This is a genomic window from Agromyces sp. NPDC127015 (genome assembly GCF_042725165.1).
Lineage (GTDB): Bacteria > Actinomycetota > Actinomycetes > Actinomycetales > Microbacteriaceae > Agromyces > Agromyces chromiiresistens.
In genome coordinates this window covers 280,934-334,971 of record NZ_JBHXDI010000005.1, presented here as the reverse complement: position 1 = coordinate 334,971, position 54,038 = coordinate 280,934, and the positions used below count along the sequence as shown (strand labels likewise).

The window sequence follows — 54,038 nt, the reverse complement described above, 5'->3', positions numbered from 1 at the left end:
GTGGTCGAGGCCGCGGGCCTGCTCGAGCACGTCGATTTCGGTGTGCAGCACTCGATCTCGACCGATGCGGGCCGTGGGCGTCCCGACATGGTCGTCTACCTCCCCGGCGGCAAGTACATCCCGCTCGACTCGAAGGTGCCGCTCGAGCACTACATCGAGGCGTCCTCGATCCCCGAGACGGCCGTGGGCGAAGAGGCGGCGCGGCGCAAGTCGCTCATCGAACGGCACGTCAAGGCGGTTCGCCTGCACATCGACGCGCTCTCGAAGAAGACGTACTGGCAGGGCTTCGACGCCTCGCCCGAGTTCGTGATCGCGTTCATCCCGAACGAGTCGCTGCTCTCCGCCGCGCTCGAGGCCGACGCCACGCTCCTCAACTACGCCTTCGAACGTCGGGTCGCCCTCGCGTCGCCCGTCAACCTGTTCGCGGTGCTCAAGACGATCGACTACGCGTGGCAGCAGCAGGCCGTCTCCGACGAAGCGAAGAAGCTGTTCGACCTCGGCAACACCCTCTACCAGCGCATCGGCGTGCTCGCCGGTCACGCCGACGGTCTGCGCAAGGCGATCGAGCGCACGGTCGACAGCTACAACAAGTTCGCGAGCTCGCTCGAGTCGAGGGTGCTCGTGACCGCACGCCAGTTCCCGGGCATCAACGAGGCGAAGCTCGTGTCCGTCGCCGAGCCGCAGTCGATCCACGAGTCGCCGCGTCGCCTCACCTCGCCCGAACTGACCGAGGGTGAGGCGGCCGTCCCCGCCCCGGTCGCCGACGACCCGATCCAGAGTGACGACCACGCGGCCCAGGTCGCCGCGAGCGAAGCGGTCGACCGCGCCACGCCGACCACCGCCTTCGACGAGGGCGACGACGCGCTGCTTCCGCTCGATGACGCCTTCGAAGGCGCCGACATCGACCCCGAGGTCCGTTCAGCCTCGAACTGACGCGGTCCGACGGCGGCGTGCGTTGCACGAGCGCGCGGTCGCCGGCGGGCGTCGACCCGTCGCGCGAGCGCAGCGGCGCGAGCGCGCGCACGTAGCGCCGACGCGGGCGTCTCAGGGCTGCAGCACGCTGAGCACGTTCCCCGCGGGGTCGCGGAACCAGCAGATGTCGGGTCCCGTCCCTGCCTCGCGGCCGTGCGCGATGCCGCGCTCATCGGTTCCGTAGTCCAGGTCGCCCGCGTAGATCTTCGTCACCACACCGGCGGCGTTGAGCTCGTCGGCTGCGGCGTCGACGTCCGCGACGACGAAGTTCAGCACCGTGAAGCCGGCGGGTTCGTGATCGGGCTTGCCGTACACGAACAAGGTCTGGCCCGACGGCAGCGTCAGGCGAAGACCGCCCATGTCATCGGCGACATCGAGCCCGATCACGTCACGGTAGAAGTTCCGCGCCGCGTCGATGTCGTCGACCGCGAGTCCCGGAAACGCGTCCAGCATCTGCACCATGGCTCCCCCTCGGGTCGAGTGCACGCAGCGTGCGGACACCCTGCGCCGAGCCTCGCAGGTCCCGTGCACCGCGGCAAGGCCGCGCGGAGCGCACGATGCGCTGCGCTCCCGCGCGAACTCGTTCGGGGCGCACTCCCGCAACTCGAGAGCCCTGCCGAACTCCGACCTCCGGGAAAGCCCCCGGAGCGACGGAACGAGCCCTGACGAGCCTCAGTCCTCGTCGAGCCACTTCGAGGCGAGGTGCTCCGCCTGGATCCGCCGCAGCGTTCCCGACTTCGAGCGCAGCACGACCGACTCGGTGACGATGTAGTCGCCCTCGCGCTTCACGCCGGCGACGAGCGCGCCGTCGGTGACGCCGGTCGCGACGAAGAAGGTGTTGTCGCCGCGCACCATGTCGTCGATCTCGAGCACCGCGTCGACGTCGAGGCCGGCGGCGATGCCCCGCTCGCGCTCGGCGTCGTCCTTCGGCGCCAGCCGGCCCTGCATGAAGCCGCCGAGCGCCTTGACGGCGCAGGCCGTCGTGATGCCCTCGGGGCTGCCGCCGATGCCGACGCACATGTCGATGCGGCTGCCGCTGCGGGCCGCGTTGATGCCGCCCGCGACGTCGCCGTCGAGGATGAGGCGGGTGCCGGCGCCCGCCGCGCGGATGTCGGCGATGAGCTGCTCGTGGCGCGGGCGGTCGAGCACCGCGACGAGGATGTCTCCGACGTCCTTGCCGAGCGCCGCGGCCAGCGCACGGATGTTGTCACCGATGGGCTTGCGGATGTCGACGACCCCGTGACCCGCAGGCCCGGTCACGATCTTGTCCATGTAGAACACGCTCGAGGCGTCGAGCATCGTGCCACGGTCCGACACGGCGAGCACCGACAGCGCGTGCGATCGGCCCGCGGCCGTGAGCGAGGTGCCGTCGATCGGGTCGACGGCGATGTCGCAGGCCGGTCCGTTGCCCGAGCCGACGCGCTCGCCGTTGAAGAGCATCGGCGCCTCGTCCTTCTCACCCTCGCCGATCACGATGACGCCGTCGAAGTCGACGGTCGAGAGGAACGCGCGCATCGCGTCGACGGCCGCGCCGTCGGCCGCGTTCTTGTCGCCCTTGCCGATCCACGGCACCGCTCGGATCGCCGCCGCCTCAGTCGCCCGCACGAGCTCGAGCGCGAGGTTGCGATCGGGGTGGTGGAACAGGCTGGCTTCGTTGCTCATGAGCGGGGTCCTCCAGGACGCGTCTGCGCCGTGGTCGTGCCGCGGCGCGCCGATCGGCGGTGATCCCGCCGTTTCGAGCCTAACGAGCCGACCGCGCCATCCGATGAAATTCGGCGGCCCACGGCGCGCAAGTTCGACGATTCTTAACCGTCGAGCAAGTCGACCCACCCGGCCACGCGTTCGGAGGTCGACCAGCGGTGCACCCGTGCCCCACCCGGCATCGCCAGCACGCCGGGCAGCGAGACGCCGATCTCGCAGTCCGTGACCGCGGCGAGGAGCAGGTCGACGGCCTCGACCGGCGCGGCGCAGAGGACGTCGAGAGCCACGACGTCGTCGATCGGGCGGACGCCCGCGAGGTGGGCGAGCACGCCGACCCGCTCGCGCTCCGACTGCGGCGCGAACCGGGCCAGCATCGAACCGCCGAGTGCACGTGCGCCGGTCGCCACGATGACGCCTTCGGGCGCCCCGCCGATGCCGACCACCGCGTCGAGGCCGGCGATTCCACCCTGTTCGCCGTCGGTGCGCGATGCGGACGACCGGCCGTGCAGCACCCGGAGGCTCAGCTCGACGTCGCCGTGCTCGAACAGCTCGACCCGACCGCCCGCTGCTTCGACCGCCTCGGCGTACGGCCGATTGCGAGGTCGATCCTGCACGGCGACCAGCACCTCGTCCGGCGCAACACCGCGCCGCGCCGCGGCGGCGGTCACGACCCGCACGACCGCGCCCGCGATGCCTCCCTCCGAGGCATCCGGCGCCGTGATGCCGGGCACCCACGTGACGAGCTTCTCGAGGTAGTGCGCCGGCCCGAGATCGAACAGTCCGCCGCGCGGTGCCACCGCGATGACCGCCATCGCACCGGGGCGACCGGCGGCGGCGAGCCGGGTGCCGTCGACGGGGTCGACCGCGATGTCGATCGCAGGGTCGCCCGGCCGTGCACGACCGAACCGCTCCCCCCGGTGCAGCATCGGCGCATCGTCCTTTTCCCCCTCGCCGACGACGACCCTCCCGTCGAACGGCACGTCGGCGAGCGCGGCGCGCATCGCGGCGACCGCCACGGCGTCGACCGCGTGGCCGTCGCCGGAGCCGATGAGGGGCAGGCAGGCGGCGGCGGCCCGCGCGACGGCGGGCACGAGCGACGAAGTCATGAGCCCATCCTGCCCGCCGTTCATCGTCCGCCGCGCGCCGCAGGTCATCAACATCTGAGCCTTGCTCGCGAGTCGTTAGACTCGTGCCGAACCCACTGTCGTCATCGAAGGAGCACCATGCCCATCGCCACCCCCGAGCAGTACGCCGAGATGCTGGACACCGCGAAGGCCAAGGGCTTCGCGTTCCCCGCCTTCAACGTCTCGAGCTCGCAGACCCTGAACGCGGTGCTCCAGGGCCTCACCGAGGCGGGTTCGGACGGCATCATCCAGGTCACGACGGGCGGCGCCGACTACTTCGCCGGCCACACCGTGAAGGCCCGCGCGACGGGCGCCCTCGCCTTCGCGCGCTTCGCGCACGAGGTCGCGAAGTCGTACCCCGTCACCGTGGCCCTCCACACCGACCACTGCCCGAAGCCGGCGCTCGCCGACTTCGTCTTCCCGCTCATCGAGGCCTCCGAGGCCGAGGTGAAGGCGGGTCGCAACCCCATCTTCCAGTCGCACATGTGGGACGGCTCGGCCGTGCCGCTCACCGAGAACCTCGACATCGCGAAGGAGATCCTCCCCCGCATGAAGGCGATCAACGCGATCCTCGAAGTCGAGATCGGCGTCGTCGGCGGCGAGGAGGACGGCGTCAAGCACGAGGGCTCCAACGAGGCGCTCTACACGACCCTCGAGGACGCGATCGCGACGGTCGAGGCGCTCGGCCTCGGCGAGCAGGGCCGCTACATGGCCGCCCTCACCTTCGGCAACGTGCACGGCGTCTACGCACCGGGCAACGTGAAGCTGCGTCCTGCGCTCCTCAAGGAGATCCAGGACGGCCTCGCCGCCAAGTACGGCACCGGTGAGAAGCCGCTCGACCTCGTCTTCCACGGCGGTTCGGGCTCGACCGACGCCGAGATCGCCGAAGCCGTTGCGAACGGCGTCGTGAAGATGAACATCGACACCGACACGCAGTACGCGTTCACGCGTTCGATCGCCGGCTACATGTTCCAGAACTACGACGGCGTGCTGAAGGTCGACGGTTCGGTCGGCAACAAGAAGCAGTACGACCCGCGGGCGTGGGGCAAGGTCGCCGAGTCGGCGATGGCCGTGCGCGTGGGTGAGTCGACCCGTCAGCTCGGGTCCGCCGGCCAGTCGATCACCGCGTAGGGCACCGGATGACTCCCGACGAGGCCGCTCGTACGCCCGACGACGCCGTGGCCGGTGCCGCTGCCCCGCAGCCGCCGGTCACGCCGTCCGCCGACGAGCGGCCTCGTCCGAGATACGGCGAGTACGCCCCGGAGGGGTGGACCTGGCAGCCGCCCGCCGACCCCCACTCGGCCGGCACGAACCACGCGCCCGACGCTGCCGGCCCGGCAGCCGGTTCGGCACGCTCCGCCGGCGCCCCCGTCCCGGCGTACGCCCGGCCCGGCGCGGTCGCCCGGCCGACCGACCGCGCCTGGACGGTCGCGCTCCTCGTCTTCGGCGCGATGGGCGCCGTCTACAACGTGCTCTCGCTCGTCTCCCTGCCGTCGAGCATGCTCCAGTCGCTGCAACTGACGGCCTCGATGCTCGGCACCACGCCGCCGACCGAGTTCAACGCCGGGCCCGTGACGCCCATCGCGATCGCCGTCGGCGTGATCGCGCAGCTCGCACTCTGGTTCGGGGCACTCGTCTGGTCGCGCGCACGCATGCGGGCCGGCACCAGCTCGTGGTGGATCCCGCTGCTCGCCGGCGTCGTCGCGTTCATCGTCGTGATGATCGTGACCTACGTGGTGGCGTTCAGCGACCCGGCCTTCGCCGAGTTCTTCCTGACGATTCCGACGGCGGCCCCCTGACGGGCGCCGCGGCGTATCCGCCCCTCCCCTACCCGAGCGCCTCGATCGCGCCCGTCTCCGGTTCGGCGGTCGCCGACTCCACCGCCTCCGCGTCGCGCTCGTCCTCGCGGGCCGTCTCCTCCTCGCCGTCGACCGGCGCCGCGAACTGGGCCTGGTAGAGCCGCGCGTACGCACCGCCCGCGGCGAGCAGACCCGAGTGCGTGCCCTGCTCGACGATGCGGCCCGACTCCATCACGAGGATCAGGTCGGCGTCGCGGATCGTCGACAGCCGGTGCGCGATCACGAACGACGTGCGATCGGCGCGCAGCGCGTTCATCGCGTGCTGCAGCAGCAGCTCGGTACGGGTGTCGACCGAGCTCGTCGCCTCGTCGAGGATCAGCACGGCCGGCTGCGCGAGGAACGCACGCGCGATCGTGACGAGCTGACGCTCGCCCGCCGAGAGGTTGGAGGCCTCGTCGTCGAGCACGGTGTCGTACCCGTCGGGCAGCGTGCGCACGAATCGGTCGACGTAGGTCGCGCGGGCGGCCTCGAGGATCTCCTCCTCCGAGGCATCCGGCCGGCCGTAGGCGATGTTCTCGCGGATGGTGCCCGAGAACAGCCACGTGTCCTGCAGCACCATGCCCATGCGCCCGCGCAGCTCGTCGCGCGTCATGCGCGTGATGTCGACGCCGTCGAGCGTGATTCGCCCGGCGTCGAGCTCGTAGAACCGCATGATGAGGTTCACGAGCGTCGTCTTGCCGGCGCCGGTCGGCCCGACGATCGCGATCGACTGCCCGGGCTCCGCGGTCAGCGAGAGGTGCTCGATGAGCGGCTTCCCGGGGTCGTAGCTGAACGACACGTCCTCGAACACCAGGCGACCGGATGCCTCGCCGGGCGCGGCCTCGGGCACCTCGGGCTCTTCGGGGTCGACCACCTGCTCGTCGGCGTCGAGCAGCTCGAACACGCGCTCGGCGCTCGCGACGCCCGACTGCAGCAGGTTCGCCATGGAGCCGAGCTGGCTGAGCGGCTGCGTGAACTGGCGCGAGTACTGGATGAACGCCTGCACGTCGCCGAGCGAGATCGAGCCGCCGGCGACCATGAGCCCGCCGACGACGGCGATCGCGACGTAGACGAGGTTGCCGACGAACATCATGGCGGGCATGATGATGCCGCTCACGAACTGGGCGCCGAAGCTCGCCGTGTAGAGTTCCTCGTTCTTCTCGTCGAACGACTGCTCGACCTCGTGGCGCCGCCCGAAGACGCGCACGAGGGCGTGGCCCGAGTAGGCCTCCTCGATGCGGGCGTTGAGCGTGCCCGTGTGCGTCCACTGGGCGATGAACTGCTTCTGCGACCGCTTCGCGATGATCGTCGTGATGAGCAGGGTCAACGGGATCGTCACGAGCGCGATCACCGCGAGCAGCGGCGAGATGACGAACATCATGACGAGCACGCCGACGACCGTGAGGAGCGACGTGAGCAGCTGGCTCATCGTCTGCTGCAGGGTCTGCGAGATGTTGTCGATGTCGTTCGTCACCCGCGAGAGCAGTTCGCCGCGCTGCATCTTGTCGAAGTACGACAGCGGAAGCCGGTGGATCTTCTCCTCGACCTCGCGGCGCAGCCGGTAGACCGTGCGCTGCGTCACGCCGTTCAGCACATACGCCTGCGCCCAGCCGAACAGCGAGGCGAGCACGTAGAGCAGCAGCACGAGTCCGAGCACCGCGGCGAGCGCGGCGAAGTCGATGCCCTGCCCCGGCACGATGTTCTGCATCGACGCGATCATGTCGGCCTGCTGGGTGTCGCCCGAGGCGCGCAACTGGTCGACGACCTGCTGCTGGGTGACTCCCGCGGGCATCTGCAGCGAGACGAACCCCTCGAAGATGATGTTCGTCGCCTGGCCGAGGATCTTCGGGCCCAGCACGCTGAACACGACGCTCACGACGCCGAGCAGGATGACGAGCACGACGAGTGCACGCTCCGGCTTCAGCCGCCCGATGAGCCGCTTCGCGCTCGGGCCGAAGTTCATCGACTTCTCGGCGGGCATGCCCATGCCCGCCATCGGGCCGCCGCCCATCGGCCCGCGACGCACCGGCGGGCGCGGCGTCGCCGCCGCCTCGGTCTTCTGCTCGCTCACGCTGCCGCCTCCTCTGCGCTCAGCTGGCTCTCGACGATCTCGGCGTACGCCTGCGAGGTCTCGAGCAGCTCGTCATGGGTGCCGCGAGCGGTGATGCGGCCGTCTTCGACGACGAGGATCTGGTCGGCGCCCGTGATCGTCGCGACGCGCTGCGCGACGACGATCATCGTGGCGTCGGCGACGTCGCGCTGGAGTGCGGCGCGGAGCCGCTGGTCGGTCGCGGTGTCGAGCGCCGAGAACGAGTCGTCGAAGAGGTAGATCGGCGGTCGCTTCACGAGCGCCCTCGCGATCGAGAGGCGCTGCCGCTGACCGCCCGACACGTTCGTGCCGCCCTGCGCGATGGGGGCGTCGAGGCCGCCCGGCATGGCGGCGACGAAGTCGCGCCCCTGGGCGGTCTCGAGCGCCGCCCACAGCTCGTCGTCCGAGGCATCCGGGTCGCCGTACCTGAGGGTCGAGCCGACGGTCCCGGCGAACAGGTAGGGCTTCTGGGGCACGAGGGCGAACTGCGCGTTGAGCAGCTCGGGGTCGAGATCGCGCACGTCGACGCCGCCGACGAGCACGCTGCCGCTCGTCGCGTCGAAGAGCCGAGCGGCGAGGTTCACGATCGTCGTCTTGCCGACGCCCGTCGAGCCGATGATCGCGGTCACCTCGCCGGGGCGGGCCGTGAAGCTGAGGTCGTGCAGCACGGGTGCCTCGGCTCCCGGGTAGGCGAAGCTCACGCCCCGGAACTCGACGGTGCCCGGCGCCGTGAGCGCGATGACCGGCTGCACCGGGTCGTGCACCGTCGACTCGGTCTCGAGGACCTCGCCGATGCGGCCGGCCGAGACGACCGCGCGCGGCAGCAGGAACGCGATCATCGTCGCCATCATGACCGCCATCAGGATCTGGATGAGGTAGCTGAGGAACGCCGTGAGCGACCCGACCTGCATCGACCCGTCCTCGACGCGGAACGCGCCGAACCACAGCACGGCGATGCTCGAGAGGTTGAGCACGAGCATGACGATCGGGAAGACGAGCGCGAACAGCCGGCCGGCCTTCAGCGCCGTGTCGGTGAGCGCGTCGTTGGCGTCGTCGAAGCGCTCCGACTCGACGCCTTCGCGCACGAACGCGCGGATGACGCGGATACCGGTCAGCTGCTCGCGCAGCACGCGGTTGACGCCGTCGATCTTGCGCTGCATCGACTGGAAGAGCGGCACCATGCGGCTGATGATGAGCCCGACCGAGATGAGCAGCACGGGTACGGCGACGACCATGATCCACGACAGCGCGAGGTCCTCCTTGAGCGCCATGATCACGCCGCCGATCGCGAGGATGGGCGCCGAGACGAGGATGGTGCAGCTCATGAGCACGAGCATCTGCACCTGCTGCACGTCGTTCGTCGAGCGGGTGATGAGGCTCGGAGCGCCGAATCGCGACACCTCCTGCTCGCTGAAGTCGGCGACCCGGCGGAACACCGAGCGGCGCACGTCGCGCCCGAGGCCCATGGCGGTCTTCGCACCGAAGTAGACCGCCGTGATCGAGGCGGCGACCTGCACGAGCGTGATGCCGAGCATGACCGCGCCGGTCGAGAGGATGAAGCCCGTGTCGCCGGTGGCGACGCCGTCGTCGATGATGTCGGCGTTGAGGCTCGGCAGGTACAGCGATGCGATCGACTGCACGAGCTGGAAGAAGATCACGGCGGCGACGAGCCAGCGGTACGGGCGCAGGTACGTTCGCAGCAGTTTCAGCAGCATGGTTCGGTTCCCCTCGGGGCGGCGGTTCGGGTGGCGGGGTGGTCTGCGGGCGCGGCGGATGCCTCGGCGGCGGTGTCGCGCCGGCCGATGATGCCGTGCACGATGAGGTCGGCGAGCCGGTCGGAGTCGAGGCCGGTGGTCTGGGCGAACTGCGGCATCGCCGACGAGAACGCGATGATGCGCACGAACGCGAACACGTCGGCGGGCGGCACCCGCAGTCGTTCGAGCTCGGGCGCGAGCAGGTGCTCGAAGATGGCGACGATCGCGCCGGGGTCGATCGACTGCGGCGGGCGCGGCCGGGCGCCGAGCGCGGCGAAGACGCCGAAGATGCCGCTGAAGCGGTCCTGGAAGCGGTCGATGACGAGGCGCATCTTGAGGTCGAGCGGCAGGCCCGGGTCGATGCGGCGCAGCGCCTCGCGGAACGGCTCGGGGTCGAGGAACACCTCGACGGCCGCGTCGATGATCGCCTCCTTGTTGTCGAACACGCGGAAGAGCGTGCCCTCGGCGACACCGGCCGCCTCCGCGATCTGCCGGGTCGTGACGTCGCGACCGTACTGCGAGAGCAGGGGCACGGTGGCCGCGGCGATCGCGGCCCGCCGGTCGTCGACGGACATCGGCTTGGCCCGGCCCTGCCTGGTCGGTGGCGGGGTCGATGCCTGGGCGGGCGGCATGGTCATGAGCGCGAGCGTAGCACTGAGTGAGCGCTCACTCACATCATGTTCGCCGAGGGCGAGCGACCCGGCGGCCGCGCCTGCGCTACCGTGGCGACGTGCCGAGCCGCGACCTCCCCGCCGACCGCATCGCCCGCATCGCCTCACGGGTCTCGACGGTCGAGCTCCTCTTCGACCTCGTCTTCGTCTTCACCATCAGCCGCGTCGCCGAGATCGTCGTGCATCAGCCCGACGTCACCGGCATCGCGCAGGCCGCGCTCGTGCTCGGCCTCGTGTGGTGGATGTACGACGCGTTCGCCTGGCTCACGAATCAGGCCGCGCCCGACACCGCGTTCGTGCGCATCGCGCTCATCGGCGCGATGGCGGCGTTCCTCGTCATGTCGCTGGCGATCCCCGAGGCGTTCGGCGCGACCGGCGTGCTGTTCGGCGCGAGCTACATCGTCGTCGCCGTGATCCACGCCGCCCTGTTCATCCACCGGGGCGGCCGCGCCGCCGCGCGACGCATGCTCGTCGTCGGACCGTCGAACGTGCTCGTCGGCGTGCTGCTCGTGTGCTCGGGCTTCGTCGAGGGCCCGCTCGACTGGGTGCTCTTCACCCTGCCGTTCGCCGCTTTCTTCATCTCCGCCGCGCTGAGCTCGCGCGGCGGGTTCGACCCGGGCGCGACGCACTTCGTCGAGCGGCACGGGCTCGTCATGATCATCGCCTTCGGCGAGTCGATCGTCTCGGTGGGCGTCGGCGCGACCGGCCACGAGATCGAGCCGGCGCTCATCGTCGGCGCGGTGCTCGCGGTCGGGCTCGTCGCCGCACTGTGGTGGTGCTACTTCACCGGTGACGACGAACGCGCGGAGCGGGCGATCGCCGAGGCGCCGGCCGAGGCGCGCACCCGCCTCGCCCTCGTCGCCTTCTACCTCGAGCACCTCGCGATGATCTTCGGCCTCGTGCTGCTCGCGGCGGGCCTGCACGAGCTGCTCGGCCATGCCTTCGCCCCGGCCGAGCCATCCGGCGCCTGGCTCGTCGCGGGCGGCACGGCGGTGTACCTCGTCGCCGACGCCGCCTATCGGCGCACGCTCTCGCTCGGCCCGATCGCGTGGCGGCTCGGTGCCGCGGCCGTCGCCCTCGCGACCGCGCCGCTCGGCGCGTTGGCCTCGGGCGCGGCCCAGCTCGCCGCGGTCATCGCGATCGTCGCCGCCGCACTCACGCTCGAGGCGGCGTCGGCGGGTCGCCGCGAGCCCGTCGCCGCGACGGCGGGCTGATCGGGGCTCGCGTCAGGCGTCGGCGGCGCGGTTGCGGCCTCCGAGCGCACGCGCGTCGCGATTGCCCTGGAGGTCCTTGCGGAGCTCCTTCGGCAGCGAGAACATGAGGTCCTCCTCGGCCGTCTTCACCTCGTCGACCTCGGCGTACCCGGCGTCGGCGAGCTCGAGCAGCACTTCTTTCACGAGGCCCTCGGGCACCGAGGCGCCGCTCGTGACGCCGACCGTGGCGACCCCGTCGAGCCACTCCTGGCGGATCTCGCTCGAGTAGTCGACCCGGTACGCCGCCTTGGCCCCGTTCTCGAGCGCGACCTCGACGAGGCGCACGCTGTTCGACGAGTTCGCCGAACCGACGACGATCACGAGCTCGGCCTCCTGCGCGACCTTCTTGATCGCGACCTGGCGATTCTGGGTGGCGTAGCAGATGTCGTCGCTGGGCGGGTCCTGCAGATTCGGGAACCGTTCGCGCAGGCGCCGCACCGTCTCCATCGTCTCGTCGACCGAGAGCGTCGTCTGCGAGAGCCACACGACCTTGTCGGGGTCGCGCACCTCGATGTTGGGCACGTCGTCGGGGCTGTTCACGAGGGTGACGTGATCTGGCGCCTCGCCGGCGGTGCCCTCGACCTCTTCGTGGCCCTCGTGGCCGATGAGCAGGATCTCGAAGTCGTCGCGCGCGAACCGCACGGCCTCGCGGTGCACCTTCGTGACCAGCGGGCAGGTCGCATCGATCGCGTGCAGGCCGCGGTCGGACGCGGCGTTCACGACGGCGGGCGCGACGCCGTGGGCGCTGAACACGATGTGGGCGCCCTCGGGCACCTCGTCGACCTCGTCGACGAAGATCGCCCCCTGCTTCTCGAGCTCGGTGACGACGTGGATGTTGTGCACGATCTGCTTGCGCACGTACACCGGTGCGCCGTAGTGCTCGAGCGCCTTCTCGACCGCGATCACCGCGCGGTCGACACCGGCGCAGTAGCCTCGGGGCGCCGCGAGCAGCACGCGCTTGGGTCGGTCGACCGGGTTATCCTTGAGCCGGCCGCGCACGCTCGGGATTCTGGGCATGCCAAGGCCGATCCGCGGGGCATCAGTCAAGCTCGTCACGATGCCGAGTCTACGCGGCGCACGCAGGCGGGCGGCTGGGAGGCCACGGTGACGGATGCTCCGGCGACACGCGAGGCGCCGTGGCCGGTCGCTCTCCTCTCGGGCAAGCTCAAGCAGTACATCGATCGTCTCGGAACGGTGTGGGTCGAGGGCGAGCTCACCCAGTGGGGCGTGTCGGGCGGCAACGTCTACGGCAAGCTGAAGGACCTCGACGCCGACGCGACGGTCTCGTTCCAGATCTGGTCGTCGGTCAGGGCTCGACTCGGCGAGGAGTTCAAGCAGGGCGACCGCGTCGTCGCCCTCGTGAAGCCGAACTGGTGGGTCAAGGGCGGCTCGCTGTCGATGCAGGTCTTCGAGATGAAGCACGTCGGCCTCGGCGACCTGCTCGAGCGACTCGAGCGTCTGCGAGCCCAGCTCGCAGCCGAAGGACTCTTCGACCGCGATCGCAAGCGTCGGCTGCCGTTCCTCCCGGGCGTCGTCGGGCTCGTCACCGGCAGAGACAGCGACGCCGAGAAGGACGTGCTGCGCAACGCGCGGCTCCGCTGGCCGGCCGTCGAGTTCCGCGTCGTGCACGCGGCCGTGCAGGGCGACCGCACCGCGAGCGAGGTCGTCTCGGCGATCCGGCGCCTCGACGCCGACCCCGACGTCGAGGTCATCATCGTCGCGCGCGGCGGCGGCGACTTCCAGAACCTGCTCGGCTTCAGCGACGAACGGGTCGTGCGCGCCGCCGCCGAGGCGACGACCCCCATCGTGAGCGCCATCGGGCACGAGGCCGACCGACCCCTGCTCGACGAGGTCGCCGACCTGCGCGCCTCGACCCCGACCGACGCGGCCAAGCGCGTCGTGCCCGACGTCGGCGAAGAACTGCTGCGCGTCGAGCAGGCCCGCGCCCGCATCGCACTCCGCCTGCGCACGCTGGTCGCCCACGAGATCGACCGCGTCGGACACCTGCGTTCTCGCCCGGCGCTCGCCGACACCTCGTGGATCGTCGACCGCCGGGCCGAAGACCTCACGCGCTGGGTCGCACGCGGCGTCGAGCTCGTCGAGCGTTCCATCGAACGGCAGACGCACCGGATCGGCGAGCTCCGCGGTCACCTCCGGGCGTTGTCGCCGCAGGCGACGCTCGACCGCGGGTACGCGATCGTGCAGGGTACCGACGGACACGTCGTGACCTCGCCGGCCGCTGCGCCCGTCGGCGCAGCGCTCACGGTGACGCTCGCCGCCGGCGCCATCTCGGCGAGATCCGAGGGCGAGGCGCCGGCGCCGGCCCGATCGGGCGACGCGGGCGCGACCGAGCCGGTCGGCGGCGGCGAATAGAATGGGCCCCATGCCCTCCACCCCCGATGTCGCCGAGCTGAGCTACGAGCAGGCGCGCGACGAGCTCGTGCGCGTCGTCGGCGAGCTCGAGCAGGGTTCGGCCACGCTCGAGCAGTCGCTCGCGCTGTGGGAGCGCGGCGAGGCCCTCGCGGCCCGCTGCGAGGAGTGGCTCATCGGCGCGAAGGCACGCCTCGACGCGGCGCGGGCCGGCACCGCGGCATCCCTGTCGGGTCGCGACTCGGCCGACCCCGAAGGCGACGAGCGCTGATGGCCGAACGCGCACCACGGGTCGTCGCCGAGCTCGGCCGCCCCGAGACCCCGGCCGAGACGGCCGCCCGCAAGGCCGACGCCTCGCTCAAGCACCGGCAGCGCCAGACCCTCAAGAACCTCGTGCTCGCGCTCGGCGCGAGCCTCGCGATCGTCGTCGTGATCGTGCTCATGGTGCCGCGCAGCGACACCCCGATCGATCGCGACATCGACGTCTCCGCCGTCGCCGAGCAGGTGCAGGCGGTCCGCGACGAGCCGATCGCCGTGCCCGAGCTGCCCGAGGGCTGGCGCGCCAACGCCGCCGAGCTGCGTACCGACAAGACCGACGACGTCACCGCCTGGTACGCGGGTTATCTCACGCCGAGCGACGAGTACCTCGGCCTGTACCAGGGCTTCGACGCGAACCCGACCTGGGTCGCGAACCAGCTCGCGCGCACCCTCGCGACGGGGACCGTGAACATCGACGGCGTCGACTGGACCATCTACGACAACCGCAAGACCGACGCCGACGTCGGCAACGCGCGGTACGCACTGACCACCGAGTCGGGCGGCAGCACCTTCGTGCTGCTCGGCACGGCCACCCCCGAAGAGTTCGCCACCTTCGCCACGGCGATCACGCCGACGATCGAGGCGCAGGACTAGACCACGAGGAGCCACGTGACCGAGCAGCCGAACGATGCGCCCACCGCCCGTCCCGACACTCCGGCCGCCACGTGGCGCGAGTTGCGCCGGGGCAACGAGCGCTTCATCGCCGGCGAGCCCGAGCACCCCCGCCAGGACATCGACCACCGCGGCTCGCTCGCGCGCGCCCAGCGGCCCATCGTGGCGATCTTCGGCTGCAGCGACTCGCGCCTCGCCGCCGAGATCATCTTCGACGTCGGCCTCGGCGACGCGTTCGTCGTGCGCAACGCCGGCCAGGTGGTGACGCCGTCGGCCCTCGGCTCGCTCGAGTACGCCGTGGGCATCCTCGACGTGCCGGTCATCATCGTGCTGGCACACGACGAGTGCGGGGCGGTGCGCGCCGCGATCGACTCGCAGGCGCCCGACGCCGCGCCGCTGCCGCCTCACATCGCGGGTCTCGTCGAGAAGATCGTCCCCGCGGTGCGCAAGGTCGCCGGCGGCGACGGCCCGATCGAGCCGAGCCATGTCGACACCGCGTTCGTCGGTCGTGAGCACCTGCGCAACACCGTCACCGAGCTCGTCGAGAGCTCCGAGATGATCAGCGACGCGGTCGCAGCAGGTACGCTGGCTATCGTCGGCGCGAACTACCGACTGTTCGAAGGTCGCGTCGAGACCGACATCGTCATCGGTCGCATCTGACGCCGCCGCGCGCGGCATTCGCCGGCCGCGCCGGCATCGCAGCCGGGCCCACCGGCATCGCAGAAAAGGGGAAGCACACCGTGGTGGACAACGCCGCCGACTACCGCATCGAACACGACACGATGGGCGAGGTGCGGGTGCCCGCGCGGGCCCTGTACCGGGCGCAGACGCAGCGCGCGGTCGAGAACTTCCCCATCTCGGGGTCGGGTCTCGAGCCCCAGCAGATCCAGGCGCTCGCCCGCATCAAGAAGGCGGCAGCGCAGGCCAACGCGCGCCTCGGCGTTCTCGACCAGGGCATCGCCGACGCGATCGTGGCCGCCGCCGACGAGGTCATCTCGGGCGCACACGGCTTCACCGAGCACTTCCCGGTCGACGTGTACCAGACCGGCTCGGGCACGAGCTCGAACATGAACATGAACGAGGTGCTCGCGACGCTCGCGACCTCGAAGCTCGGCAGCGCCGTGCACCCGAACGACCACGTCAACGCCTCGCAGTCGTCGAACGACGTGTTCCCGACCTCGGTGCACATCGCGGTGACGGCCGCGCTCATCGACGACCTCATCCCGGCGCTCGACCACCTCGCGGTCGCCCTCGAGGCGAAGGCCGAGCTGTGGGCCGGCGTCGTGAAGGCCGGTCGCACCCACCTCATGGACGCGACGCCCGTCACCCTCGGCCAGGAGTTCGGCGGCTACGCCCGCCAGGTGCGCCTCGGCATCGAGCGCGTGCGCTCGGCGCTCCCCCGCGTCGCCGAGGTCCCGCTCGGCGGCACCGCCGTCGGCACGGGCATCAACACCCCGGCCGGCTTCCCGCAGCTCGTCATCGAGCTGCTGCAGTCCGAGACCGAGCTGCCGATCACCGAGGCGGCCGACCACTTCGAAGCGCAGGCGAACCGCGACGGCCTCGTCGACGCGTCGAGCGCGCTCCGCACGATCGCGGTGAGCCTCACGAAGATCGCCAACGACCTGCGCTGGATGGGCTCGGGCCCGAACACCGGCCTCGGCGAATTGCACATCCCCGACCTGCAGCCGGGCTCCTCGATCATGCCCGGCAAGGTCAACCCGGTCGTGCCCGAGGCCGTGCTCATGGTGTGCGCCCGGGTCATCGGCAACGACGCGACCATCGCGTGGGGCGGCGCCTCGGGCGCGTTCGAGCTCAACGTGCAGATCCCGGTCATGGGCACCGCGCTCCTCGAGTCGATCCGCCTGCTCGCCAACTCGGTGCGCGTCCTCGCCGACAAGACCATCGACGGCCTCGAGGCGAACGTCGAGCGCGCGACGGCCCTCGCCGGCATGTCACCCTCCATCGTGACGCCGCTCAACAAGCTCATCGGCTACGAGGCCGCCGCGAAGATCGCGAAGCACTCGGTCGCCAAGGGCATCACGGTGCGCGAGGCCGTCATCGACCTCGGCTACGTCGAGCGCGGCGACCTGACGGTCGAGCAGCTCGACTCGGCCCTCGACCTGCTCTCGATGACGCGCCCCCCGCAGGCGAAGTAACGTCACCGATGAGGATGCCTCGTGCCGGCTGCCGGCACGAGGCATCCGTCGTGTTGGGCAGGTGCGAGAAAGCTCGACGCGCGTCGGGCGGCGCCCCCAGGGGCGGAGCTGGCCGCGGCGCGATCTCTGGGCCGGCGAGCCGGTCACGACTCAGGCGATCGGCTCGACCAGATGACGTCGCCACTCGGGCGCCGCGTCGCCGCCGCGCGTCGTCCAGTACTCGCGACCCTCGACGATCAGCCCCTCGCGCACGCGCCAGAAGGAGGCGGCACGGAACACGCCGACGCCCTCGTGCGGCACCTCGACCTCGGAGACGACCCGGTCGCCGTCGGCGACGATCGAGATGATGCGGATCGACCACCCCTCGGGGTATTCGGCATTGACGGCGACGAAGTTCTCGGGGCCGACGATGCGCTCGAGCGAGGCGAACCACTCGACGACGAGCTCGTCGGCGAGCAGTGCGCGCACACCCGCCCAGTCCCTGGCCTGCATCCTCGTCCAGAGGGCTCGGATCACGTTCGCGGGCGCGGTGTCTGCAGGCATGCCGATATCGTGCCGCCTTCCACCGACATCGCGCACTGCGGCATCGGCTTCCACGCCCGCGGTCCAGCGCCCGGAGAGGCTCGGTGCGCCGCCCCGCCGAGCGAGCCCCGCTACGCCAGCTCGGCCCCGTCGAGCAGTTCCGACACCAGCGCCGCGATCGCCGACCGCTCGCTGCGCGTGAGCGTGATGTGCGCGAACAGCGGGTGGTCCTTCAGCGTCTCGATGACGCTCGCGATGCCGTCGTGCCGGCCGACGCGCAGGTTGTCGCGCTGGGCGACGTCGTGGGTGAGCACGACCCGCGAGTTCTGGCCGATACGGCTGAGCACCGTGAGCAGCACGTTGCGCTCGAGCGACTGCGCCTCGTCGACGATCACGAAGGCGTCGTGCAGCGATCGTCCGCGGATGTGCGTGAGCGGCAGCACCTCGAGGATGCCCCGGTCGACGACCTCGTCGAGCACGTTGTCGGAGACGACCGAGCCGAGGGTGTCGAACACCGCCTGGCCCCAGGGATTCATCTTCTCGCCCTGGTCGCCCGGCAGGTACCCGAGCTCCTGGCCGCCGACGGCGTAGAGCGGGCGGAACACCATGATCTTCTTGTGCTGCTGGCGCTCGAGCACCATCTCGAGCCCGGCGCACAGCGCGAGCGCCGACTTGCCGGTGCCTGCCCGGCCGCCGAGCGAGAGGATGCCGATCTCGGGGTCGAGCAGCAGGTCGATCGCGAGGCGCTGCTCGGCCGACCGGCCGTGCAGGCCGAAGACCTCGCGGTCGCCGCGCACGAGCTTCACCTCGCCGTCGCCCACGACGCGGCCGAGTGCCGAGCCCCGGTCGGAGTGGATGACGAGGCCCGTGTTGACCGGCAGCCCTTCCACCTCGCGCGTGATCATCGACTCGTGCTCGTAGAGCTTCGCCATGTCGTTCGAGCCGAGCGAGAGCTCGGCCATGCCGGTCCAGCCCGAGTCGAGCGCGAGCTCGTGCCGGTACTCCTGCGCGTCGAGGCCGATCGATGCGGCCTTCACGCGCAGCGGCAGGTCCTTCGAGACGACCGTCACCGGCACGCCGTCCTGCTGCAGGTTCGCCGCGCAGGCGAGGATCCGCGAGTCGTTGTCGCCGAGCTGGAGCCCCGACGGCAGCACCTTCGGATTCGAGTGGTTGAGCTCGACCCTGAGCGAACCGCCGTCGCCCACGGGGATCGGGAAGTCGAGCCGCTCGTGTGCGACGCGCAACTCGTCGAGGATGCGCAGCGACTGCCGCGCGAAGTACCCGATCTCGGGGTCGTTGCGCTTCGCCTCGAGCTCGGTGATGACCACGACGGGCAGCACCACCGCGTGTTCGGCGAAGTTGAAGAGTGCGCGCGGATCGCTGAGCAGCACCGACGTGTCGAGCACGTACGTGCGCTCGGCCTGTGCAACGCCCTCGCGGGGCTCCGCTGCGTCGCGCTCCCCCGCGCGAACGTCCGAACGACCGACCGAATCAGGAGTAACCGATGACGCCACAACCGCTCCCGCCCCGAGCATTCCTGCCCGGTTCACGCGCCTGCCGCCGATCCCTCCCGAAGTCGGTTCCGGTGGCCGACCCGAACGGGTGATCTACCCGTTGAGCCGAACCTACGTCCGGCCCGCTGGATCCGCGGAAGCGACACGCGCATCGTCATGTCGTGTTCACCTTCGGACGGCGGATGCCTCGGCGCCGGCGCCGGCGCCGAGGCATCCCGATCGTGCGCGGTGACCGGCCTCAGTAGGAGGCGGCCGTCGAGTACGAGACGAACGCGCCCCGCAGCATCTCGAGCGTCTCCTCGCTCGTCGCGGCGTGGATCGAGAGCCGCACCGTCCCGAGCCTGGTCGTCGCCGTCACACCGTGGTTGTGCAGCGAGGCGGTGAGCACCGTGACCTGGTCTGCCGGCGGTTCGAGCACGACGATGCCCGCGCGCTCCTGCTCGTCGCGCGACGACGCCACGGGAATGGCGTACTCGTCGGCGAGCTCGATCACCCGGCTCACCCGATCGGCGACGGCGGCGTTGATCACCGGCACGGTCACGTCGGCGATCTCCTCGAGCGCGGCCGCGAGGCGCGCCTGCGCGAGCGGGTCGGGGTTCGAGACTCGGTAGGCGCGGGCGTCGGGCGCCGGCGGGGGCACATGGCCCCACGGCTCGGCCTCCTCGGTCGCGCTGAATCCGGAGAAGACGGGCGTGAGTCGCTCGAGAGCCCGGTCGGAGAGCGCCAGGATGCCGGTGCCCCAGCCCGCACGGCACCACTTATGCCCGCCCGTGACGACGACATCGGCCGCCTCCCAGGGGGCGTCGACGATGCCGAAGCCCTGGATCGCGTCGACGATGAGCAGTCGGTCGCCGATCACCTGCCGGACGCCCTCGATGTCGCAGAGGTAGCCGGTGCGCGAGTCGACGAGGCTCACCGCGACGGCGACGACGCCCTGCTCGAGCTGTTCGCGGATCTGCCCCGGCGTCACCTTGCCGTGGTCGGTCTCGAGCCACACCGGCTGGACCGTGTGCAGCGCCTCCTGCGCACGCACGGCGGCGATGGGCAGGCTCGGGAACTCCTCGGCCGACAGCAGCACTCCCCCGGTGAGCCCGAACATGGCGTGCATGAGGCCGGTCGTCGCGTTCGGCTCGAACGCGATCTGGTCGACCGGGAAACCGGTCAGCGCCGAGGCGGCCGCGCGCACGCGCGAGTCCTGCTCGCCGAATGCGTCGAGGCTGCCGTGCCGGGCGCGCTGCAGTACCTGGGTGAATGCGAGGGTCTCCTCCGCGGCGGCCGTCGAGAGCGGCCCCACGCGGCCGTAGTCGAGGTACCCCGGCTCCTCGGTGAAGCCGGCGGTGAAATCGTCGATGGTCACGTTGCGTGCCCCCTTCTCCGTCGATCATCATGACAGAACGGGTGGATGCCTCGCAGCGCGCCGCCGCGAGAACGGGTAGTCAGCCGCCGAATCGGCGATGGCGTTTCGCGTAGTCGCGGAGCGCCCGGAGGAAGTCGACCTTGCGCAGGTCGGGGCCGAGCGCCTCGACGAAGTAGAACTCGGAGTGCGCCGACTGCCAGAGCATGAAGTCGCTGAGCCGCTGCTCGCCCGAGGTGCGGATCACGAGGTCGGGGTCGGGCTGGCCGCCCGTGTAGAGGTGCTCGCCGATGAGGTCGGGCGTGAGCCGCTCGGCCAGGTCTTCGAGGCTGCGACCCTCGGCGTGGTGCGCAGCGACGATCGAGCGCATGGCGTCGGTGATCTCCTTGCGGCCGCCGTAGCCGACCGCGAGGTTGACGTGCAGGCCGTGCTTGTCGGCCGTGCGGTGCTCGGCGGCGTCGAGCGCGGCGACGAGCGGCCCGGGCAGCCCCGTGTCGCTGCCGACGTGCTGCACGCGCCAGTCCCGGTAGTGACTGAGCTCCTCAGCGAGGTCGGCGATGATCTCGAAGAGGTCCGAGAGCTCGTCGCCGGGGCGGTTGCCGAGGTTGTCGCTCGAGAGCAGGTAGAGCGTGACGGTCGAGATGCCGAGGTCGTCGCACCACTCGAGGAACTCCCGCATCTTCGCGGCGCCCGCCCGGTGCCCGTCGGCCGCCGTGCGATAGCCGAGCTGCTTCGCCCAGCGACGGTTGCCGTCGATGATCATCGCGACGTGGCGGGGCAGGCCGGCGGGGTCGAGTCCGCGACGGAGCCGGTTCTGGTAGAGCCGGTAGAGGATCCCGCGACCGAGGGGCTGATCGCTCGTCTGCACGGCACTACGCTACCCCCTCACCCTCCTCGAACTCACAGCGGACCGTGATGGGGCAGGCCCTACGCTGTGACCATGACCCCTGAGCGCCACCACGACCCCGCGGATCTCGCAGACGAGTTCGCGCGGCCCGTGGCTCCCGACGACCCGGGCGACCTCGCGGTGTCACGCGAGGAGCACGGCCCCGACCTGCCGAACATCCCGCTGCTGGACGACTCGTTGAACCACGCGGTCGAGGTGAAGCCGACGTGGCGGGGGTGGATCCACGCCGGCACCTTCCCCGTCGCCATCGCGGCGGGCATCGTGCTCATCTGCCTCGCGCAGGGTGCGCCCGCGAAATGGGCCTCGGCCGTGTTCATGCTGACGTCGATGCTGCTGTTCGGCAACTCGGCGCTGTACCACCGCTTCAACTGGAAGCCGAAGACGAAGGTCGTGCTCAAGCGCATCGACCACGCGAACATCTTCCTGCTGATCGCGGGCACCTACACGCCGCTCGCCATCCTCGCCCTCCCGCCGGCGAAGGGCTGGCTGCTGCTCGCGATCGTGTGGGGCGGGGCCCTGCTCGGCATCGGGTTCCGGGTGTTCTGGATCCATGCGCCGCGCTGGCTGTACGTTCCGCTCTACCTGCTGCTCGGCTGGGCCGCGGTGATGTACCTCGGCGACCTGCTCGCGGCGAACGTCGCGATGATGGTGCTCGTCATCGTCGGCGGCCTGCTCTACACGGTCGGCGCGGTCGTCTACGGCCTGAAGAGGCCGAACCCGTGGCCCGGCGTCTTCGGCTTCCACGAGATCTTCCACGTGTGCACGGTGCTCGCCTTCATGTGCCACTGGACCGCGACGCTGCTCATCGCGATGGCACCGGTCTACCACGTGGGCTGATCGACGCCGGCGTCCGGTGGCCAGTCGCGACGAAGGACCGCGTCGAGACCCGCCCCGAGCTACTCGGTCGGGCGGTCGGGCGCCTCGCCCGAGGCATCCGGCCGGTCGTCGCCCTCGCCGAACTCGGCGAGCTCCGCGTCGCGTGCCGCCGCCTCGTTCTCGGCGTCGATCTGCGCGCGCACCTGCGCGCGGTAGTTGGTGCGGCGGATGCGGCGGACCATGTCGAGGACGAGCAGCAGCACCGCCACCATCACGAGGAACGTGACGACGAAGCCCCATACGCCGGGGGTGACCGTGTCGGGGTCGAACTCCTCCTTGCCGTCGGCGAGGACCAGCGTCGCCGAGGACAGCAGGGAACGGACGGAGTCGACGAGCATCGGCCAGCCTTTCGGGGATGGATCCTGCCCTCAGGGGGCGGGTTTAGGCTTGATGCAGCCTAGTCGATCCACCTCCGAAGGAGCCCCGTGACCACGTCGCTCGACGAACGGTACGGCCGCACGCGCCGCAACCGCTCGCGTGATCGGTTCCTGCTCATCGCCGGAGCCGTCGCGGTCGCCGTCGTGATCGTCGCGTGGGTCGTCTGGGCCGGCCTCGACGGCTCGAAGCCGCAGGTCGAGGTCACCGACACCGGCCACCGGCTCATGAACGAGGAGCGCGCGGTCGAGGTGAGCTGGAACCTCTCGGTCCCGCCCGGCAACGAGACCGCTTGCATCGTGCAGGCCCTCAACGCCGACTTCGCCATCGTCGGCTGGAAGACGATCATCGTGCCGCCGTCGACCGAGCACATCCGCGCGCTCACCGAGACCGTTCGCACGGCGCAGGAGGCGAACACCGGTTTGATTTACCGCTGCTGGCTCACCTAACATGGGTCATTCGCCCCGACCCATGTCGGGGCGACACGTCTATCCGGCGCGGCTTCGCGGGCTCCATGCCCGCGAGGGGGACCGCACCGGGTATCCCGACACAGGAGTGTGCATCATGGCGCAGGACGCCACTGTCACCTGGCTCACCCAGGACGCCTACGACCGACTCGCGGGCGAGCTCGAGCAGCTCTCGACGACCGGTCGCGAGGAGATCGCGAAGCGCATCGAGGCGGCCCGCGAAGAGGGCGACCTCAAGGAGAACGGCGGCTACCACGCTGCGAAGGACGAGCAGGGCAAGATCGAGGCCCGGATCCGCCAGCTCAAGGAGCTGCTGAAGACCGCCGAGGTCGGCGAGGCGCCCGCGTCGAAGGGCATCGTCGAGTCGGGCACCGTCATCACCGCCGTGATCGCCGGCGACGAAGAGACGTTCCTCATCGGCAGCCGTGAGATCGCCGGTGATTCCGAGCTCGACGTGTGGAGCGAGCAGTCGCCGCTCGGCGCCGCCATCCTCGGCCTCAAGGTCGGCGAGAAGACGAGCTACACCGCGCCCAACGGTCGCGAGATCGTCGTGGAGATCACGAGCGTCGACACCTGGGGCGGCCAGTAGTCGCCCGCGACCGGTCCAGCGCGAAGAGCGGATGCCTCGGAGGCATCCGCTCTTCGCGTCTCGGCGGCGAGCAGCACCGGTTCAGGAGAAAGTCCGCTGTTCAGGACGAGACCACGAGGATCGTCCTGATTCCGCGCCGGTCTCCTGAGACGGCGGCTGCTCAGTCGTCGAGCACGACCGGTTCGTAGCCGGCACGGCGCAGGACTTCGACGACCTCGGCGCGATGCTCGGGCCCGCGCGTCTCGACCGAGATGTCGATCTCGACCTCGGAGATCTGCATGCCGCGGCCGTGGCGCGTGTGCAGCACCTCGACGACGTTCGCATGCGAACCCGCGAGCAGCTCGGCGACGCGCACGAGCTGGCCGGGCCGGTCGGGAAGGCCGACGCGGACCGTGAGGTAGCGGCCGGAGGCGGCGAGCCCGTGCGCGATGACGCGCTGCATGAGCAGCGGGTCGATGTTGCCGCCCGAGAGCACCGCGACCACCGGGCCGTCGTTCGGCACGGCCCCCTTCATGATCGCGGCGACGGCGACGGCACCGGCGGGTTCGACGACGAGCTTCGCGCGCTCGAGCAGCACGAGCAGTGCGCGAGCGATGTCGTCCTCGGTGACGGTGACGACCTCGTCGACCGCGTCGCGGATGATCTCGAAGTTGAGTTCGCCGGGCCGGTAGACGGCGATGCCGTCGGCGATGGTCGGCACGACCGGCACCGTCTGCGGAGCCCCCGCCGCGAGCGAGGCGACGTACGGCGCCGCGTTCTCGGACTGGACGCCGATGATCCGGATGCTGCGCCCCTCCGCCGCGGCCCGCTGCTTGGCCGCACTCGCGATACCGGCGGCGAGGCCGCCGCCGCCGATCGGCACGACGATCGTCGTGGCGTCGGGCGCCTGGTCGAGGATCTCGAGCCCGAGGGTGCCCTGACCCGTGACGACGTCGACGTGGTCGAAGGGCGGGATCACGACCGCACCGGTCTCCGCCGCGAAGGCGGCTGCCGCTTCGAGCGTCTCGCCGACCGAGGCTCCCGCGAGCACGACGTCGGCGCCGTAGGCCTTCGTCGCCTCGAGCTTCGGCAGGGCGACGCCGACCGGCATGAAGATCGTGGCGCGGATGCCGAGCTCGCGTGCGGCGAATGCGACGCCTTGGGCGTGGTTGCCGGCCGAGGCGGCGACGACGCCGCGCGCTCGCTCCTCCGGCGTCAGCGAGGACATGCGGTGGTAGGCGCCGCGCAGCTTGTACGAACCCGTGCGCTGCAGGTTCTCGCACTTGAGGCGCACGGGCGCGCCGAGCACCCGCTCCAGGTAGCGGGAGGACTCCATCGGCGTCGTGCGGGCGACGCGGGCGACGATGTCGCGGGCGGCCTCGAAGTCGGCGAGCGCGGGGCCGGCGATCGTGTGGTTCAACTCGTTCATTCTCCTCGCTGGAAGCCGGGACGCTGCGGGACGGTGCGCCACAGCGGCGAACGCACGGCGACGGTCGACGGCGGGGCGTCGTCCTTCCAGTCGCCGCTCGAGATGTACAGGATCATCACGTTGACGACCGCCGCGACCGGCACCGCGAAGAGCGCGCCAGGGATGCCCGCGAGGAACGACCCGGTCGCGACTGCGACGACGACGCCCAGCGGATGCACCTTGACCGCGGTGCCCATGATGAGCGGTTGCAGCACGTGCCCCTCGATCTGCTGCACGAGCAGCACGATGCCGAGCATGATCACGGCCGGCCAGAAGCCGCTGTACACGAGCGCGACGAACACCGCGAGTGCACCCGTGACGACGGCGCCGACGATCGGGATGAACGACCCGAGGAACACGAGGATGGCGATCGGGATGGCGAGCGGCAGCCCGAGGAAGAACGCACCGAGTCCGATGCCGATCGCGTCGATCGTCGCGACGAGGATCTGCACGCGGACGAAGTTCTGCAGCGTCTCCCAGCCGGCCTGGCCGGCACCGTCGACGGCGGTGCGCGCCCGTCGTGGGAAGATGCCGACGATCCAGTTCCAGATGCCACGGCCGTCGATCAGCATGAAGAGCGTGGCGAAGAGGGCGAGCAGCATGCCGGCGAGGAAATGACCGACCGTCGATCCGAGCGAGAGCGCCCCGCTCCAGATGATGCCCATGTCCTGCTGCACCGCGGTGACGGCCTGCTCGACCCAATCGTTGAGCTGCGCCTCGGTGATGTGCAGCGGACCGGCGAGGAGCCAGGCACGGAAATCGTCCCACGCGACGAGCGACTGGGCGGTGAGTTCGTCGGCCCCGCGCACGATCTGCCAGATGCCGAGCGTGAGCAGTCCGCCGACGACGGCGAGTGCGGAGAGCATCGCGACGGCGACCGCGAGCCACTTCGGCCAGCCGTGCCGCCGGAGGAACGCGGAGAAGGGCACGAGCAGGGCGCTGAGGAGCACCGCGACGAGGAGCGGGATCAGGATGAGCCGCAACTGGATGACGAGGAAGACGACGACCGCGAGCACCCCGGCGATCAGCAGCAGACGCCACGACCATGCACCGGCGAGGCGGACGCCGTAGGGCACGCTCGATTCGACATCACCGCTCGCGGGTTCGTGGACCTGCTTCGCCGCCGGCTCGGGCGCAGCACCGAAGCCGAACCATCGTCGTGCGCGTCGTCCGCCTCGTCCCGCCCCGCCCGAGTCCGCCATTCATCCAGTCTAGGCACGGCGTATGCGCACCTCGGCATGCCGTGCCCGGGGCGGGCGCCGCTCGCCGATGTCGGTGGCGGACGCTAGCGTCGGTGTCACCATGGTCGACGTCGTCAGTCCCGCCCTCGCCCGCCGCATCGCACTGGCCGCGCAGGGCTTCTCCCGCCCGCACCCCGAGGCCGCCGGCACCCGCGCCCTGAACGGCGTGGTCGACCGGCTCGGCCTGCTCCAGATCGACTCGGTCAACGTGTTCGAGCGCAGCCACTACCTGCCGGCCTTCAGCCGGGTCGGCGACTACGACCGGTCGCTTCTCGATCGCATCACGTCTGGCCGTCGCGGGCGCATGGTCGAGTACTGGGCGCATCAGGCGGCGTACATCCCGCGCGAGCTGTGGCCGTTGTTCGAGTTCCGGCGCGACGAGTACCGGCAGGCCGGCAACGACTGGGGCGGCTGGGTGGCCGACGAGCACGGGCTCGCCGGCTGGCTGCGCGCCGAGCTGACCGAGAAGGGTCCGCTCCGCGCGAGCGAGATCGAGCACGATGCGAACGTGCGGCGCGGCCCCTGGTGGGGCTGGTCCGACGTGAAGCGCACCCTCGAGATGATGTTCCGCACCGGCGACGTCGTCTGCGTCGACCGGCAGCGGTTCGAGCGCGTCTACGCCCTGCCCGAGCAGGCGCTGCCCGCCGAGCTGCTCGACGCGTCTCCGCCCGTCGACGAGGCCGTCCGCACGCTCGTCGCGCTCGCGGCCAGCGCCTACGGCATCGCCACCGAAGCCGATCTCGCGGACTACTGGCGCATGAAGCGGGCGCCGGTGCGCCAGGCGATCGCCGAACTCGAGGCTGCCGGCGTGCTCCTCCCGGTCGAGGTACCCGGTTGGCGCACCGGCAGCCGGGCGACGCCGGCCTGGGTGCATCGCGATGCCCGGCGACCGCGCCGCATCGAGACCGTCGCGCTGTTGTCGCCGTTCGATCCGGTCGTGTGGTTCCGCCCACGCACCGAGCGTCTGTTCGACTTCCACTACCGCATCGAGATCTACACGCCAGAGCCCGACCGCCGGTTCGGCTACTACTCGCTGCCGTTGCTCATCGACGATCGCGTGGTCGGCCGGGTCGATCTCAAGAGCGACCGCAAGGCGGGCGTCCTGCGCGTGCAGTCCGCGTGGACCGAGCCCGATGCCCCGGCAGACACGGCGGCGCGGCTGGTGCCCGTGCTGCGCCGAGCGGCGGCCTGGCAGGGTCTCGACGACGTGCTGGTCACCGGTCGTGGCGACCTCTCCCCCGCGCTCGCGGCCGAACTCGGGTCCGCTCCGCAGCTCGTCGAGGTCGGCTAGAAGCTGCCGCCCATCTCCTCGAGTCGCTTGACCCGATCGGCGATCGGCGGGTGGGTCGCGAAGAGTCGGCTCATGACGCCCGGCTTCAGCGGGTCGGCGATCCAGAGGTGCGCCATCGACGAGTTCTGCCGCTGCATCGGCCGGCCGTACGCCTCGAGCTTCTCGAGGGCCCGCGCGAGGGCGTCGGGATGCCGCGTGGTCATCGCCCCCGTCGCGTCGGCGAGGTACTCGCGCTGTCGGGAGACGGCGAGCTGCACGAGGCTCGCGACGAGCGGCGCGATGAGCATCGCAACGAGGCCGAACACCATGACGATCGGGTTCGAGTTGTTGTTGTTGCGACCGAAGAACGCCATGCGCACGAACATGTCGGAGATGAAGCCGACCGCGACCACGAGCCCGAACACGATCATCGACAGCCGGATGTCGTAGTTGCGCACGTGCCCGAGCTCATGCGCCATGACGCCCTCGAGCTCGGCGTCGTCCATGATCTCGAGGAGACCCGTCGTCGCCACGACGACGGCGTGCTCGGGATCGCGGCCGGTCGCGAACGCGTTGGGCGCGGGGTCCGAGATCACGTAGACGCGCGGCATCGGCGTGCCCGTCGCGATCGAGAGGTTCTCGACCGTGCGCCAGAGGCGCGGGTGGTCGGCCTTCGACCGGACCTCGATCGCCCCCGACATCGAGAGCGCCTGGCGGTCGGCCGTGAAGTACTGGATGAGCGCGTACCCGGTCGCCACGACGAGCGTCACGACGACGATCGTGAGGTCCTGGTAGACGACCGCGGCCAGCCATCCCAGCCCGCCGATGATGGCGAGGAAGAACAGGATGATGAAGACGGTGTTGCGCTTGTTCCTGGCGATCGCGCGATACAAGGCCGGCCCTTAGAACTGGACGCGCGGAGGCTCGGCGATCGCCGCCGCCTCGGTGACCTCGAAGAAGTCGCGCTCGTGGAAGCCGAGGCCCCGAACGAACAGGGTGTTCGGGAACACCTTGATCTTCGTGTTCAGCTCGCGCACGCCGCCGTTGTAGAACCGGCGCGACGCCTGGATCTTGTCTTCGGTGTCGACGAGCTCGGCCTGCAGCTGCAGGAAGTTCTGGCTCGCCTGCAGCTGCGGGTACGCCTCGGCGACCGCGAAGATCGACTTCAGCGCCTGCTGCATGTGGTTCTCGGCGACGCCGGCCTCTGCGGGGCCCTGCGCCTGCAGGGTCTCGGCGCGTGCCTGCGTGACCGACTCGAACACGCCCTTCTCGTGCGCCGCGTAGCCCTTGACCGCCTCGATGAGGTTCGGGATCAGGTCGGCCCGGCGCTTGAGCTGCACGGTGATGTCGCTCCACGCCTCGTCGACGCGGACGTTGAGGGTGACGAGCGAGTTGTAGGTGGCCCAGAGGTAGATGCCGATGATCACCACGAGTGCGACGACGATGATGACGGGGATGAGCCATTCCATGGCACGGACTCCTAGCGCATTCGGCGGCAGAACTGGGGCGTGAACAATCCTACCGATCGGTCTCGTCGCGGAACGGCCTTCCCATGAGACTCGGAGGAACCCCGCGGCGGGCTCCGGGGCGGGGCACCGGAGAGGCACAGCGTGTGACGGAGCACCCCGAGCCGGCCCCCGGGGTTAGGCTCTGGGTGTGACGGAGCGCATCCCCCGACGGCGCCCGGGTCGCCCCCGCGGCGCGAAATCGGGTGACACCAGGGCGCGCATCCTCGCCGCCGCGACCGAGGAGTTCGGCGAGCGCGGCTACGAAGCGGCGTCGATGCGGGCGATCGCCCGTCGCGCCGGCGTCGATCCCGCGCTCGTGCACCACTACTTCGACGACAAGCAGCACCTCGTCACCGAGGTCGTCGAGGTGCCGCTGCAACCCGACCGCCTCGTCGCCGGCGCGCTCGACGGCCCGCTCGACGGCCTGGGCGACCGGCTCGTGCGCGCAGTGGTCACCGCGTGGGACTCGGCGACGGTGCGCCCGGCCGCGGTGGCCGCCCTGCGATCGGCGATCGGCCAGGGACCGGTGTCGCGGATGCTCCGCGAGTTCCTGCGACGCGAGATCATGCACCGCATCGCGGAGCACCTCGACGAACCCGACGCCGAGCTCCGCGCCGAACTGGCCGCGTCACAGCTCGTGGGAGTCATCATGGTGCGCTACGTGCTCGAGTTCGAGCCGGTCGCGTCGCTGCCGACCGACGAGCTCGTCGCCCGTGTCGGCCCGTCGGTGCAATGGCACCTGACCGGACGTCCTCCGGGGTCTTGACAGGGCACCCGCGCAGGCGAATTATTCAGCACATGGTGAATAGCTCGGATGCCTCGTCACCGCCCCCGCACCGGGGCGCCCACGCGATCGCGGGATCGGGGGCGGCGGTCGTCGCCGAGGACCTCCACGTCGTGCGCGGTGGTGCCGCGGTGCTCGACGGCCTGTCCCTCGCGGTGCCGAGCGGCATGATCGTGGGGCTGCTCGGCCCGAGCGGCAGTGGCAAGACGACGCTGATGCGCTCGATCGTGGGCGCACAGGTCGTGAAGTCGGGACGAATCGAGGTGCTCGGGCGCCCGGCCGGCAGTCGGGAACTGCGACGCCGGGTCGGCTACGTCACGCAGCAGGCGAGCGTCTACGACGACCTCACCGTGCGGCAGAACATCTCGTACTTCCGCCGGGTGCTCGGCGCGCCGGCGGGCGACGCCGACCGGGTCATCGACCGCACGGATCTGCGTCCGGTCGCCGATCGGCTCGTCGGCTCGCTGTCGGGCGGGCAGCGCGGTCGCGTCTCGCTCGCCGCCGCCCTGCTCGGCAGCCCCGAGCTGCTCGTGCTCGACGAGCCGACCGTCGGGCTCGACCCGGTGCTCCGGGTCGACCTCTGGGGAATGTTCCGGAACCTCGCCGACGAGGGCACGACGCTCCTGGTCTCGAGCCATGTCATGGACGAGGCGAAGCGGTGCGACCGGCTGCTGCTGATGCGCGACGGCGCGCTGCTCGCCGACGACACGGTGCAGGGCGTGCTCGAGGTCACGGGCACCGACGACGTCGAGACGGCGTTCCTCCGGCTCATCGATCGAGGCGAGCCCGACCTGAGGTCGCTCGACGACGAGCAGAGCGGTGCGCACGGCCGGCACGAGGAGGAACCGCGATGACGCCCGCACGGACCCTCGCGACCACCGGCCGGGTGCTCGGTCAGATCCGGCACGATCACCGCACGATCGCGCTGCTGCTCGTCGTGCCCAGCCTGCTCATCGGCCTCGTCGCGTGGATCTTCGTCGACACCGACGTGTTCGCCGACATCGGCCCCGCGATGATCGCGCTGTTCCCGTTCATCGTGATGTTCCTCGTGACGAGCATCGCGACGCTGCGCGAGCGTCGCAGCGGCACGCTCGAGCGGCTGCTGGCGATGCCGCTCGGCAAGGGCGACTTCATCCTCGGCTACGCGCTCGCCTTCGGCCTGCTCGCCGTCGCGCAGACCGCGATCGTCGTGTCGTTCGCCGTCTGGGTGTGCGGTCTCGAGATCGAGGGGTCGATCTGGCTGCTGTTCGCGGTCGCGGTCGCCGACGCGCTGCTCGGCACCGCGCTCGGGCTGCTCGCGAGCGCGTTCGCGCGCACCGAGTTCCAGGTCGTGCAGTTCATGCCGCTCATCGTCTTCCCGCAGATCCTGCTCGGCGGCATCTTCATCCCGCGCGACCAGCTTCCCGCAGGGCTCGAAGAGATCAGCGACTGGCTGCCGCTCAGCTACGCGATCGACGCACTCCAGGCGGTCGCCGCCGACAGTGAGTCGACCGAGTGGATCATGGTGAGGATCCTCGCGATCGCAGCATGGATCGTCGGCTCCATCGTGGTCGGCTCGATCACGCTGCGTCGACGAACGCCCTGACGCGGTTCTCACGCGTCTCCCCACTTTCGAGCGCGTCTCTCGACAACGACATCGCCGGGGGAGCATGATCGTCACACCGTTGTCCCTCGACCGGAAGTGAGCGATGCGCAAGAAACTGTTCGCGGCCCTCGCGGCCCTCGCCACCGTCTGCGGCCTCGCCGTCGGTGCCGCCCCCGCCCAAGCGTCGACCGGCGGCTCCGCCGACGGCGAGCTCCACCCCGATGTCGGGCTGATCGCGTTCTACGACAGCACCGGCCGCTACCGCTGCAGCGCGACGCTCGTGTCGCCGACGGTCGTCATCACGGCGGCGCACTGCACGCTCGGCACACTCGGCAAGACGCTCGTGACGTTCGACACCTTCCTCGACGACGCTCCTCCGAGTTTCCTCCCGACCGCCGCCGACCCGGCCGTGGGTTACACGGCCGACGAGCTCGCCGACGCGGGCTACCTCTCGGGCACGGCGTACACGCATCCGCAGTACTCCGACTTCACCGACACGAAGAACTGGAACGACGTGGGCGTGATCGTGCTCGACGAGCCGGTGGCCTCGCACGGCGACGGCTACCCGCAGATCGCGGAGACCGGCACGCTCGACGGCATCGCGCAGCGGGCACTGTCGAAGACGCTGTTCACGGCGGTCGGCTACGGCACCGAGGTGCGGCAGGAGGGCGACAACATGAAGCCCGAGCCCGAGAGCTACCCGATCCTGCGCCGGTACGTCGACATGCCCGGGCAGAAGCTCACGCCGCAGATCCTGCAGACCAACGGCAACGAGAAGGACCCGTGGGGCACGGGCGGCACCTGCTTCGGCGACTCGGGCGGGCCGGTCTTCCTCGACGGCGAGCTCGTCGCGGTGACGAGCTACGGCTACACCTCGAACTGCCGGTACCTCGGCGGGTACCAGCGCGTCGAGATCCCCGTCGTCGACGAGTGGCTCGCGGAGTTCGGTCTCTGACCGACGCTTCGACCGGTGAGGGCGGGTGCCGTTCGGCACCCGCCCTCGCTGCGTCGCGGATCAGGGGTTCGCCGCGTCCCGTCGTGCTGCGCCGGTCGGGCGGGCGCCGCCCGGTGTCGTGCCGAGCACCCGGTCGAGGTAGGGGTTCGCGAACCGCAGCTCGGGGTCGAGCTCGTCGCGAACCGCGAGGAAGTCGTCGAAGCGCGGGTACACCTCGCGCAGCGTCTCGGCGGTCTGCGTGTGCATCTTGCCCCAGTGCGGGCGTCCGCCGTGATCGCGCATGATCGCCTCGACGGCGGCGAAGTACTCGCGCTCGTCCTCGCGGAAGTAGCGGTGCACGGCGATGTAGCCAGACTCGCGCCCGTGGGCCGTCGAGAGCCAGTTCTCGTCGGCCGCGGCCGCGCGGACCTCGATCGGGAAGCTGATGCGCCAGCCCTTCCGCTCGATGAGCGCCCGCACCTCGCGGAGGGCGTCGGGCACGTCGGCGAGCGGGATCGCGTACTCCATCTCGCGGAAGCGCACGGTGCGGTTCGTGACGAACACCGAGGGCGAGAAGTCGGCGAAGTCCCGCCCGCTCTGCAGCCGCTCGACCTGGCGCGCGAAGAACGGGATGACGCCGGGTGCGGCCGTGCCGAGCGCGCAGACTCCGCGGAAGACGCCGTTCGCGAGCAGCTCGTCGTCGAGCCAGCGCGAGACGCGACCGAGCGGCTTCCGCGGGGCGTCGCCCGGGAGCCGCGTGTTCGTCTTGGTCATCGCGACCTCGGTGTGCGGATGCCAGTAGAACTCGAAGTGGTCGACGGCGCGCACGCGCTGCAGCCACCCGTCGAGCACGTCGGTGAGCGGCTCGGGCCGCTCGATCGCGTGCAGCACGAAGCGCGGCACGAGCTGCAGGGTCACCTCGACGAGCACGCCGAGGGCGCCGAGCCCGAGGCGCACCGCAGGCAGCAGCTCGGGATGCTCGGTCTCGCTCACGGTGACGAGCTCGCCCGTGCCGGTGACGAGCTTCGCGGCGACGATCTGCGTCGCGAGGCCGCCGAAGCCGAGCCCGGTGCCGTGGGTACCGGTCGACGTGGCACCGGCGATCGTCTGCTTGTCGATGTCGCCCATGTTGGCGAGTGCGAGGCCGTAGGGTGCGAGCAGCGCCGGCAGCCGGTGCAGCGGGGTTCCTGCGCCGAGCGTCACCCGTCCGGTCGCGACATCGGCGTCGATGATGCCCGAGAGGTCGGCGAGGTCGAGCTGCACACCGGGCGCGACCGCGATGCCGGTGAAGCTGTGCCCCGAGCCGACGGGCTTGATGCGCAGGCCCGCCGCAGCCGCGGCCTGCACGGCGCGCTGCACCGCCTCGGGCGAGTCGGGTCGTTCGACGCGCAGCGGCCGCACCGCCTCCGTCCGGCCCCAGTTGCGCCAGGTTGCTCCGGTCGCGGTCACAGGAACGCCATCCCTTCTCCCCGGTACGTCGGGATCATCGCCACGGTGTCGTCGCCGTCGACGACGGCGAACTCGTTCAGGTGCTCGGCGAGCTCGCCCGACTTGGTGTGCCGGAACCAGACGCGGTCGCCGACGGCGAGCGAGCGAGCGGCGCGGCCCGACACCGGGGTCTGCACCTCGCCCGCCATCTCGCGGGGCTCCATCACGAGCCCCTCCGGCCACACGATGCGCGGCAGCCGGTCGGCCGCGGGCGGCCCCGAGGCGATCCAGCCTCCGCCGAGGATCGTCGCGTGCTTCGCGCTCGGGCGTCGCACCACGTCGAGCGCGAAGGCGGCCGCCGGCGCCGGCGTGAAGTGCTCGTAGCCGTCGAAGAGGTGCCCGCCGAAGAGACCCGAGCCCGCGGCGATCTCGGTCACCGACGGATCGGCCGAGGTCCGCTCGAGCGAGCCCGTGCCGCCGCCGTTGACGAACTCGAGGTCGGCGACCTCGCGCACCGCCGCGACGGCGCGGGCGCGGCGCTCGAGGAGTTCGGGCATCGAGCGCGACTGCATCCAGCGGTTGACCGCTCCGTCGACGGGGCGCCCCTCTGGGCGGTTCACGACGCCTGCGATCTGCGCCTCGTACGACATCATGCCGACGAGCTGGAAGCCCGGCCGCTTCGCGATGTACGCGGCGAGCGCACCCGCGTCGGCGGGCTCGTGCACGGGCGACCGGCGCACGCCGAGGTGGCCGAGCACCGGGGCGTCCCAGGAGGCGTCGAGCTCGAGGCAGACTCGGATGCGCTCGCGCCGGCCGGGCGGCAGCACGGAGTCGACGAGGTCGAGCTGCGCCGGCGAGTCGACCATGAGCGTGACCCGCGCGGCGAAGTCGGGGTCGGTCGCGAGTCGCCTGATGCTGCCCCGCTCGGCGGTCGGGTAGCCGACCACGACGTCGTCCACGGTGTCCGCGAGCCAGAGCGCCTCGGCGAGCGTGTACGCGAGCACGCCCCGGTAACCGGGCATCGCGAGCAGGGCCTCGACGACGCCCCGCACGCGCACCGACTTCGACGCGACGCGGATCGGCGTGCCGTTGGCGCGCCGCAGCATGTCGAGGGCGTTGTGCCGCAGGGCGCCGAGGTGGAGCGCGCCGACGGGGGCGTCGAGATGGCGCGTCGCCTCGGTCAGCCGCGGCCAGTACTCCGCCGGACGGCGCCAGCTCGAGGCATCCGCGGCCGGGGTGCCGGTCTTGCGCAGGTCGAGGCCGGCCATCAGCGCACGCTCCGCACCCGCGCGACCGCGAACGCCCCGGCGGTCGAGAGCGCCGCACCGAGGAGGAAGACGAGCATGAACGAGCCGGAGACGACGACCGCGGCCGCACCGATCATGGGGGCCACCGCCTGCGGCACGGCCGAGGCGATGTTCATGATGCCGAGGTCCTTGCCGCGACTGGCGGCGTCGGGCAGCACCTGCGTCGCAAGGGCCTGGTCGACGGAGAGGAAGCAGCCGTACCCGAGGCCGAGCATGCCGGCGGCGACCATGGCGACCGTGAGATCGGGGAAGAGCGCGAGCAGCAGCGCGGCGACGCCCTGCAACGCCGAGGCGACGAACACGAACTGCTTGCGGCGTCCGAGACGGTCGGAGAGCCGGCCGCCCACGAGCGAGGCGAGGATCACGAACACCATGTAGACGAGCGTCAGCACGATGAGGTCGTCCTCGGCGTGCTGGTCGTTCAGCTGGAACATGAGGAAGTAGAGCAGCAGGCTCGTGCCGAGCGCGTTGCCGGTCGAGACCAGCACGCGACTGAGCAGCGTCCAGCCGAAGTCGGGGTGCTTCCGCGGGCTGATCCAGAACCCCGCGATGACGCTCCGGAGTGTCATCGGGGTGCGCAGGGCGCGCTCGAGCGGCTCGTCGTGCCGAGTCAGGAAGGGCACGGCGAGCACGACGAGCAGCACCGCGAGCAGCAGGTAGCCGAGTGCGGCGTCGGTCACGAGCTCGGTCACGAGGATGAGCCCGACGATGATGCCCACCGCCTGCGGCGCAGACATCCACCCCGAGACGAAGCCGCGTTGGTTGACCGGCACCTGGTCGGAGATCGTCGCGGTGAGCGCGGCGGTCATGATGCAGAACCCGACGGATGCCGCGACCCATGCCGCGCCGATGGCCCACATCTCGGTCTGCCAGCCGAGGAGCACGAGCGAGGCGGCGAAGACGAGCGCGCCGATGAGGATCCACGGCCGGCGACGGCCGAACCGGCTCGTCGTGCGGTCGGAGAGCGCGCCGGTCAGGGGGTAGGCGATGATCGTCGCGACCGCGGCGATCCCCGAGACCGTTCCGAACGCGACGACCGAGTCGACCCAGTGCTCGGGCTGCAGCTCGGCGTCGATCTGCGCGGGCAGCAGCAGCTGGACGGGGGTGAGCTGCGCCATCCAGATACCGAGCCAGACGGTCGCGAACGACGCGATCCAGCCGGCGCCGACGCGACGCGTGGGTTCGGCGAAGGCGGCGGGGGCCTCGGGGCCGGCCCCGCGGGGGGCGGCCGGGTCGATGCGGGTCATCGGGGGTCTGCCATTCTCGAGACGGCGTCGGCGGCGGCCGCCGCGACGCGGGCCGCGGCCGCGTCATCGCGGTCGACGAGCCAGGTGATGGTGAGGCCGTCGCTGAACGCGACGAGCACGCGGGCGACCTGGTCGACGGGCAGGTGCCACGTCGTGCCGGTGAGCTCGGCGGCGGCGGCGAGCGCCTCGACGAGGAGGTCGACGTACCGCGCGTACTGCGCGATCGCGAGCGGGTGCCGCTCGGGCGAGCGGAGGGCGTACTGGGTGAGCTCGAGCATCGCCTGCTCGTGCTCGGGGTCCTCGCGCAGGTGCTCGAAGTATCGCAGCATGCCCGCTTCGAGGAGATCGCCCAGGCTCGCGCCCTGCTCGGCGGCAGCAGCGAGTTCGTCGACCGCGATGGCCTTCCGCTCCCGGGCGACCACGACGCCGATGAGCTCGTCGATGAGCTCGTCGCGTGATTCGAAGGCGTAGTGGAAGCTTGCGAGGCTCATGCCTGCCTCGGCGACGATCGCGCGGGTCGTCGCTTGCGCGAGCCCTTCGCGGGAGACCACGCGCAGCGCGGCCTCGGTGAGCGCTGCGCGGCGCTCGGCCGCCGACATCCGCGTCATCGCGTTCTCCTGCTCCTTCGCGGGGCACGGCGCGCAGCGATGCGCCGACCGTGACTGGGACAATTGACCCAGTTGCAACAGTATGCAGCATCGGGACAGAGATCGCCACGCCGGGCGCTACGCTCGCATCATGCGCCTCGGGGTTCTCGACGTCGGTTCGAATACCGTGCACCTGCTCGTGGTCGACGCCCACCCGGGCGCTCGGCCGATCCCGACCGCGTCGCACAAGTCGGTGCTCCGCCTGATGCGCTACCTCGAGCCAGATGGCGCGATCAGCGCCGAGGGCGTCGCGGCGATCCTCTCATCGGTCGGCGACGCCGCGAAGGCGGCACGCGAGGCCGGCATCGACGAGTTGCTCGCCTTCGCGACCTCGGCGATCCGGGAGGCTGCGAACGGCGAACACGTGCTCGATCTCGTCGAGCGCGAGACGGGCGTGCGGCTCGCCGTGCTGAGCGGTGACGACGAGGCCCGCCTCACCTTCCTCGCGGTGCGGCGGTGGTTCGGCTGGTCGGCCGGCCGCATGCTGCTCTTCGACATCGGCGGCGGCTCGCTCGAGATCGCGCAGGGCGGCGACGAGGTGCCCGACGTGGCGCGATCGCTGCCGCTCGGCGCCGGGCGGTCGACCGTGGCCTTCCTGCCCGACGATCCGCCCTCGAGCGATCAGGTCGATCGACTGCGCGAGCACGCGCGCGCCGTGCTCGCGGGAGCGGTCGCCGACTTCGCGGGTCTCTCCTCCCCCGACCATGTCGTCGGCTCGTCGAAGACGATCCGCTCGCTCGCGCGCCTGGCCGGCTGGACGGAGGACGGCGTCGGTTCCGATGAGCGCAGCATCCTGCGGCGCAAGGGCCTCGACGACTGGATCCCCCGACTCGCCCGCATCCCCGCGGACGCACGTCCAGCACTGCCGGGCATCACGGCCGACCGCACGTTCCAGATCGTGGCGGGTGCGGTGGTGCTGTCCGAGGCGATGCGCGCCTTCGACGTCTCCGAGCTGGACGTCTCGCCCTGGGCCCTGCGCGAGGGCCTGATCCTGCGTCGACTCGACCTGATGGAGTGATCCGCGGCGACTGGCGGCGGCACACCACGCAGAACGGCGGCGGTCGCGCACCTTCGTGCTCGACCGCCGCCGTTTCGATCGTGTTCGTCAGCCGGCGAGCGCCTTGGCCTTCAGCTGGTCGTACTCGGCCTGGGAGATCGCACCCGAGTCGAGCAGGCCCTTGGCCTTCTCGATGTCGGCGGCCGCCGAGCTGCCACCGGCCCCCGCGACGCTACGGATGTACGCGTTGGCCTGCGCCTGCGCGTCCGCCTGCTCCTGCATCCGACGCTCCGACATCGACCGGCCCCGTGCGATCAGGTAGATGAACGCGGCGAGGAACGGCAGGAACACCAGGAAGACGACCCAGAGCGCCTTCGCCCAGCCGTTGAGCGTGTGGTCGCGGAAGATGTCGATGATGATCGTGATGAAGATCCAGATGCACGCGATCATGATGTAGATCCAGAAGAGCCAGACGAGGAAGTCCCAGAAACTGTTCATTGGCGTGCCCTTTCGTCACTCCGCGAGACCGTCGCGCGCGAGGATGCCTCGAAGCTACTCCTGCCCCGACCGAGCGCGCATCATTCGATTCGAGTGACGCCGAGCGTGTCGTAGGTGGCGAGCGGCACGATGCCGGCCGCGGCAGCGGCCACCCGCTCGTCGCCGGCGACCAGGACGTCGGCCTGCAGCGTCGCGACCGCGAGGTACTCGGCGAGCGACGGATCTTCGAGGTCGAGCTGTCGTGCCAGCCGCCAGGCGGTCGCTCGTGAGACGCGATCGCCCAGGAGCCGCATGCGGAGCGAGGCGAGGCCCTCGAGAGCAGTGCGTGCGTCGCGCTCGTCGAGCCGGCCGTCGCGCACCTCGCGGTAGAGCAGCGACATCGCGTGGCTGCGGATGAGGGACGGTGCGACGAACGGGTGCGTCGCCTCGGCATTCCGCCCGTCGCGGATGAGACGCAGTGCCGTCACCGCATCGATCGCGTACCTGGTCGTCTCAGGGTCGCCCATGGCTCCAGTGAACCCCTCGCGACCGACATCGTCGAGCGACGGTGACCGGCGCGCGTGTCGTCGTGCCCGCGCCCGTGCCCGGTGCCCCCACTGGGATTCGAACCCAGACTTGAGCGGGTTTAAGCCGCCTGCCTCTGCCGGTTGGGCTATGGGGGCGTTGTGCGCGCAGACGCAGAACGCGGCGCCGCCCCGAGGGGCGACGCCGCGTCACAGCATAGTCACGACCGTACCGCTACTTGGCGGCGACGGGCTCCTTCTCGGCCGACTTGGCCTTCGCCGCGGCCTTCGCGTCGGCGGCCGGTGCAGGGGCCTCGGCGGCCGGCGGCTTCGGACGCGCGGCGAACGCCTCGAACTGTGCGCGCGGCTGCTGCAGTGCCGAGAGCGACACGATGTCGCGACCGAGCCAGAAGTTGTTCCACCAGCCCCAGAAGACGCGGAACTTGCGCTCCCAGCTGGGCATGGCCAGGCCGTGGTAGCCGCGGTGGGCGAACCATGCGAGCAGGCCCTTGATCGCGAGCTTGCCCGACTGGAACACGCCCGAGCCGATGCCGAGGCCGGCGACGGCACCCAGGTTCTTGTGCACGTAGTTCTTGGGCTCTTCACCGCGCAGCACGGCGACGATGTTCTTCGCGAGCAGCTTGCCCTGGCGCACGGCGTGCTGCGCATTCGGCACGCAATAGCCGCCGACGCCGCCGCCGGTGAGGTCGGGCACGGCCGAGATGTCGCCGGCCGCCCAGGCGTCGGCGACGATCTCGTCGTCGTCTTCGCCCCCGACCCGCAGGTCGGCGCGGGTCTTGATGCGGCCGCGCTCTTCGACGGGCAGGTCGCTCGAGCGGACGATGGCGGGGTTCGCCATCACGCCGGCGGTCCACACGATGAGGTCGCTCTCGAAGCTCTCGCCGGTCGACAGCTCGATCTTGCCGTCGACGGCGCTCGTGAGCTGCGTGTCGAGGTGGATCTCGGCGCCGCGCTGGGCGAGGTGCTTGATGACCCAGTGGCTCGTCGGCAGCGAGACCTCGGGCATGATGCGGCCCATCGCCTCGATGAGGTGGAAGTGCGTCTCGTCGAAGGTGAGCTGCGGGTAGTACTCGAGCAGTGCGCTCGCGAACGAGCGGAGCTCGGCGAACACCTCGATGCCGGCGAAGCCGCCGCCGACGACGACGAACGTGAGCAGGCGCTCGCGCTCGGGCCCGGGCGGGAGGTTCGAGGCCTTGTCGAAGTTCGTGAGCACGCGGTCGCGGATCGCGACGGCCTCTTCGACGGTCTTCAGGCCGATCGCGTTGTCGGCGATGCCGGGGATCGGGAAGGTGCGCGAGACGGCGCCGCCCGTGACGACGACGACGTCGTACTCGAACTCCCAGGGCTCACCGAGCTCGGGGGTGATGGTCGCCGTCTTCGACGCGTGGTCGATCTTGGTGACCTTCGCGGTGACGACGTTGGTCTTCTTGAGGTGGCGGCGGTGCGAGGTGACCGAGTGGCGCGCCTCGATCGACCCGGCTGCGACCTCGGGCAGGAAGGGCTGGTACGTCATGTACGGCAGCGGGTCGACGACCGTCACCTCGGCCTCGCCGGGACGCAGCCACTTCTCGAGCTTCCACGCCGTGTAGAACCCCGCATAGCCACCGCCGACGATGAGAATCTTGGGCACGGTGAATGGACTCCTCAGTATCTGGTGGATGCGACCCGGTGCGCGCGATCAGTGGTCGCGCGTGCGTACCGCTCGCCTGGTGTGCCGAATGGCGCCGATGCCCAACAGCGCTGCTAGCGTACCAAATCCTGCGACCAACGAGAGCGGCACGGTGATGTAGGCGAGCGTCCACGGCGTCGGCAGCATGGTCGCCGTGCCCTCGTCGGCGGGTGGCGGCGGGTCGGCGATCGGTACGATCTGCTGTTCGGTCGCCTCGGGGGTCGGCGTCGTCGACGTGGCTCGGCGGTGGATGGTGATCCACTCCTCGAGGCTGCCGAGCGGGTTCGCGTCGACCGGCTCGACGTCGGCCTCGAGCGCTGCGACGGGATCGATGAGCCCGTGGCCGTACAGCGGGCTGGGCACCTCGTGCCCGTCGGGGTCGGCGGTCTGGATGACGCGGTTGATCACGTTGGCCGCATCGAGGTCGGGGTACTCGGCGCGGACGAGCGCGACGAGCCCCGAGACGAGGGGCGCCGCGCCGCTCGTGCCGCTCCAGATCGCGACGCGACCGTCGGGCCGAACGCCGACGAGGTCTTCGCTCGGTGCGGCGACCCCGAGCGTGATGCCCTGGGAGCTCGCGTCGAGGCTCGCGTTCTTCTCCTTGTCGACACCCGCGACCGCGAGGACGCCGGGGATCGTCGCCGGCGCACCGACCTCGGTCGTGCCGTTCCCGCGGTTGCCGGCCGCGGCGACGACGACGACGTCGTGCTCGAAGGCGTAGGTGAACGCGTCGTCCCAGCTCTCGGGCCAGTCGCGGGTGTTGCGGGTGAGCGACATGTTGATGACGTCGGCCCCGTTGTCGACGGCCCACTTGACGCCCTCGGCGATCTGCTCGTCGTTCGACTTCGCGGCCCCCGTGTCCTGGCCGAACGCGACCGACACCGTCAACAGGTCGGCCTCGGGCGCGACGCCGATGACGCCGTTGCCCTCGCCCGTGCCGCGGCCGGCGAGGAGGGAGGCGACCATCGTGCCGTGGGCGCTCTCGTCGGGGTCGCCGACCGGCGTCTGGCCGTCGGGACTGCCGAGGCCCGAGACATCCGTGCCGCCCTTGACGACGCCCCGGAGCTCGGTGACGTTGCCGTTCACTCCCGTGTCGATGATCGCGACCGTGACGCCCTTGCCCTGCGTCGTCGACCAGGCCGTCGTGAAGCCGTAGTCGCCGAGCCAGTACTCGTAGTCGCGCACGGTGTCGGCATGCGCGGGTGCCGCGCCGCCGAGCGCGACGGCGACGGCCGCGACGACGGCGACCGCCGACTTCGCGGCGGTCGCACGCGCGCGTGCGATGCGGCTCGGGCGGGTCATGCCTCGTCGACTCCGTAGTCGGGGCACTTGCAGACGTCGGGCGACCAGCTCGACCGGGCGAGCGCGAGGTCGCCGATCGGGTTGGCGCCGGGGCCGGCGGCGAGCGCATGGGCCGCGAGCGCGTGCAGGCACTTCACGCGGGTCGGCATGCCGCCGGCGGAGATGCCGGCGATCTCGGGGACGTCGCCGAAACCCTCGCGGTCGGCGAGGTAGTCGCGGTGGGCCTGCTCGTAGCCGGCGCGCACCTCGGCGTCGTTCGCGAGCAGCTCGCTGAACTCGACCATGAGCTGGCCGGCCTCGAGGAACGACATCGCGGCCGTCGCGGCCGGGTGCGACAGGTAGTAGAACGTCGGGAACGGCGTGCCGTCGGCCAGCCGCGGCGCCGTCGCGACCACGGTCGGATTGCCGCAGACGCAGCGGGCGGCGATGCCGACGACATTGCGCGCCGGACGGCCGAGCTGCGCGGAGACGACGGCGAGATCGCGCTCGGTGACGGGTTCGAAGGGCGGGCGGGTCATCGGCCGTCCTCCGTCGCGGGTGCACCGGTCGGCGCCGTCGTCGCGGGGGCGTCGCTCGCCGGCGCGTCGGTCGCGCCGGCTTCGGGCGCGAGCCCCGCGGTCATCACGGAGTCGAGCAGGGTGCGCATCCAGTCGCCCTTCGATTCGGTCACTTCGGCTGAGACGGCCGTCGTCTCGTCGGTCTTCGCGGCCGCGTCGCGGTCGTCGATGACGAGGTAGCTCACCTCGCCCGGCATCACGTAGTAGAGCCGTTCACGCGCCTGCGTGACGATGAACGTCTCGTCGTTCCATCGCTCGCGCTCGTCGCGGAGCCGCTGCACCTCCTCCTCCTGCGCGGAGACGGCGGCCTTGAGCTCTGCGAGCTGCGCACGCTGCTGGGCGAACGCCGCGATCGTCGGCGCGAGCACCACGACCGCGAGCACGAGTATGCCCAACATGATCAGCGAGAAACCTGAGAATCGGATGCCGCTGAGCCATCCCGCTCGCGTCGCCGACGCAGCACCGGCGCCGGCGGAGGCGGTGGAGCGGGGCTTGGCGCCCCTCGGCTTCGCACTCGAGGACGAGGCGTGCGTGCTCGTCTTCGACGGCTTCGCGGTCGACGACGATTTCGCGGACCGGGAGGAATTCGCGCTCGACCGGGCGCGCTTCGCCTCGCCCGCGTCGGACGCCGGGCCCTTCGCCGGCGACGCCGGCTCCGAGGCATCCGCCCTCGGCTTCGACCTCGGCACGCGCGAGCCGGCAGGGTTCGCGGGCCTGCGGGGGGTGCGGGACGACTCGCCGTTCATCGCCCTCCTCATGACGGCCCGGAATGCGACGACGGGGGCGGCCACCCGGCCGCCCCCGTCGCGATGTCGCTACGCGATCACGCCGTGAAGCGCGGGAACGCCGTGCGGCCGGCGTACACCGCGGCCTCACCGAGCTCTTCTTCGATCCTCAGAAGCTGATTGTACTTCGCCACGCGCTCGCTCCTCGCGGGCGCGCCCGTCTTGATCTGACCCGCGTTCGTGGCGACCGCGAGGTCGGCGATCGTCGTGTCCTCGGTCTCGCCCGAACGGTGCGAGAGCACCGCGGTGTAGCCCGAGCGCTGCGCGAGCGACACGGCGTCGAGGGTCTCGGTCAGCGTGCCGATCTGGTTGACCTTGACGAGGATCGAGTTGCCCGCGTGCTTGCCGATGCCGTCGGCGAGGCGCTTCGGGTTCGTGACGAACAGGTCGTCGCCCACGAGCTGCAGCTTGCCGCCGAGCTCGGCGGTGAGGGCGGTCCAGCCCTCCCAGTCGTCCTCGGCGAGCGGGTCTTCGATCGACACGAGCGGGTACGCGGCGGCGAGCTCGGCGTAGTAGGCGCTCATCTCGGCCGACGTGCGGTCCTTGCCCTCGAAACGGTAGGCGCCGTTCTCGAAGAACTCGGTCGACGCGACGTCGAGGCCGAGCGCGATGTCAGTGCCGAGCGTGAAGCCGGCCTTGCCGATCGCCTCCGAGATGAAGTCGAGCGCGTCGCGGTTCGACGCGAAGTCGGGCGCGAAGCCGCCCTCGTCGCCGAGGCCGGTCGAGAGGCCCTTGGCCTTCAGCAGGCCCTTGAGCGCGTGGTAGGTCTCGACGCCCCAGCGCAGGCCCTCGGAGAAGGTCGGCGCACCAACCGGGAGGATCATGAACTCCTGGATGTCGACGCCGGTGTCGGCGTGCGCACCGCCGTTGATGATGTTCATCATCGGCACGGGCAGCACGTGCGCGTTCGGGCCGCCGAGGTAGCGGAACAGCGGCAGGTCGGCCGAGTCGGCGGCGGCCTTCGACACGGCGAGCGAGACGCCGAGGATGGCGTTCGCGCCGAGGCGGCTCTTGTTGTCGGTGCCGTCGGCCTCGATCAGGGCGGCGTCGACGAGGCGCTGGTCGCTCGCGTCGAGGTCTTCGATGGCCGGGCCGAGCTCGTCGAGCACGGCGTCGACGGCCTTCTGCACGCCCTTGCCGAGGTAGCGGTCGGCGTCGCCGTCGCGCAGCTCGTACGCCTCGAAGGCACCGGTCGAGGCGCCCGAGGGCACCGCGGCGCGGGCGAGGGTGCCGTCGTCGAGCAGCACCTCGACCTCGACGGTCGGGTTGCCGCGCGAATCGAGAATCTCGCGCGCACCTACAGCTTCGATGAATGCCACAGTGGACTCCTCTGTGATGGGGGTGACTGGTGGACGACGCCGTCGTGATCCGCGCCCAAGTCTAGAGGTCGAGGATGTCTCGTGCTCGCCGCGTGACTCCCCGCGGCCGCCCTACGCCGTGAGCTCGCGGAACTCGAGCGACGCCGCGCCGTTCGCCTCGGCGTTCACGGTCGCGAACGCGTCGAACCCGTCGGCGGTGACGCGGTCGAGCAGGGCTCGCAGGTTCTTCACGCGACGCTCGAGGCGCACCCGCGACCCGGAGGCCACGAGTTCGGCCTTGATCGCGAGGAGGCGCTCGGCGGGGACGTCCCCGTCGTGCACGAGCACGACCGCACGGGGGCGCGCGTCGTCGCGCACCTCGAGCAGGTCAACGATGCGCTCGAAGCCGATGGAGAAGCCGCACGCCGGCACCTCCTGGCCGAGGAACCGCCCGATCATGTGGTCGTAGCGGCCTCCGCCGCCGAGCGAGTAGCCGAGCTCGGGGTGCGCGATCTCGAAGATCGTGCCGGTGTAGTAGCCCATGCCGCGCACGAGGGTCGGGTCGAACTCGATCGCCGCTTCGGGCATCGCGTCGCGGAGGGCGAGCAGGTCGGCGTACGCGGCGCCGTCGAGCCATGCGGGCGGGGGCACGACGCCGTCGGCCAGGTGCCAGTCGGCGCTCGTGAGCCCCTCGAGGGCCGTCGCGACGTCGGCGTCGGCCGTGACCGCACCGAGCTCGGCGAGCTCGTTCGCCACTCCCCCGACCCCGATCTTGTCGAGCTTGTCGATCGTGATGAGCGCACGCTCGCGCAGGTCGTCGGGCACGCCCCACGACGCGAGGATGCCCTGCAGGATGCGCCGGTCGTTGATGCGGATCGTGCAGCCGGCGAGCCCGAGCGCGTCGAGCGTCGCGACGGTCGCGGTCAGCAGCTCGAGTTCGGCGAGCGGGGTCGCGTCGCCGATGACGTCGATGTCGCACTGCACGAACTGGCGGTAGCGCCCCTTCTGCGGGCGCTCGGCACGCCAGACGGGCGCGATCTGGATCGAGCGGAACACGGGCGGCAGCGCCGCGCGGTGGGTCGCGTAGAACCGCGCGAGCGGCACGGTCAGGTCGTAGCGCAGGCCGAGGTCGGCCAGTGCGAGGGCGTCGCCGGATGCCGCGGCCGAGGCGAGGTCGTCGGGGGTGAGCCCGCGCTTCATGACGGCGAAGGCGAGCTTCTCGTTGTCGCCGCCGAGTCCGGCGTGCAGGCGCGACGAGTCCTCCATGACCGGCGTCTCGATCTCGTCGAAGCCGTGCGCCGCGTAGACGCCGCGGATCACGCCGAGGGCGTGCTCGCGTCGGGCCTTCTCGGCGGGGAGGAAGTCGCGCATGCCGCGCGGGGGCGTCACGTTCTGGGCCATGCGCCCCATTCTTCCAGTCGCGGGCGACCGGCTCGTGCCCGCTCTCGTTCGCAACGGCTTCGCAACGCCTCCGGCGCCGGCCTCGCGCACGGGCCGCACCCCGCCCTACACTCGACCGGACGACGCTCGGCCGACCACCGCGGCGCCGGAGGGGGGATCCGCATGTCGGGCATCACGGTCGAGGGCGTCGCCCGGTCGTTCGGCGACGTGCACGCCGTGCGGCACGCGAGCTTCGAGGTCGCGCAGGGCTCGGTCGCCGGGTTGATCGGGCCGAACGGCGCGGGCAAGACGACGCTGCTGCTCATGCTCGCGACCCTGCTGGTCCCCGACTCGGGCAGCATCCGGGTCGCGGGCTACGATCCCGTCACCGAGCCGCACCAGGTGCGACGGCGCATGGGCTGGATGCCCGACGCGCTGGGCTCGTGGCCGTCGCTCGACGTGAGGACCGCACTCACGACGAGCGGCCGGATGTACGGGATGGAGTTCGACGAGGCATCCCGCCGCGCCGACGAGCTCATCGGGCTCGTCGGGCTGACGCCGCTCGCCGACCAGCCGACCCGGGTGCTCTCCCGCGGCCAGAAGCAGCGCTTGAGCCTCGCGCGCGCCCTCGTGCACGACCCCGAGGTGCTGCTGCTCGACGAGCCGGCCTCGGGACTCGACCCCGCCGCCCGCACCGAGCTGCGCGAGCTCGTTCGACGCCTCGCGCACGAGGGGAAGACCGTGATCGTCTCGAGCCACGTGCTCGCCGAGCTCGAGGAGATGGCCGACACGGCGGTCTACCTCGCAGCCGGCGAGACCGCCGCACCCGACGAGGTCGCGCGGGCCGGCCGCACGGCGCGCGACTGGCGCGTCCGCTCGCTCGACCCCGACCGCCTCGCCGCGGTGCTCGGCGCCGCCGGCTACGGCGAGGTCTCCGTGGTCGACCGGTTCGGCGCCGTCGTGCCGTTCGCGAGCGAGGCCGACGCCGCGCAGATGCTGGCCCACCTCGTCGGCTCGGGGGTGCCGATCTCGTCGTTCGCCCCTGCGGTCGGCGACCTCGAACACGTCTTCCACGACCTCAACCGATCGGACGGCGACGCATGAACGGGTTCCTGCGGGGCATGTGGCTGATCGTCACGCTCGACCTGAGGCAGCGTGTGCGCGGCATCGCCTGGTACGTGCTGCTCGGCGTCTTCGTCGTGCTCGTGACGGCCGTCACCGCCCTCGTCGTGATCGCGACGAACGCGTGGGACTCCGGCGGCGGCGGCGTCTTCTCGACGATCGTCTTCTTCGTGCTGCTGCTCGGCACGCTCGTCTCCCCCGCGCTCAGCGGCAACGCGATCAACGGCGAGCGCGAGGCGGGCACGCTCGCGACGACGCAGGTCACGCTCGTCACGACGGCGCAGCTCGTGATCGGCAAGTGGGTGGCGGCCTGGCTGACGGCGCTCGCGTTCCTCGCCGCATCGCTGCCGTTCCTCGCGTTCGGCATCGTGCTCGGCGAGGTCTCGCCGGCCACCGTGATCACCACGGTGCTCGTGCTCGCGGTCGAGCTCGGCATCATCGCCGCGATCGGCGTCGGCCTCTCGGGCCTCGTCACGCGCCCGCTGTTCTCCGTCGTCGTCACCTACCTCGTCGTCGCGGCCCTGTCGGTCGGCACGCTCATCGCGTTCGGCCTCGGCGGGGCGGCGGTGCGGACGACCGTGAAGCAGACGATCATCGGCGTCGACTACCAGCAGCTCGACGAGAACGGGCTCGCCCCCGGCGGCGGGGAGGTGCCCTGCCTGCCGCCGAACACCTGGGAGCAGCAGACCCCCAGGTTCGACCTCGTCTGGGGGTTCCTCGCGGCCAACCCGTACGTCGTCGTCGCCGACGCCGCGCCCGGCTCGTTCGACGAGGACGGCAACCCGACCGACCTGTTCGGCTGGATCGCGGTCGGCGTGCGGCAGGCTCAGCAGGCGCCCGAGACCGAGGTCGTCATCGACGAGTGCAGCGAGTACTCGTCCAAGGGCTACGCGCCCTACGACTCCCCGACCCCTCGGGAGATCTACGACGGCTCGGTGCCCTCGTGGTTCGTCGGGCTCACGATCCACCTGCTGCTCGGCGCGGGCGCCCTCGCCTGGGCGTGGAGGCGCACGGAGGTGCCCGCGAAGCGCCTCGCCGCGGGAAGCCGCATCGCGTGACCCGCGCCGAGCGGGTGCTCGTCGTCGGCGCGACCGGCGTGCTCGGCGCGCCCGCGGTGCGCGCGCTCGTCGCGGAGGGGCGCACGGTGTTCGGCACGAGTCGAAGCCCCGAGCGCCTCCCCGTGATCGAGGCCGCCGGGGCGACGGGGCTCCTGCTGGACGTGCTCGACCGCGAGTCGGTCGACCGTGCCGTCGCTGCGGCCCGCCCGACCGCCATCGTCTTCCTCGCGACCGATCTCGCCGCGCTCGACTACGCGGCCAACGCGCGCCTGCGGGTGGAGGGCGCGCCCGCGCTCGTCGATTCCGCCCGCGCGGCCGGCGTCGGACGGGTGGTCGCCGAGGGCATCTCCTGGGCCCCGGACGACGCGCCCGTCGCAGCACTCGAACGCGCCGTCGCCTCGCATCCGCACGGCATCGTGCTGCGGCTCGGGCTCCTGTACGGGCCGCGGACCTGGTACGCCGCCGACGGCGCCTTCACCGCGAAGGCGGGCGAGGGGCGCGTCGACGCGATCGCCGAGACCACGAACTGGCTCCACGTCGACGACGCGGTGTCGGCGGTCGTCGCGGCGCTCGACTGGCCCGCCGGCATCGTCGACGTGGTCGACGACGAACCCGCGCCGCTCGACGACTGGGCGGGCGTGCTCGCGGCCCGCGCCGGCTTCTCCGGCCGGCCGGCGACGAGCGCGCGCGGGCCCGCGCGGGTGGCGGATGCCTCGACCGCGAAGTCGCTCGGCTGGTGGCCGGCTCGTCCCTCGTGGCGCGACGGGCTCGGCTTCGGCTGATCGTCCGGCCAGGTGCTGCACGGCAGTCGGCGCGATCGACGATCCCGCCCGTGCGATTCGCCGTGCCGCTCAGCCGCCCACGGCGGCGCCTCCCGGCGCCTCCGACCGGTCCTCTGCCGCGTCCGCCCGCTCAGCGCGTCGCACCTCGTCCTCGAACGCGCGCACGGCCCCGCGCAGCGCCCGCTCGGCGTCGAGGCCCTGCGCACGCGCCGACGCGACGAGACCGAAGAGCAGCCGCCCGAGCTCGCGCTCGGTCGCCGGTGCGACGGGCGCCGGGATCGAGGCATCCGCGACCGCCGCGGCGGTGACGCCCGCCTTCTCGGCCTTCCCGAGCATCTTCTGCGCGAGCGCCAGCGCGGGCATGCCGCGCGGCACGCCGTCGAGCACGCTCGTGCGGTGCGGCTTCTCGTCGGCCTTCAGGTCTTCCCAGAACGCGACGACGTCGTCGGCCGTCTCGGCCTCGCGGTCGCCGAACACGTGGGGGTGCCGCGACACCATCTTGGCCGTCATATGGCGTGCGACGTCGTCGATGTCGAACCGCTCGCCGTCGGTGTGCGCTGCGATGTCGGCGTGGAAGAGCACCTGGTAGAGCACGTCGCCGAGCTCCTCGATCATCTCGGCGCGGTCGCCCGCCTCGATGGCGTCGATGAGCTCCCAGCATTCCTCGACGAGGTACTGCACGAGCGACTCATGGGTCTGGTCGGCGTCCCACGGGCAACCGCCCGGGGCGCGCAGCAGCGCGACGGTGGCGATGAGTTCGTCGAGACCGGCGTGGGCTTGGCTCATACCGGCAGCCTATGCCGGGCGGGCCCGGTCGGCCCCGTTCGCGGGCGTGCCCCGCCCGCCCGTGCCCGCCCGCCCGGGTCAGTGCACGAACGCGAGCAGCAGCGCGACCGCGATGAAGAGGCCGCCGAACACGAGGTTGAGCGTGCGCTGGCCGCGCGCGGTGCGGGTGAACCGGCGGAACCCGTGCGCGGCGGCGGCGAAGAACCCCCACATGACGGCGATGTCGACGGTGATCACCGTCACGGTCACGATGAGGTACTGCACCCAGAGCGGCTCCCCCGGGCGGATGAACTGCGGCAGGAACGCCAGGAAGAACACGATGGCCTTCGGGTTCAGGAGGTTCACCCAGAGCCCTCGGCGGAACATCGACCAGCGGCTCTCGGATGTCGCGGCGAGCGCGCGGCCCGAGGCATCCGTCTCGTCGTCGTCATCGCCCGGGAGCGTCGGCTTCGCGAGCATCTGCCGGATGCCGAGGTAGACGAGGTACGCGGCGCCGGCGTACCGGATCACGTTGAACGCGAACTCCGACGAGGCGACGAGCACGCCGACGCCGAGCGCCACGATCGCGATGTGGATGACGAGGGCCGCCTGCTGGCCGAGGATGCCCCAGATCGACCGGCGGAAGCCGTGGTTGAGCGAGTTGCCCATCGTGTTGATGGCGCCCGCGCCGGGGGTGAAGCTGATCACGAGGCACGCGACGAGCAGCGTGATCCAGAGCGAGAAGGGCATCCCGTCAGCCTAGGCGGCGGCCGCCGCGCCCTCGTCGCCGCCGGGCGACCGCGGTGCGGCGCCGCGGTCGCGGGCGGCCCGCCGATAGGATCGACGCGGAGAGCCGGGAAGTCTGGTCGGCAGCACACGTACGTCGTACCCCGAAGGATCCGCATGAACGTCCTCCGCTCCGAACGCTGGGCCGCCGCCCTGCTGCTCATCGCCGCCGCACTCGGCCTCATCATCGCCAACACGCCCGTCGGCCCCTCGCTGATCGAGCTCAAGACCGAGCACCTCGATCTGCCGTGGCTCGGGCTCGACCTGTCGCTCGGGCATTGGATCAGCGACGGGCTGCTCGCGATCTTCTTCTTCATCGTCGCCGTCGAGCTCAAGCGCGAGCTCGTGATCGGCGAGCTGAACTCGCTGTCGAAGGCGCTGCTGCCGGCGATCGCGGCGGTCGGCGGCGTGATCGTTCCGGCGCTCATCTACGTCGGGTTCACGGCCGGCACCGACACGGTCGACGGCTGGCCGATCCCGACGGCGACCGACATCGCCTTCGCGCTCGGCGTGCTCGCGGTGTTCGGCACGTGGATCCCGACGCGCGTGCGCGTGTTCCTGCTCGCCCTCGCGGTGCTCGACGACCTCATCGCGATCCTCATCATCGCGTTCTTCTTCACGAGCGACGCCGACCTCGCGGCGCTCGGCTTCGCGGGCATCGCGATCGCGCTGTTCGGCGCCGTGAGCCGGCTCATGAAGCCGCGCTCGTCGTACATCCTCGCCCGCCGCCCGCAGTGGCCGATCGTGCTGCTGCTCATCGTGCTCGGCGTCGTCGCCTGGTACTTCGTCTACCAGTCGGGCGTGCACGCGACGATCGCGGGCGTCGCGCTCGGCCTCGTGATGAGCCGTCGCCCCGGCGGTCGCGCCGCGCACGCGCTCGAGCCGTGGTCCAACGGCGTGATCCTGCCGCTGTTCGCCCTGTCCGCGGCGATGGTGGCGATCCCGCAGGTGCGGCCGAGCGAGCTGGATCCCGCGTTCTGGGGCATCCTCGTGGCACTGCCCGTCGGCAAGGTCATCGGCATCACGCTGATCGGCGGACTCGGCGGACTCGTCGCGCGACGCCGGCCCGGCGCGACGCCGCTGACCGTCGTCGACCTGCTCGTCGTCGGCGCCCTGGGCGGCGTGGGCTTCACCGTGTCGCTGCTCATGAACGAACTCGCGTTCGCCGGCATGCCCGCGGTCGCCGACGAGGGCACCCTCGCCGTGCTGCTCGGTTCGGGCGTCGCGATCGTCGGCTCGGCGATCGCCGTCTCGCTGCGGTCGGCCTGGTATCGGCGTCACGGCGCGAAGTCGGGAGTCGGAGGGGCGTTCGCGCACTGACCGGGCCGGCCGCCGTGCTGCGCGCAGCGCTCAGGCCGCGACGGGCGCCGGCTCGAAGATGTTCGCGATGAGCCGCGACACCCACTCGATGAGGTCGGCGTCGCCCGGCGGTTCGCCGCCGGGGGTCGGCCACGGCACGAGGATCACGTCGTTCTGCGCGAAGTGCTTCGCCCCCGGGTACATGCGCTCGAGCCGCACCCGACGCGAGTCGGGGATCTGCGCCGGCCCGATGCGCAGCTTCGAGCCCGTCGCGATGACCTCGCCGAGCCCCGCGAGCTGCGCCTGGCGCCGCAGCCGCGAGACGGCGACGAGATGCTCGACCGACTCGGGCGGCGTGCCGTAGCGGTCGACGAGCTCTTCGACCACCTGGTCGATCTGCCCGTCCTTCGAGGCCGGGCCGCTCGCCGCCGACAGCTTCTGGTACGCCTCGAGGCGCAACCGCTCGCTGTCGACGTACTCGTCGGGGATGTGCGCGTCGACCGGCAGCTCGAGCCGGAGCTCGGTCTGGCCCTCGGCCACGTCGCCCCGGAAGGCCGAGACCGCTTCGCCGATCATGCGCAGGTAGAGGTCGAAGCCGACACCCGCGATGTGCCCGGCCTGCTCGGCGCCGAGCAGGTTGCCCGCACCGCGGATCTCGAGGTCTTTCAGGGCGACCTGCATGCCGCTGCCGAGCTCGTTGTTCGCCGCGATCGTCGAGAGCCGGTCGTGCGCGGTCTCGGAGAGGGGCTTGGCCGGGTCGTAGAGGAAGTACGCGTACGCCCGCTCGCGGCCGCGGCCGACGCGACCGCGCAACTGGTGCAGCTGCGAGAGGCCGTACTTGTCGGCCCGGTCGATGATGATCGTGTTCGCGTTCGCGATGTCGAGGCCGGTCTCGATGATCGTCGTCGAGACGAGCACGTCGAACTTGCGCTCCCAGAAGTCGCTCACGATCTGGTCGAGCGAGTGCTCGTTGAGCTGTCCGTGGGCGACCGCGATGCGCGCCTCGGGCACGAGCTCGGCGAGCTGCGCCGCGACCCGGTTGATCGACGAGACCCGGTTGTGCACGAAGAACACCTGGCCCTCGCGCAGCATCTCGCGGCGGATGGCGGCGGCGACCTGCTGCTCGGAGTACGGCCCGACGAACGTGAGGATCGGGTGGCGGTCTTCGGGCGGGGTCGCGAGGGTGGACATCTCGCGGATGCCGGTGACCGCCATCTCGAGCGAGCGCGGGATCGGGGTCGCGCTCATCGCGAGGATGTCGACGTTCGTCTTGAGCTTCTTCAGCGTGTCCTTGTGCTCGACGCCGAACCGCTGCTCCTCGTCGATGATCAGGAGGCCGAGGTCTTTGAAGGACACCTTCTCGGTGAGGATGCGGTGCGTGCCGATCACCAGGTCGACGGTGCCGTCGGCGAGCCCGGCGACCGTCTCGCGCGCCTCCTTGTCGGTCTGGAACCGGCTGAGCGCGCGCACGTGCACGGGGAAGCCCGCGTAGCGTTCGTTGAACGTCTCGAGGTGCTGCTTCACGAGCAGCGTCGTCGGCACGAGCATCGCGACCTGCTTGCCGTCTTGGATGGCCTTGAACGCCGCGCGCACGGCGACCTCGGTCTTGCCGAAGCCGACGTCGCCGGCCAGCAGCCGGTCCATCGGGATCGGCCGCTCCATGTCGGCCTTCACCTCGTCGATCGTCTGCAGCTGGTCGTGCGTCTCGGCGTACGGGAACGCCTCTTCGAGCTCGTGCTGCCACGGGGTGTCGGGCCCGAACGCGTGCCCCTTCGCGGCCATGCGCGCCGAGTACAGCTTCACCAGCTCGACCGCGATGTCGCGCACCGCCTTGCGGGCGCGGCTCTTCGCCTGCGACCAGTCGCTGCCGCCCATCTTCGAGAGCGACGGCGCCTCGCCGCCGACGTAGCGCGACAGCAGGTCGAGCTGGTCCATCGGCACGAACAGCCGGTCGCCCGGCTGCCCGCGCTTCGACGACGCGTACTCGAGCACGAGGTACTCGCGCACGGTCGTCGGCTGCCCGGCGATGCCCGCGGTGCGGCTCGGGCCCTTCGGCCTCGTGCCGGTCGCGACCTCGCGCTGCACGAGCTCGACGAACCTGCCGATGCCGTGCGTCGAGTGCACGACGTAGTCGCCCGGCTTCAGCTGCAACGGGTCGACGACGTTGCGGCGCCTCGTCGCGAGCTTCTTGCCCGCGCGGGCGTCGTACCCGGCGGAGCGACCGTAGAACTCGGCCTCGGCGATGACGCCGAGCTTCGCCTCGGGCACCTCGAATCCGCGCGACGCCTCGGCCTGGACGAGGTACGCGACGCCGGGTTCGAGCTGCTCGGGCACCGACTCGACGATGCGGCCCGCG

General features: G+C 71.2%; 54 protein-coding genes and 1 tRNA gene (2 of these 55 running past the window's edge). 23 read left to right on the top strand and 32 right to left on the bottom strand.

Features of this window, described 5'->3' with window-relative positions; genetic code table 11:
* Positions 1 to 933 carry the 3' portion of a DNA recombination protein RmuC gene (gene rmuC / locus ACFWGP_RS16350; protein WP_376931368.1) on the top strand. The gene continues 600 nt to the left of window position 1, outside the view, so only the last 933 of its 1,533 coding nucleotides appear in the window; its start codon lies off the left edge, out of view; it ends in the stop codon at positions 931 to 933.
* A gap of 111 nt (positions 934 to 1,044) precedes the next feature.
* Here rmuC and ACFWGP_RS16345 read toward each other — a convergent pair whose 3' ends face one another.
* From ACFWGP_RS16345 to ACFWGP_RS16335, 3 genes are all read right to left on the bottom strand, one after another.
* The gene (locus ACFWGP_RS16345) at positions 1,045 to 1,434 is read right to left on the bottom strand and encodes a VOC family protein (RefSeq protein WP_231430426.1); all 390 of its coding nucleotides are present in this window, start codon (positions 1,432 to 1,434) and stop codon (positions 1,045 to 1,047) included.
* A 210-nt stretch (positions 1,435 to 1,644) separates the two neighbouring features.
* On the bottom strand, positions 1,645 to 2,634 hold the full coding sequence (glpX, locus tag ACFWGP_RS16340) for a class II fructose-bisphosphatase (RefSeq protein ID WP_231430425.1): 990 nt from the start codon (positions 2,632 to 2,634) through the stop codon (positions 1,645 to 1,647).
* Positions 2,635 to 2,777: 143 nt separating this feature from the next.
* Entirely contained in the window at positions 2,778 to 3,779 is a 1,002-nt protein-coding gene (locus ACFWGP_RS16335; protein ID WP_376931367.1) for a fructose-bisphosphatase class II, read from the bottom strand.
* 117 nt (positions 3,780 to 3,896) lie between these two features.
* Here ACFWGP_RS16335 and fbaA point away from each other — a divergent pair, with 117 nt between their 5' ends.
* Positions 3,897 to 4,928, top strand: a complete 1,032-nt coding sequence (gene fbaA, locus ACFWGP_RS16330) for a class II fructose-bisphosphate aldolase (protein WP_231430422.1) — start codon at positions 3,897 to 3,899, stop codon at positions 4,926 to 4,928.
* 8 nt (positions 4,929 to 4,936) lie between these two features.
* Positions 4,937 to 5,596 (top strand): DUF6264 family protein, encoded by a 660-nt coding sequence (locus ACFWGP_RS16325; protein WP_376931366.1) that lies wholly within the window; start codon positions 4,937 to 4,939, stop codon positions 5,594 to 5,596.
* 28 nt (positions 5,597 to 5,624) lie between these two features.
* On the opposite strand, the gene ACFWGP_RS16320 is transcribed toward ACFWGP_RS16325, so the two are convergent.
* From ACFWGP_RS16320 to ACFWGP_RS16310, 3 genes are read right to left on the bottom strand one after another with little or no spacing between them, the layout of a single operon-like run.
* Entirely contained in the window at positions 5,625 to 7,646 is a 2,022-nt protein-coding gene (locus ACFWGP_RS16320; protein WP_376931464.1) for an ABC transporter ATP-binding protein, read from the bottom strand.
* A gap of 56 nt (positions 7,647 to 7,702) precedes the next feature.
* Positions 7,703 to 9,439 carry an ABC transporter ATP-binding protein gene (locus tag ACFWGP_RS16315; protein ID WP_275505648.1) on the bottom strand — a complete coding sequence of 579 codons (1,737 nt, stop codon included), beginning with the start codon at positions 9,437 to 9,439 and terminating at the stop codon, positions 7,703 to 7,705.
* Entirely contained in the window at positions 9,430 to 10,116 is a 687-nt protein-coding gene (locus ACFWGP_RS16310; RefSeq protein ID WP_231430417.1) for a TetR/AcrR family transcriptional regulator, read from the bottom strand. Before ACFWGP_RS16310 ends, ACFWGP_RS16315 begins: the two co-directional genes overlap by 10 nt.
* Positions 10,117 to 10,208: 92 nt before the next feature.
* Between ACFWGP_RS16310 and ACFWGP_RS16305 the strand changes: the two genes are divergently transcribed.
* The gene (locus ACFWGP_RS16305; RefSeq protein WP_231430413.1) at positions 10,209 to 11,363 is read left to right on the top strand and encodes a low temperature requirement protein A; all 1,155 of its coding nucleotides are present in this window, start codon (positions 10,209 to 10,211) and stop codon (positions 11,361 to 11,363) included.
* 12 nt (positions 11,364 to 11,375) lie between these two features.
* Here ACFWGP_RS16305 and ACFWGP_RS16300 read toward each other — a convergent pair whose 3' ends face one another.
* Positions 11,376 to 12,419 (bottom strand): 4-hydroxy-3-methylbut-2-enyl diphosphate reductase, encoded by a 1,044-nt coding sequence (locus ACFWGP_RS16300; protein ID WP_231430412.1) that lies wholly within the window; start codon positions 12,417 to 12,419, stop codon positions 11,376 to 11,378.
* An 87-nt stretch (positions 12,420 to 12,506) separates the two neighbouring features.
* On the opposite strand from ACFWGP_RS16300, the gene xseA reads away from it, so the two are divergent.
* From xseA to ACFWGP_RS16275, 5 genes are all read left to right on the top strand, one after another.
* A complete protein-coding gene (gene xseA, locus ACFWGP_RS16295) occupies positions 12,507 to 13,775 on the top strand; it encodes an exodeoxyribonuclease VII large subunit (protein ID WP_376931365.1) in 1,269 nt (422 codons plus the stop codon).
* 1 nt (position 13,776) lies between these two features.
* Complete coding sequence (locus ACFWGP_RS16290; protein WP_376931364.1) at positions 13,777 to 14,043, top strand: exodeoxyribonuclease VII small subunit; 267 nt, start codon at positions 13,777 to 13,779, stop codon at positions 14,041 to 14,043.
* Positions 14,043 to 14,684 carry a DUF4245 domain-containing protein gene (locus ACFWGP_RS16285; protein ID WP_231430409.1) on the top strand — a complete coding sequence of 214 codons (642 nt, stop codon included), beginning with the start codon at positions 14,043 to 14,045 and terminating at the stop codon, positions 14,682 to 14,684. Before ACFWGP_RS16290 ends, ACFWGP_RS16285 begins: the two co-directional genes overlap by 1 nt.
* Positions 14,685 to 14,699: 15 nt before the next feature.
* Positions 14,700 to 15,362 (top strand): carbonic anhydrase, encoded by a 663-nt coding sequence (locus ACFWGP_RS16280; RefSeq protein WP_376931363.1) that lies wholly within the window; start codon positions 14,700 to 14,702, stop codon positions 15,360 to 15,362.
* An 80-nt stretch (positions 15,363 to 15,442) separates the two neighbouring features.
* The gene (locus tag ACFWGP_RS16275; protein ID WP_374201103.1) at positions 15,443 to 16,858 is read left to right on the top strand and encodes a class II fumarate hydratase; all 1,416 of its coding nucleotides are present in this window, start codon (positions 15,443 to 15,445) and stop codon (positions 16,856 to 16,858) included.
* Positions 16,859 to 17,008: 150 nt separating this feature from the next.
* Here the strand turns inward: ACFWGP_RS16275 and ACFWGP_RS16270 are convergent, their stop codons facing one another.
* The 4 genes from ACFWGP_RS16270 to ACFWGP_RS16255 form a co-directional block, all read right to left on the bottom strand.
* Positions 17,009 to 17,401: a nuclear transport factor 2 family protein gene (locus ACFWGP_RS16270; protein ID WP_275505644.1), complete on the bottom strand. Its 393-nt coding sequence runs from the start codon at positions 17,399 to 17,401 to the stop codon at positions 17,009 to 17,011.
* Positions 17,402 to 17,511: 110 nt separating this feature from the next.
* Complete coding sequence (locus tag ACFWGP_RS16265) at positions 17,512 to 18,915, bottom strand: PhoH family protein (RefSeq protein WP_231432299.1); 1,404 nt, start codon at positions 18,913 to 18,915, stop codon at positions 17,512 to 17,514.
* Between the two features lie 217 nt (positions 18,916 to 19,132).
* Positions 19,133 to 20,251: an aminotransferase class V-fold PLP-dependent enzyme gene (locus ACFWGP_RS16260; RefSeq protein ID WP_376931362.1), complete on the bottom strand. Its 1,119-nt coding sequence runs from the start codon at positions 20,249 to 20,251 to the stop codon at positions 19,133 to 19,135.
* 79 nt (positions 20,252 to 20,330) lie between these two features.
* Positions 20,331 to 21,116 carry an isoprenyl transferase gene (locus tag ACFWGP_RS16255; RefSeq protein WP_231430405.1) on the bottom strand — a complete coding sequence of 262 codons (786 nt, stop codon included), beginning with the start codon at positions 21,114 to 21,116 and terminating at the stop codon, positions 20,331 to 20,333.
* Positions 21,117 to 21,188: 72 nt separating this feature from the next.
* Here ACFWGP_RS16255 and ACFWGP_RS16250 point away from each other — a divergent pair, with 72 nt between their 5' ends.
* A complete protein-coding gene (locus ACFWGP_RS16250) occupies positions 21,189 to 21,992 on the top strand; it encodes a hemolysin III family protein (protein ID WP_308191636.1) in 804 nt (267 codons plus the stop codon).
* Between the two features lie 59 nt (positions 21,993 to 22,051).
* On the opposite strand, the gene ACFWGP_RS16245 is transcribed toward ACFWGP_RS16250, so the two are convergent.
* Entirely contained in the window at positions 22,052 to 22,369 is a 318-nt protein-coding gene (locus ACFWGP_RS16245; RefSeq protein ID WP_231430404.1) for a hypothetical protein, read from the bottom strand.
* An 87-nt stretch (positions 22,370 to 22,456) separates the two neighbouring features.
* On the opposite strand from ACFWGP_RS16245, the gene ACFWGP_RS16240 reads away from it, so the two are divergent.
* Complete coding sequence (locus tag ACFWGP_RS16240; protein WP_231430402.1) at positions 22,457 to 22,855, top strand: DUF4307 domain-containing protein; 399 nt, start codon at positions 22,457 to 22,459, stop codon at positions 22,853 to 22,855.
* A gap of 115 nt (positions 22,856 to 22,970) precedes the next feature.
* On the top strand, positions 22,971 to 23,462 hold the full coding sequence (greA, locus tag ACFWGP_RS16235) for a transcription elongation factor GreA (RefSeq protein ID WP_376931361.1): 492 nt from the start codon (positions 22,971 to 22,973) through the stop codon (positions 23,460 to 23,462).
* A 160-nt stretch (positions 23,463 to 23,622) separates the two neighbouring features.
* Here greA and ilvA read toward each other — a convergent pair whose 3' ends face one another.
* Together ilvA and ACFWGP_RS16225 are read right to left on the bottom strand one after the other, a co-directional pair.
* Positions 23,623 to 24,870, bottom strand: coding sequence for a threonine ammonia-lyase (gene ilvA, locus ACFWGP_RS16230; RefSeq protein ID WP_231430399.1), 1,248 nt, complete (start codon positions 24,868 to 24,870; stop codon positions 23,623 to 23,625).
* On the bottom strand, positions 24,867 to 26,111 hold the full coding sequence (locus ACFWGP_RS16225) for an AI-2E family transporter (RefSeq protein WP_231430398.1): 1,245 nt from the start codon (positions 26,109 to 26,111) through the stop codon (positions 24,867 to 24,869). The genes ilvA and ACFWGP_RS16225 overlap by 4 nt, the downstream gene beginning before the upstream one ends.
* Before the next feature lie 100 nt (positions 26,112 to 26,211).
* Between ACFWGP_RS16225 and ACFWGP_RS16220 the strand changes: the two genes are divergently transcribed.
* The gene (locus ACFWGP_RS16220; RefSeq protein ID WP_376931360.1) at positions 26,212 to 27,441 is read left to right on the top strand and encodes a winged helix-turn-helix domain-containing protein; all 1,230 of its coding nucleotides are present in this window, start codon (positions 26,212 to 26,214) and stop codon (positions 27,439 to 27,441) included.
* Here ACFWGP_RS16220 and ACFWGP_RS16215 read toward each other — a convergent pair.
* Positions 27,438 to 28,313, bottom strand: a complete 876-nt coding sequence (locus ACFWGP_RS16215) for a M48 family metalloprotease (RefSeq protein ID WP_376931359.1) — start codon at positions 28,311 to 28,313, stop codon at positions 27,438 to 27,440. The genes ACFWGP_RS16220 and ACFWGP_RS16215 overlap by 4 nt on opposite strands.
* 9 nt (positions 28,314 to 28,322) lie before the next feature.
* Positions 28,323 to 28,889 (bottom strand): LemA family protein, encoded by a 567-nt coding sequence (locus ACFWGP_RS16210; protein WP_231430395.1) that lies wholly within the window; start codon positions 28,887 to 28,889, stop codon positions 28,323 to 28,325.
* Positions 28,890 to 29,076: 187 nt separating this feature from the next.
* Here ACFWGP_RS16210 and ACFWGP_RS16205 point away from each other — a divergent pair, with 187 nt between their 5' ends.
* The 4 genes from ACFWGP_RS16205 (at position 29,077) to ACFWGP_RS16190 (ending at position 32,252) form a co-directional block, all read left to right on the top strand.
* Complete coding sequence (locus tag ACFWGP_RS16205; protein WP_231430394.1) at positions 29,077 to 29,694, top strand: TetR family transcriptional regulator; 618 nt, start codon at positions 29,077 to 29,079, stop codon at positions 29,692 to 29,694.
* Between the two features lie 32 nt (positions 29,695 to 29,726).
* Positions 29,727 to 30,566, top strand: a complete 840-nt coding sequence (locus ACFWGP_RS16200; RefSeq protein WP_231430393.1) for an ABC transporter ATP-binding protein — start codon at positions 29,727 to 29,729, stop codon at positions 30,564 to 30,566.
* A complete protein-coding gene (locus ACFWGP_RS16195) occupies positions 30,563 to 31,297 on the top strand; it encodes an ABC transporter permease (RefSeq protein ID WP_231430392.1) in 735 nt (244 codons plus the stop codon). Before ACFWGP_RS16200 ends, ACFWGP_RS16195 begins: the two co-directional genes overlap by 4 nt.
* A 103-nt stretch (positions 31,298 to 31,400) precedes the next feature.
* A complete protein-coding gene (locus tag ACFWGP_RS16190) occupies positions 31,401 to 32,252 on the top strand; it encodes a trypsin-like serine protease (protein WP_231430391.1) in 852 nt (283 codons plus the stop codon).
* 60 nt (positions 32,253 to 32,312) lie between these two features.
* On the opposite strand, the gene ACFWGP_RS16185 is transcribed toward ACFWGP_RS16190, so the two are convergent.
* Genes ACFWGP_RS16185 through ACFWGP_RS16170 form a run of 4 tightly spaced genes read right to left on the bottom strand, consistent with a single transcriptional unit; the run spans position 32,313 to position 36,821 of the window.
* On the bottom strand, positions 32,313 to 33,680 hold the full coding sequence (locus ACFWGP_RS16185; RefSeq protein WP_376931358.1) for a D-arabinono-1,4-lactone oxidase: 1,368 nt from the start codon (positions 33,678 to 33,680) through the stop codon (positions 32,313 to 32,315).
* Positions 33,677 to 34,927, bottom strand: coding sequence for an alanine racemase (locus tag ACFWGP_RS16180; RefSeq protein WP_376931357.1), 1,251 nt, complete (start codon positions 34,925 to 34,927; stop codon positions 33,677 to 33,679). Before ACFWGP_RS16180 ends, ACFWGP_RS16185 begins: the two co-directional genes overlap by 4 nt.
* Positions 34,927 to 36,213 carry an MFS transporter gene (locus ACFWGP_RS16175; RefSeq protein ID WP_231430386.1) on the bottom strand — a complete coding sequence of 429 codons (1,287 nt, stop codon included), beginning with the start codon at positions 36,211 to 36,213 and terminating at the stop codon, positions 34,927 to 34,929. Before ACFWGP_RS16175 ends, ACFWGP_RS16180 begins: the two co-directional genes overlap by 1 nt.
* Positions 36,210 to 36,821 carry a TetR/AcrR family transcriptional regulator gene (locus ACFWGP_RS16170; RefSeq protein WP_376931356.1) on the bottom strand — a complete coding sequence of 204 codons (612 nt, stop codon included), beginning with the start codon at positions 36,819 to 36,821 and terminating at the stop codon, positions 36,210 to 36,212. Before ACFWGP_RS16170 ends, ACFWGP_RS16175 begins: the two co-directional genes overlap by 4 nt.
* Positions 36,822 to 36,951: 130 nt before the next feature.
* Here ACFWGP_RS16170 and ACFWGP_RS16165 point away from each other — a divergent pair, with 130 nt between their 5' ends.
* A complete protein-coding gene (locus tag ACFWGP_RS16165; protein WP_231430383.1) occupies positions 36,952 to 37,878 on the top strand; it encodes a Ppx/GppA phosphatase family protein in 927 nt (308 codons plus the stop codon).
* Between the two features lie 87 nt (positions 37,879 to 37,965).
* On the opposite strand, the gene ACFWGP_RS16160 is transcribed toward ACFWGP_RS16165, so the two are convergent.
* The 7 genes from ACFWGP_RS16160 to ACFWGP_RS16130 all read right to left on the bottom strand — a co-directional run bounded on the left by ACFWGP_RS16160 (position 37,966) and on the right by ACFWGP_RS16130 (position 42,805).
* The gene (locus ACFWGP_RS16160; protein WP_231430382.1) at positions 37,966 to 38,355 is read right to left on the bottom strand and encodes an SHOCT domain-containing protein; all 390 of its coding nucleotides are present in this window, start codon (positions 38,353 to 38,355) and stop codon (positions 37,966 to 37,968) included.
* 80 nt (positions 38,356 to 38,435) lie between these two features.
* Positions 38,436 to 38,861: a type II toxin-antitoxin system VapC family toxin gene (locus ACFWGP_RS16155; RefSeq protein WP_275505637.1), complete on the bottom strand. Its 426-nt coding sequence runs from the start codon at positions 38,859 to 38,861 to the stop codon at positions 38,436 to 38,438.
* 82 nt (positions 38,862 to 38,943) lie between these two features.
* A tRNA-Leu gene (locus ACFWGP_RS16150) sits at positions 38,944 to 39,017 on the bottom strand.
* Positions 39,018 to 39,093: 76 nt separating this feature from the next.
* A complete protein-coding gene (locus ACFWGP_RS16145) occupies positions 39,094 to 40,509 on the bottom strand; it encodes an NAD(P)/FAD-dependent oxidoreductase (protein ID WP_376931355.1) in 1,416 nt (471 codons plus the stop codon).
* A gap of 48 nt (positions 40,510 to 40,557) precedes the next feature.
* Positions 40,558 to 41,850, bottom strand: coding sequence for a S8 family serine peptidase (locus ACFWGP_RS16140; RefSeq protein WP_231430379.1), 1,293 nt, complete (start codon positions 41,848 to 41,850; stop codon positions 40,558 to 40,560).
* Positions 41,847 to 42,368, bottom strand: a complete 522-nt coding sequence (locus ACFWGP_RS16135) for a DUF501 domain-containing protein (protein ID WP_231430377.1) — start codon at positions 42,366 to 42,368, stop codon at positions 41,847 to 41,849. The genes ACFWGP_RS16140 and ACFWGP_RS16135 overlap by 4 nt, the downstream gene beginning before the upstream one ends.
* Positions 42,365 to 42,805, bottom strand: a complete 441-nt coding sequence (locus tag ACFWGP_RS16130) for a septum formation initiator family protein (RefSeq protein ID WP_231430375.1) — start codon at positions 42,803 to 42,805, stop codon at positions 42,365 to 42,367. The genes ACFWGP_RS16135 and ACFWGP_RS16130 overlap by 4 nt, the downstream gene beginning before the upstream one ends.
* Between ACFWGP_RS16130 and ACFWGP_RS16125 the strand changes: the two genes are divergently transcribed.
* Positions 42,804 to 43,241 carry a hypothetical protein gene (locus ACFWGP_RS16125; RefSeq protein WP_231430374.1) on the top strand — a complete coding sequence of 146 codons (438 nt, stop codon included), beginning with the start codon at positions 42,804 to 42,806 and terminating at the stop codon, positions 43,239 to 43,241. The two genes, ACFWGP_RS16130 and ACFWGP_RS16125, sit on opposite strands and share 2 nt — an antisense overlap.
* Here ACFWGP_RS16125 and eno read toward each other — a convergent pair.
* Together eno and hisS are read right to left on the bottom strand one after the other, a co-directional pair.
* Positions 43,231 to 44,511 carry a phosphopyruvate hydratase gene (gene eno, locus ACFWGP_RS16120; RefSeq protein WP_275505633.1) on the bottom strand — a complete coding sequence of 427 codons (1,281 nt, stop codon included), beginning with the start codon at positions 44,509 to 44,511 and terminating at the stop codon, positions 43,231 to 43,233. The genes ACFWGP_RS16125 and eno overlap by 11 nt on opposite strands.
* A 111-nt stretch (positions 44,512 to 44,622) precedes the next feature.
* Positions 44,623 to 45,891: a histidine--tRNA ligase gene (gene hisS, locus ACFWGP_RS16115; RefSeq protein WP_275505632.1), complete on the bottom strand. Its 1,269-nt coding sequence runs from the start codon at positions 45,889 to 45,891 to the stop codon at positions 44,623 to 44,625.
* A gap of 162 nt (positions 45,892 to 46,053) precedes the next feature.
* On the opposite strand from hisS, the gene ACFWGP_RS16110 reads away from it, so the two are divergent.
* Genes ACFWGP_RS16110 through ACFWGP_RS16100 form a run of 3 tightly spaced genes read left to right on the top strand, consistent with a single transcriptional unit; the run spans position 46,054 to position 48,832 of the window.
* Positions 46,054 to 46,974 carry an ABC transporter ATP-binding protein gene (locus ACFWGP_RS16110; RefSeq protein ID WP_231430369.1) on the top strand — a complete coding sequence of 307 codons (921 nt, stop codon included), beginning with the start codon at positions 46,054 to 46,056 and terminating at the stop codon, positions 46,972 to 46,974.
* Positions 46,971 to 48,050: an ABC transporter permease gene (locus ACFWGP_RS16105; protein ID WP_376931354.1), complete on the top strand. Its 1,080-nt coding sequence runs from the start codon at positions 46,971 to 46,973 to the stop codon at positions 48,048 to 48,050. Before ACFWGP_RS16110 ends, ACFWGP_RS16105 begins: the two co-directional genes overlap by 4 nt.
* Entirely contained in the window at positions 48,047 to 48,832 is a 786-nt protein-coding gene (locus ACFWGP_RS16100; RefSeq protein WP_376931353.1) for an NAD-dependent epimerase/dehydratase family protein, read from the top strand. The genes ACFWGP_RS16105 and ACFWGP_RS16100 overlap by 4 nt, the downstream gene beginning before the upstream one ends.
* A 69-nt stretch (positions 48,833 to 48,901) precedes the next feature.
* On the opposite strand, the gene ACFWGP_RS16095 is transcribed toward ACFWGP_RS16100, so the two are convergent.
* Together ACFWGP_RS16095 and ACFWGP_RS16090 are read right to left on the bottom strand one after the other, a co-directional pair.
* Entirely contained in the window at positions 48,902 to 49,618 is a 717-nt protein-coding gene (locus ACFWGP_RS16095) for a YabN family protein (protein ID WP_376931352.1), read from the bottom strand.
* Between the two features lie 78 nt (positions 49,619 to 49,696).
* On the bottom strand, positions 49,697 to 50,347 hold the full coding sequence (locus ACFWGP_RS16090; RefSeq protein WP_376931351.1) for a LysE family transporter: 651 nt from the start codon (positions 50,345 to 50,347) through the stop codon (positions 49,697 to 49,699).
* Positions 50,348 to 50,500: 153 nt separating this feature from the next.
* Here ACFWGP_RS16090 and ACFWGP_RS16085 point away from each other — a divergent pair, with 153 nt between their 5' ends.
* Positions 50,501 to 51,703, top strand: coding sequence for a Na+/H+ antiporter NhaA (locus ACFWGP_RS16085; RefSeq protein ID WP_231430363.1), 1,203 nt, complete (start codon positions 50,501 to 50,503; stop codon positions 51,701 to 51,703).
* Positions 51,704 to 51,733: 30 nt separating this feature from the next.
* Here the strand turns inward: ACFWGP_RS16085 and mfd are convergent, their stop codons facing one another.
* Positions 51,734 to 54,038: the 3' portion of a transcription-repair coupling factor gene (gene mfd, locus ACFWGP_RS16080; protein ID WP_275505628.1), read on the bottom strand. The gene runs 1,331 nt beyond the window's last position; 2,305 of the gene's 3,636 nt are visible here — the last part of the coding sequence; the start codon falls outside the window, past its right edge; the stop codon is at positions 51,734 to 51,736.

What these genes read in the sequence shown, in the direction of transcription:
- ACFWGP_RS16225 (WP_231430398.1), bottom strand. Translation starts at nt 26,111, where the DNA reads ATGGCGGACTCGGGCGGGGCGGGACGAGGCGGACGACGCGCACGACGA.
- ACFWGP_RS16290 (WP_376931364.1), top strand. Translation starts at nt 13,777, where the DNA reads ATGGGCCCCATGCCCTCCACCCCCGATGTCGCCGAGCTGAGCTACGAG.
- ACFWGP_RS16155 (WP_275505637.1), bottom strand. Translation starts at nt 38,861, where the DNA reads ATGGGCGACCCTGAGACGACCAGGTACGCGATCGATGCGGTGACGGCA.
- ACFWGP_RS16130 (WP_231430375.1), bottom strand. Translation starts at nt 42,805, where the DNA reads ATGTTGGGCATACTCGTGCTCGCGGTCGTGGTGCTCGCGCCGACGATC.
- ACFWGP_RS16105 (WP_376931354.1), top strand. Translation starts at nt 46,971, where the DNA reads ATGAACGGGTTCCTGCGGGGCATGTGGCTGATCGTCACGCTCGACCTG.
- ACFWGP_RS16175 (WP_231430386.1), bottom strand. Translation starts at nt 36,213, where the DNA reads ATGACCCGCATCGACCCGGCCGCCCCCCGCGGGGCCGGCCCCGAGGCC.
- ACFWGP_RS16285 (WP_231430409.1), top strand. Translation starts at nt 14,043, where the DNA reads ATGGCCGAACGCGCACCACGGGTCGTCGCCGAGCTCGGCCGCCCCGAG.
- ACFWGP_RS16325 (WP_376931366.1), top strand. Translation starts at nt 4,937, where the DNA reads ATGACTCCCGACGAGGCCGCTCGTACGCCCGACGACGCCGTGGCCGGT.
- ACFWGP_RS16140 (WP_231430379.1), bottom strand. Translation starts at nt 41,850, where the DNA reads ATGACCCGCCCGAGCCGCATCGCACGCGCGCGTGCGACCGCCGCGAAG.
- ACFWGP_RS16095 (WP_376931352.1), bottom strand. Translation starts at nt 49,618, where the DNA reads ATGAGCCAAGCCCACGCCGGTCTCGACGAACTCATCGCCACCGTCGCG.
- ACFWGP_RS16085 (WP_231430363.1), top strand. Translation starts at nt 50,501, where the DNA reads ATGAACGTCCTCCGCTCCGAACGCTGGGCCGCCGCCCTGCTGCTCATC.
- glpX (WP_231430425.1), bottom strand. Translation starts at nt 2,634, where the DNA reads ATGAGCAACGAAGCCAGCCTGTTCCACCACCCCGATCGCAACCTCGCG.
- ACFWGP_RS16110 (WP_231430369.1), top strand. Translation starts at nt 46,054, where the DNA reads ATGTCGGGCATCACGGTCGAGGGCGTCGCCCGGTCGTTCGGCGACGTG.
- ACFWGP_RS16090 (WP_376931351.1), bottom strand. Translation starts at nt 50,347, where the DNA reads ATGCCCTTCTCGCTCTGGATCACGCTGCTCGTCGCGTGCCTCGTGATC.
- ACFWGP_RS16190 (WP_231430391.1), top strand. Translation starts at nt 31,401, where the DNA reads ATGCGCAAGAAACTGTTCGCGGCCCTCGCGGCCCTCGCCACCGTCTGC.
- ACFWGP_RS16345 (WP_231430426.1), bottom strand. Translation starts at nt 1,434, where the DNA reads ATGGTGCAGATGCTGGACGCGTTTCCGGGACTCGCGGTCGACGACATC.
- ACFWGP_RS16160 (WP_231430382.1), bottom strand. Translation starts at nt 38,355, where the DNA reads ATGAACAGTTTCTGGGACTTCCTCGTCTGGCTCTTCTGGATCTACATC.
- ACFWGP_RS16270 (WP_275505644.1), bottom strand. Translation starts at nt 17,401, where the DNA reads ATGCCTGCAGACACCGCGCCCGCGAACGTGATCCGAGCCCTCTGGACG.
- fbaA (WP_231430422.1), top strand. Translation starts at nt 3,897, where the DNA reads ATGCCCATCGCCACCCCCGAGCAGTACGCCGAGATGCTGGACACCGCG.
- ACFWGP_RS16265 (WP_231432299.1), bottom strand. Translation starts at nt 18,915, where the DNA reads ATGCTCGGGGCGGGAGCGGTTGTGGCGTCATCGGTTACTCCTGATTCG.
- ACFWGP_RS16200 (WP_231430393.1), top strand. Translation starts at nt 29,727, where the DNA reads ATGGTGAATAGCTCGGATGCCTCGTCACCGCCCCCGCACCGGGGCGCC.
- ACFWGP_RS16310 (WP_231430417.1), bottom strand. Translation starts at nt 10,116, where the DNA reads ATGACCATGCCGCCCGCCCAGGCATCGACCCCGCCACCGACCAGGCAG.
- hisS (WP_275505632.1), bottom strand. Translation starts at nt 45,891, where the DNA reads ATGGCCCAGAACGTGACGCCCCCGCGCGGCATGCGCGACTTCCTCCCC.
- ACFWGP_RS16335 (WP_376931367.1), bottom strand. Translation starts at nt 3,779, where the DNA reads ATGACTTCGTCGCTCGTGCCCGCCGTCGCGCGGGCCGCCGCCGCCTGC.
- ACFWGP_RS16320 (WP_376931464.1), bottom strand. Translation starts at nt 7,646, where the DNA reads ATGGGCGGCGGCCCGATGGCGGGCATGGGCATGCCCGCCGAGAAGTCG.
- ACFWGP_RS16170 (WP_376931356.1), bottom strand. Translation starts at nt 36,821, where the DNA reads ATGACGCGGATGTCGGCGGCCGAGCGCCGCGCAGCGCTCACCGAGGCC.
- greA (WP_376931361.1), top strand. Translation starts at nt 22,971, where the DNA reads ATGGCGCAGGACGCCACTGTCACCTGGCTCACCCAGGACGCCTACGAC.
- ACFWGP_RS16300 (WP_231430412.1), bottom strand. Translation starts at nt 12,419, where the DNA reads ATGCCCAGAATCCCGAGCGTGCGCGGCCGGCTCAAGGATAACCCGGTC.
- ACFWGP_RS16125 (WP_231430374.1), top strand. Translation starts at nt 42,804, where the DNA reads ATGATCAGCGAGAAACCTGAGAATCGGATGCCGCTGAGCCATCCCGCT.
- ACFWGP_RS16220 (WP_376931360.1), top strand. Translation starts at nt 26,212, where the DNA reads ATGGTCGACGTCGTCAGTCCCGCCCTCGCCCGCCGCATCGCACTGGCC.
- ACFWGP_RS16210 (WP_231430395.1), bottom strand. Translation starts at nt 28,889, where the DNA reads ATGGAATGGCTCATCCCCGTCATCATCGTCGTCGCACTCGTGGTGATC.
- ilvA (WP_231430399.1), bottom strand. Translation starts at nt 24,870, where the DNA reads ATGAACGAGTTGAACCACACGATCGCCGGCCCCGCGCTCGCCGACTTC.
- ACFWGP_RS16250 (WP_308191636.1), top strand. Translation starts at nt 21,189, where the DNA reads ATGACCCCTGAGCGCCACCACGACCCCGCGGATCTCGCAGACGAGTTC.
- ACFWGP_RS16195 (WP_231430392.1), top strand. Translation starts at nt 30,563, where the DNA reads ATGACGCCCGCACGGACCCTCGCGACCACCGGCCGGGTGCTCGGTCAG.
- ACFWGP_RS16135 (WP_231430377.1), bottom strand. Translation starts at nt 42,368, where the DNA reads ATGACCCGCCCGCCCTTCGAACCCGTCACCGAGCGCGATCTCGCCGTC.
- ACFWGP_RS16165 (WP_231430383.1), top strand. Translation starts at nt 36,952, where the DNA reads ATGCGCCTCGGGGTTCTCGACGTCGGTTCGAATACCGTGCACCTGCTC.
- ACFWGP_RS16245 (WP_231430404.1), bottom strand. Translation starts at nt 22,369, where the DNA reads ATGCTCGTCGACTCCGTCCGTTCCCTGCTGTCCTCGGCGACGCTGGTC.
- ACFWGP_RS16315 (WP_275505648.1), bottom strand. Translation starts at nt 9,439, where the DNA reads ATGCTGCTGAAACTGCTGCGAACGTACCTGCGCCCGTACCGCTGGCTC.
- ACFWGP_RS16180 (WP_376931357.1), bottom strand. Translation starts at nt 34,927, where the DNA reads ATGGCCGGCCTCGACCTGCGCAAGACCGGCACCCCGGCCGCGGATGCC.